The sequence below is a fragment of the Sporolactobacillus mangiferae genome (assembly GCF_023336505.1).
In the GTDB taxonomy this organism is placed as follows: Bacteria; Bacillota; Bacilli; order Bacillales; family Sporolactobacillaceae; genus Sporolactobacillus; species Sporolactobacillus mangiferae.
The window spans coordinates 1-55,671 of record NZ_JAMAST010000014.1 but is presented as its reverse complement, the minus strand read 5'-3'; the positions used below and the strand labels follow the sequence as shown (position 1 = coordinate 55,671).

Here is a 55,671-nt window from a genome sequence, read left to right as displayed (position 1 = left end):
TCATGTATATGGACAAAGTATGCAAATATACCGAGGGAGGGTGATCGATCAGTTCAGCTTCATTCGCCAGCGTTTCAAAGAGATGTCAAATCCTTCTGACCACCAATCAAATAAATAGTTTCTGCATGTGCTCTGCAGATCATCCAGTGACTGCCAATCAGCACCCCAAAAAAGCCAAAAATTATAAAAGTCATCATAAAGTCCGTAAAGTTCAATTTCGCATCGCTGAAATACAGCCATTTTTTCTTCTCCATAAAAGCCAAAACGCCCTTTCGAGGAACCGAGCAGATAACTTTCCAACGCATATTCAGCGCACATCTCTTTTCCAGTCGCAGCAGCGGCCGGAACAGATACTAAATATTGGTCAAAATAACGATGAACGGCTTCTTCAATCTTTGTAAACGACAAATCCTGAAGCGCGCGCCTTTCCATGTCCATTTGCTTATGCCTCTGCTTCTCTCTGAAGTCCATGACGATCCCCATCACCAAATCGCTCCTCCTTTCTTTCTTTATCATCTGGCAAGAAACACTCAGGCAACCGTAACAGCTTTTTCCAAGCCTGATCCGATTGCAAGGAAATTTGTGGTATGCAGAAAAAAAGCCCGTATGATTCTGTCTAAAACAGCAAAAATTAATCCATATAGTTATGAGGAGGATGACATCTCGTGCATCTGAAGCAAAAAATACTTCTTCATTGGCTGCGGTTCATACGGCAACCATCTATGCTTCTGATAATTGCCGGACTGGCTATTATGCCTTCCGCCTATGCCTGGATTAATATTAAAGCCATGTGGGATCCTTATAAAAACACCTCGGGATTAAGTGTCGCGGTGATCAACGAAGATGCGGGGAGCAGGATTCAGGGAAAATCGCTGTTTGCCGGGAAAGAAATTGTCAGCCAGCTGCGGTATAACCACCAGCTCGGCTGGCAGTTTGTGAACAGAAGCGAAGCAGACCGCCGTTTAAAAGAGGGGACCTGTTACGCAAGCATCCGAATTCCCAGGGATTTTTCCGCACGTATCTCCAGCATTCTTAAAGATCGGCCCGTGCGGCCAACGATTGATTATACAGTGAATGAAAAGATCAACTCGGTAACCCCCAAAATCGCCGGCAGTGGTGCAAATGAATTGGTAACACAAATCAGCAACACTTTTGTTAAACAGGTAAGTCAAGCACTGTTTCAAGGCTTTCACAAGGCAGGAATTGCATTTAAGCAAGAACTCCCGCTCTTCAATAAAGCGAAAAGCGATCTTCTCAATCTTGAGCAGCTTTTACCGGAGTTTCATCATCTTGGCGCAGAATCCATTGAACTGGAGCAGCGCCTGGATCAATTAAAACAAAAAACCGGGAAAATAAAAGCATTTCTGCAGCAAATCGAGGACATCAGACAATCGGCGGAGGAACTTTCACAGCTTAACACTCAGTCTTCAAAAATCAGGGAAACCTTGAACGCAATCAGCCTTTATAACGATTATATGGATACGGTTCGAGCAATTCCCTCTGTCCTTGACCGGACCCAATCTTCAATAAATAAAATTGAAAATAGTGTTTCCGCCTTATCGACGACATCAGAAGCACGTCAAACGAATGCGCGACGCGATTTAATTGAGAGCCGCAATCAGCTGCATGCCATTTCAAATGATCTGGATCAGCTGAACCAGGAAGCAAAACGCAACGCAGACGAACTCTCAAATGTGTTAACCCGCTCTAATCAATCGAGCGATCAGATCTTATCTGATGCATGGCCGCAGGCCATGCACAGCGGTGCGCAGTTTTTCCAGAAGAACCTGTCACCCGCCATAGATCGCGTGCATCAATCCGGTTCATTGTTTCAAGAACACTTAGCGAAAATCGAACGTACCATTCATCAGGCGGCACAGTTCAGCAAAAATGATCTTCCGGTATTTGAAAGAAGTGTGCGGATTGCCGCCGATAAAATCCGTCAGTTTGACTCACAAGTCAATTTAAATGAAATCATTCATATGCTAACGCTTGATCCAGAAAGCCACAGCGACTTTCTTGCAAGTCCAATTGCGATGAAGACGACACATCTGTTTCCCATTCCTAATTATGGAACCGCTATGGCTCCTTTTTATACACTTCTGTCTCTTTGGGTCGGTGCGACGTTAATGATTTCCGTATTGCCGATTAAACCGATCTTACCTTTTCATTCAGCAGCACTTTCCGTTCATTTCGGACAACTGGCCAAATTTACAGCTCTAGGTCTGGTGCAGACATCTATTGTTACTGCAGGGGATCTGCTTTTCTTAAAAATATACGCACTGCATCCGTGGCTGTTTTTCTGGTGCTGTTTGTTCTGCAGCATGATCTTCGTCTGCATTACCTATACGTTATGCGCTTTGCTTGGGACAATCGGAAAAGGGCTTTCGGTTATTCTGCTCGTACTGCAGATCTCCGCATCAGGAGGTACTTTTCCGGTCAGTATGACACCTGCATTCTTTCAAAACATTAGCACCTATCTTCCATTTACGTATGCCATCGGTTTAATTCGCGAGACGATCGGCGGCGTTGTTCCCACCGTGGCAGTTCGGAATCTCTCTGCGCTGTTTCTGTTTTTCATTGCTTTTATTTTACTCGGCGGTCTCTTCTGCGCGACAACAGTCAAAACAGCGATTAATGGAACGACGTGAACAACCCGCAACACCATCACAGCCTATTCCGAAGCACACTGTCCATCAATAGGTGTTGTGTGTATTCATTTGAAAGCCGCTTTTCCTTACGTAAGGAAAGCGACTTTTGTTATGGCTCTTTTTGAAATGTTGTTGACTATTCAGTTGAACTGTATTATGTTATTATTAAGTTGAACTATATAGTTGAGCTGAATAGAAGGTGCGGATATGAAACATAAATTATTACCGTTGTCTGAGACCATGCATTATATTTTATTAGCGCTGCGCGAACCACTGCATGGCTACGCCATCATGCAGAAGATAGAAAAGATGAGCAATGGGACTGTTCTTTTAGCAGCAGGTACATTATACGGTGCAATTGATAACTTGAATAAGCAGGGTTGGATTGAACCTGTGGACCAATCAGGTCGGAGAAAAGTTTATATGATCACCGCGGAAGGAAATGCCATTTTGAAAATGGAACAAAGCAGACTATTGCATATTTTATCCCTGTATGAAGGAAGGGAATCGAATGAAAAAATTTAAGATCTTCTTTGATATTGAAAAAGAGGAGCAATGGTTGAACGCGCAATTACAAAAGGGTTACCGCTGTACAGATATTAGTGGATTAGGAATGTACACGTTCGAAAAAACCGATAAACGGTATGTGATACGGCTGGATTATCAGGATTATTTATCAAAGAAAAAGTTCAGGGATTACAAAGGAGTATATGAAGACTTTGGTTGGATTTATATAAAGGGCTCCCGGCTTGGGGGCATTCAACATTGGCAAAAAGAAGATGATGGTCGAAATGAAATCTTCTCTGATCGCCAGTCACAGAGTAGTTATTATAAAAGACTGATGAGTTACTCATTTGGTTTAGGAATACCGTTATTGGCTTTTTCTTATATGCTTTACAAGGATTCAGGCTTATATTTAACCGAAGGTCTCTGGAGTATGAAAGGTTCATTATTTTGGAAAGCATTTTTATTTGAAACGCCATTTGCCCTTTTGAGGTCACTTCCCGCCTTTATGGTTGTTTTTTTTGCAGGCAGTTTCTATAAAGCTTATCGAAAGTATTCAATGTTTAAAGAAAAATAACGTAAGGAGTTTTTTAATTCAAAATCATGTTGAAATTTAATATTTTTCTGAGCCGCGGCAAAGTGCATGCCTTCTTGCGTGACTGTTCCAATTGATGCGTGCCAGCAATATCCCGCGGATCTTAGATGGTCTGTATTTCAAACCGCTCAGAGCGCATAAATATTCAAATGACACAAAATCACGATCTGGAATGAATACCAGAAAAAAAGCATCGGCAAAATGCCAATGCTTTAAATATGTTAAATGCTTTGTACTATTAATAATTAATTTGAACCAACTTGACGATATATCAGCAAGTCGATTAACGTTTTGAGAACTGCGGTGCGCGACGTGCGCCTTTGAGTCCGTATTTCTTACGTTCTTTCATTCTTGGGTCACGTGTCAGGAATCCCGCTTTCTTCAGAACCGCGCGATATTCCGGATCAGCTTCCAGAAGCGCACGGGCAACGCCGTGACGGATCGCGCCTGCCTGACCGGTAAAACCGCCACCTTCAACATTAACCAGAACATCATATCTGCCTTCTGTTTCCGTTGCAACGAGCGGCTGCTTCAGAATGGTACGCAGCGTTTCGAGATTGAAATATTCATCAGCACTACGGCCGTTAATTGTTACATTGCCTTCACCCGGTACAAGACGTACACGAGCGACAGAACTTTTACGGCGTCCGGTGCCGTAATATTGAACTTGTGCCATAATTTATTTTCCCTCCCTGATCATCCGCGAAGCGTGTAAGCTTCCGGTTTTTGTGCAGCATGCGGATGCTGCGCGCCTTCGTAAACATGAAGTTTCGCAAACATTTTACGTCCAAGACTGTTGTGCGGAAGCATGCCCTTGATTGTCCGTTCCAGCATGGCGCGTGCGCGCGTCGCTCGCATTTCCTGTGCGGAGCGGGCCTTAATACCACCCGGGAATCCGGAATGGTGAATATATTTTTTCGTCAGCAATTTCTTGCCGGTCAGTTCAATCTTGTTTGCGTTAATAATGATGACATGGTCGCCACAATCAACGTGTGGTGTAAATGTCGGTTTATTTTTACCGCGCAGAATAGCCGCTACTTCGCTTGCCAGACGGCCAAGTGTCTGACCTTCGGCATCGACAACGAGCCATCTATGCTCAACTGTAGCACTGTTTGCCATATAAGTTGTACGCACAATTATTTCCTCCTCTAAACAAATCAATCGTTCATTGCATGGCCCGCTGCGACCCACAACCGCACCGAGCTGAGCGCCAAAAACAAACGCCCTCACCGTTTCACTTCATCTATTTTGAACCAATATCTTTGGGGCTAATAGTGGTCAAATTAGAAATGCCGAAGTATATATTATAACACCCTTTGGCCAATGTCAAGCCGTTACACATATTTATTGCGGGTTACCGTGTTTTTCAATAGGTCACCTGCCAAAGCGTCAGTCCATGCGGCGGTGCGGTTGCCGAAGCGTTCTGGCGGTCACCGCCTTCAATGATGCCGGCCATCCGGTCCGGTTCCAGTTTATGCATACCAATATCAAGCAATGTGCCGGTAATAATCCGAACCATTTGATACAAAAAACCGCTGCCGATGATCCGAATAACGGTTTCATCATTATCTGCCTTGCTGATCGATATATGGTAAACGGTTCGCACTTTATCTTTGACATTCGTATTCGCTGCACAAAAACAGGAAAAATCATGCGTACCGACAACGGCTGCGGCCGCCTGATTCATCGCTGCCAGATCGAGTGGCTGCGCAACATGCATCGTATAGGTGCGACGAAACAAATCCGGTTCAGGACGCGTCAGAAGCCGATAGCGATACTCTTTTTTCTTCACATCATAACGAGCGTGAAACTGATCGGAAACGAATTCCGATCGCCAAATATGAATATCATCTGGCAGCATGCTGTTCAGTGCCATGGCCCAACGTTCTTCAGGAATATTGAGCATCGTCTCAAAATGAAATACCTGTCCAAGTGCATGAACACCGGCATCGGTTCTCCCTGACGCGACGATTTTTACCGTCCGGCCATGATGCATACGGGTAAGCACCTTTTCTATCTCTCTCTGTACTGTGCGTTTTCCCGGCTGTACCTGGTAACCGTGGAACTGTGTACCATCATAAGCAACCGTACATTTGATTTTTGTCATGATTCCACCTAAAATCAATTTCTTGTCAGTATCAGAAGGACGGTGAGCAGTAGAATTGCCGTAAGCAGCATCGTATCGCGCCAGCTCCAGTTCAGCTGATGCAGCTTGGTGCGCCCGGCATCACCGTGATAACCCCTTGCCTCCATTGCCATCGCCAGATCTTCCGCTCTTTTGAACGCACCGACAAACAGTGGCACAAGGAGCGGGACAAGTGCTTTTATCCGGCTTTTTAAAGATCCGGTTGTAAAGTCAGAGCCTCTCGCCGCCTGAGCTTTGATAATTTTTTCCGTTTCTTCGAGCAGTGTCGGAATGAAACGGAGCGAGATCGACATCATCAGTGCAAACTCATGTACAGGCAGTCTCACTTTTTTCAAGGGATTGAGCAGGCTCTCCATCCCGTCCGTAATTTCGATTGGCGATGTCGTCAGAGTCAGCAGGGTTGTTACAACAATGATAACAAGTATACGGATTGAAATAAAAATGGATTGCATCAATCCTCCTGACGTAACACGAAGCCATCCCCACTGAAACAGCGTATCCCCGCCCGACGCGAGAAATAAGTTCAATAGAAAAGTGATGAAAACAATAATAAAAACGGAGCGAAGCCCCTTGTAAATAAATGAAAAACGCATTCTCGAAAGCAGGATGCCGGTGAAGCAGAACAGCACCATCAACCCGTTCGTCAGCCAGTTATCAGCAAGAAAAACGATCACTACGAATAAAAAAACGCCGATCAGTTTGGAACGCGGATCAAGACGGTGAACGTATGAATCACTCGGTACATATTGACCGATCACGAGATTAAACATGATTCTTCACCCCATTCAAAATCTGAATGACCACATCGGCCGTCTGATCAATCGTGAATGCGGGAATCCGTTCTTTCTTTCTCGCCTTAGCCATGACCTTGTCCAAAAACAGCATGGTCTCCGGGCTCTCCAGTCCGACCCGGCGCAGCTGTTCCGTTTGCAGAAATACGTGTTCCGGAGGTCCGATCATGAGCGGCTTTCCATCATTCATCACGATCACTTGATCTGAATAAATTGCGGCATCACTCATATTGTGCGTAACCATAATAACCGTCATTGACAGGCGTTTATGCAGCTCGGCAAACAAATCAAGCATTTCCTGCCGTCCTTTCGGATCAAGACCTGCTGTCGGTTCATCCAGAATGATTGCCTGAGGACGTGCCGCAAGAACACCGGCAATCGCAACGCGACGCATCTGACCGCCGCTGAGATCGAACGGAGAACGATGCCAGTAGGAGGCCGGGATACCAACCAGATTCAGACTTTCTTCCGCCCGTTTCGTTGCTTCCGAGTCTGAAACACCGAAATTCATCGGTCCAAAGCACACATCTTTGATGATCGACTCTTCAAATAGCTGATGCTCCGGATACTGAAAAACAAAGCCGACCTTCTCCCGGAGTTTTTTAAGACTCTGTTTCTTTTCATTCGCGCGAATCACGACATCGCCGGCGGTTATTTTCCCCTTGCTTGGCTTCAGCAGACCGTTTATATGCTGAACCAATGTCGATTTTCCCGATCCAGTATGTCCGATCACTGAGGTAAAGGATCCGGAAGGAATGTGGAGACTGACATCATCAAGAGCAAGCTTTTCAAAAGGTGTTTTTTGACCATATATGTGTGTTACATGCTCGAATGTAATGTCCATAGCTCATCCACCAACTCTTCCTGAAATAGCGCGTTATCTGAAAGTGAAATTCCCTTCTTCTGCAACGCCTGACGCATTTTAATGGCAAAAGGCAAATCCAGCCCGACTTTCCGAAGCAATTCCGTAGATTTAAAGAGTTCACGAGGAGCGCCTTCACGAATCAGTTGTCCATCGCTCATGACCAGCAGCCGATCAGAGTGAATGGCCTCTTCAAGATCATGCGTGATCGAAATAACAGTTAATCCACGCTCTTTATGTAGCGTCCGGACGGTGCGGATTATTTCCTTTCTTCCTTCTGGATCAAGCATGGAGGTCGCTTCATCCAGAATAATAATCATCGGTTGCAGGGCAACAATGCCGGCAATTGCCACGCGCTGCTTCTGTCCGCCGGAAAGGCGATGCGGCTCACGCGCTGCGAAACCATCCATTTTCACAAGACGCAATGCCTCTGAAAGACGCTGAATCATAACATCCCGCGGCACTCCGTGATTTTCCATGCCAAATGCCACGTCATCCCGGACTGTGGCTCCGACAAATTGGTTGTCAGGATTTTGAAAAACCATGCCGACCAGACGGCGGATTTCCCAAATATGCGCTTCATCAGAAGTTAAATAACCACCGACATGGACGGTTCCCTTCTGCGGCTGAATCAATCCGTTCAGGCACTTTGCCAGAGTCGATTTCCCCGAACCATTATGGCCGACAATGGACAGCCATTCGCCCTTCATGACATTGAAGTGAATGTTTTTTAATACATAAGGATGTTCTTCAGAGTAGCGATAAGATAGATCGCTGACCTCAATTATTTTCTCCAAATACACTCCGCTCCTCTCAAACCTGTCTCTCTTCCATTTCTTCTCTACAAAAGCAGATCTGGCGTGCTTAAGCGCAACTATTTGTTATCCAGCTTCAGATTACAGATAGCAGTGGTACTTCACCTCTTCGCGGACTCTTGGCAAAAGTTCTACCTGCACTTGAGCGTAAGACTACTGACTCGCGCCTTGACACCGTCCTTAAATGCGAACCGGTTTACAGTATAAAGAAAGGGAATGAGACACTGCTCATCTTGACTGAACTTTTTTCATATGATGCATTATATACGATTTACCGCTGTGCATCAAAGTGATTACTCGCCTGATCCTTCACTGTACTGTATAGAAAAAAGGCAGAAATCCAAGCTCATCGGAACCCGGCTTCTGCCTCTCGTAATTAACTGATTCTTATTTAACCAGCTCAATGATTGCTAATTCGGCACCGTCACCTTTGCGCGGACCTACTTTCAGAACACGTGTATATCCGCCCTGACGCTCTGCATAGCGCTTTGCAACATCGTCGAACAGCTTCTGTACCGCATTCTGGCCCGCTTCCTGATCAGCGACTTCATTACGGATAAAAGCTGCAGCCTGACGACGTGCGTGCAGATCACCGCGTTTTGCCAGCGTAATCATCTTTTCAACGATCGGCCGAAGCGCCTTAGCTTTGGAATGCGTTGTCTGAATACGTTCGTTAATAATCAAGTCGGTCGCTAAATCGCGGAACAGTGCTTTCCTCGCAGCTGAATCCCGGCCTAACTTTGCATATGCCATTTATTTATACCCCCTCTTTATTCATTTCTTCAAATCTTTCTTTTTTGCGCAAAAAAGAAAAATAATCACGAGTATGCTATGGGTTACTCTTCAACTCTCAGCCCAAGACCAAGATCATGCAGCTTCTCTTCAACCTCTTCAAGCGATTTACGGCCAAGATTCCGAACCTTCATCATGTCTTCTTCACTCTTCTGGGTCAGTTCCTGAACGGTATTGATCCCTGCACGTTTCAGACAATTGTAAGAACGCACGGACAGATCAAGTTCTTCAATTGTCATCTCAAGCACTTTTTCTTTCTTATCTTCTTCTTTTTCGATCATGATCTCGGCTTGTTGCGCCTGATCCGTCAGTCCGACGAAGATATTCAAGTGCTCGGTCAGAATTTTAGCGCCTAATGCAATTGCTTCTTCGGGGCGGATACTTCCGTCCGTCCAGACGTCAAGTGTCAGTTTGTCATAATTGGCCACCTGACCGACTCTGGTTTTCTCGACTTGATAGTTGACACGTGTAATCGGCGTATAAATGGAATCAATCGGAATGACAGCAATCGGAAGATCTTCGGATTTGTTTCCCTCTGCAGGAACATAACCGCGTCCTTTTTTAGCAATCATTCTTACATGGAAATGTGCGCCCTCATCCAGTGTCGCGATTTCCAATTCCGGATTCAGAATTTCTACGTCGCTGTCGTGGATAATGTCAGCCGCTGTGACTTTCCCCGGCCGCTGAAGATCGATTTCCAATGTTTTTTCTTCATCTGAATACAGCTTCAGACAAAGCTTCTTGATATTCAGTATAATCGCCGTTACATCTTCGACAACGCCTTCAATAGTAGAGAATTCATGAAGTACAGTATCAAACTGTACCGTTGTTACAGCCGCGCCTGGGAGGGATGAGAGTAAAATACGACGTAAAGAATTACCCAGGGTCGTGCCGTATCCACGTTCGAGCGGTTCGACAACAAACTTTCCATAGCTTCCGTCTTCGGCTATTTCAACTGTGTCGATCTTTGGCTTTTCGATCTCAATCATCAGATATAAACCCTCCTTCAAAACGTCGATACTTTGGTCAGCGCGCGCTCCCAAGTTTCGGGCCGCGGCGTGCTTCTCATTTTTTGGTAATACACGTTTAGTCATAGTTGCATTATTAACAGATTAATAGCGAGCTATACAATCAAACGCGGCGACGTTTCGGAGGACGGCAGCCATTATGCGGAATTGGAGTGACGTCACGAATGGCGGTCACTTCAAGACCGACAGCCTGAAGAGCACGGATTGCTGCTTCACGTCCGGCGCCTGGTCCTTTAACGGATACTTCAACAGTTTTCATTCCGCTGTCAAGCGCATTCTTGCCGGCAGCTTCCGCTGCTGTCTGCGCTGCGAACGGCGTTGATTTTCTGGATCCCTTGAAACCAAGACCGCCTGCGCTTGCCCATGAAATCGCATTTCCGTGCGGATCTGTAATCGTTACGATCGTGTTGTTAAAAGTGGAACGGATATGAGCCACCCCGTTCTCAACATTTCTTTTTACCCGACGTTTGCGTGTACGTTGTTGTGCTTTTGCCATAAATGTTTTAACCCTCCTTTACTTATTTCTTTTTGCCAGCAATGGTACGCTTAGGACCCTTGCGTGTACGTGAATTGTTTTTCGTGTTTTGTCCGCGAACCGGCAGACCTCTGCGGTGGCGGATGCCTCGATACGAACCGATTTCAATAAGTCTTTTAATATTCAGAGAAACTTCACGCCTGAGGTCACCTTCAACACGATAATGGTCAACGACTTCGCGGATGCGTGTCTGTTCTTCCTCGGTCAAGTCACGGACACGTGTATCTTCGGAAACATTGGCCTCAGCCAGAATTTTCTTAGCCGTTGCCAAACCGATACCGTAGATATAAGTCAGAGAAATAACAACACGTTTTTCTCTTGGAATGTCGATACCTGCAATACGAGCCATACGTCAGAGCACCTCCTTATTAACCTTGTCTTTGTTTATGCTTTGGATTTTCACAAATCACCATGACAACACCTTTACGGCGGACAATCTTGCATTTTTCACACATCTTTTTTACTGATGGTCTTACCTTCATTATTGAACCCTCCTTATACACCGCAGAGCAATTATTTATGCCTGAACGTAATACGGCCGCGAGAAACATCATATGGCGACAGTTCGACCGTTACTTTGTCTCCGGGCAAAATGCGAATGAAATGCATACGGATCTTGCCCGATACATGAGCTAAAATCTTATGACCATTCTCCAATTCTACACGAAACATTGCATTTGGCAGTGGTTCGATAACGGTGCCTTCAACTTCAATGACATCTTCCTTAGCCATCGGCTGACTCACCCTTCCTCTTGTTACTGATTTCTCCATCCAAAAAATGAGCGATGGCAAAACGCAGCTTTCCATTTGTCACGCGTCCAATCTCACGCAGACTTTTCTGTACTTCGACAGAGATATATGACTGAAGTTCAAGATGGTTAATGTTCTTTTTTTTGGCATTGTCAAATTTTCTTTTGTCACCGTCAGCAATTTCAACAAAACGCTCATTAATAAGATGCACAATGACAAAATAAGAACCCGATTCTTTTCCCCTTAGCACGCGGACAAGCTGACCGGGAACGGGTAAGGGGGCCTGATCGTTACCCATCCATCATCACCTTCACTTATTGCTTTGTCAAGATTTCATTTCCATATTCCGTAATGACAATTGTGTGTTCAACGTGCGCGCACGGTCTGCCATCCTGGGTCATTAAGGTCCAGTTATCATCTTCAACCATCCAGATGTCCCGGCTGCCTTCGTTGATCAAAGGCTCAATGGCCAGCACCATTCCGGGCTTCAAAACCGGCCCTCGGCCGGGACGACCGTAATTGGGCACATCCGGTGGCTCATGAAGCTCGCGTCCAACACCGTGCCCGGTTAATTCACGGACAACGGAAAATCCACCTGACTCAGCACACCGCTGAATTGCATGGGAGATATCCGACAACCGGTTCCCCGGTTTTGCTTCGGCGATCCCTCGATACAGCGACATTTCCGTCGTTTTCAGAAGCTGTTGGGCCGTTTCAGAAAGCGTGCCTACAGGGAAAGTCCAGGCGGAGTCTGCATGAAAGTCTTCATACTCGGCACCGATATCGATACTGACCATATCTCCGTCCCGCAGAACATAGGAACCGGGCATGCCGTGGGCCACCTGATCATTAACCGATGCGCAGATGCTGTTTGGAAAACCATCATATCCTTTAAACGATGGTTCAGCTCCCGCATCCCTGATCAGACGCTCTGCCAGCGTATCGAGTTCAATAGTCGATATGCCGGGACGAATAGTCTGGCGCAATTTTTCCAGTGTTTGTGCCACTATTTTCCCCGCAATACGGATCTTATCGATTTCCTCAATAGTTTTCCGCGTGATCACTTCGTAAGAACACCCAGTATCTCTGTTACTTCACGGAAAACATCATCAATATCCTGATCACCATTGATCGTTTTCAGGGATCCTTTTGCTTCATAGAAATCAAGTAGCGGCTGCTGTTGTCGCATATTCACCTGCAGTCGTTCATGAACGGTTGCTTCATTGTCGTCTGCACGCTGTTTCAGAGCACCACCGCATTTGTCACAAACGCCTTCTCTGGCCGGCGGATTGAATGTCAAATGGTAGGTTGCCCCGCATTCAGAACAGATTCTTCGACCGGTCAGTCTTGCAAGCAGTTTTTCAGGATCAACACGGATATAAAGCACAGCGTCAATCTTCTTTCCTTTTTCCTTCATCATCTGCTCCAGGGCCTCCGCCTGTTCAACAGTTCGAGGGAAGCCATCAAGAAGGAACCCTTGATCCGTGTCGTCCTCAGACAAGCGTTCATTGACAATGCCAATGGTTACCTCGTCGGGAACCAGTGCACCCTGGTCAATAAAAGATTTTGCTTTTTTCCCAAGCGGCGTGCCACCTTTAATTGCTGCACGAAACATATCACCGGTCGAGATATGAGGATAACCGAACTTATCAACAATCCGCTCTGCCTGAGTTCCTTTTCCGGCACCAGGCAGTCCCATTAAAATAAGATTCATTGTACTCCTCCTGACTCATTCACCGCAAGTTGCCTTACCTTTTTCTAATGAAGCCCTGATAATTTTTCTTAATCAGCTGGCTTTCGATACGTTTCATCGTATCAAGTGCAACCCCGACAACAATCAGCAAGCTTGTTCCACCGATCCGGGCGCTTGTTGGCAATTCGCCAATTTCCCCGAAAACAATCGGGAGAAGCGAAATGACCGCCAGAAAAATAGCGCCGAGAAAGGTCAGGCGATAGAGAATTTTGGTAATGTATTTCTCTGTGCTTTTCCCCGGCCGGATACCTGGGATATAGCCACCTTGTTCGCCAAGATTTTTCGCCATCTTCTCAGGGTTTACCTGGACAAATGTATAGAAATAGGTAAATGCGATGATCAGCACTGCGTAGATGACCATGCCATACACCGTTGAGTAATCGAATACCCGGATAATCCATGCAGTCACATCGTTCTGCGGAAAAAAGCGGGCGATTGTCGGCGGCGTGATCATCAGCGAGATTGCAAAGATGACCGGGATAACACCGGCCGCATTAACCTTAATCGGCAGATGCGTCGGCTCTGCACTATATGTTTTTGTGCCAATTGTCCTTTTCGCATATTGTATCGGAATCTTCCGCATACCCTGCTGAACGAAAATCGTTCCAACAACAATCAGGAGGACAATCACAACAATAGCGAGCAAGCCAAGTACTTCCATAAATGTGTTGGTTGACGATGCAAACCGCTGTGCGTAGATCTGGCTGACTGCCGTGGGAATTCTGGCAACAATTCCGGCAAAGATAATAATGGAAATACCGTTACCCACGCCATAAGCCGTAATCTGATCGCCAAGCCACACGAGAAAAGCCGTTCCCGTTGTCAGTACCAATGCAATGATCAGAAAGGTCCAAATGGTCGGATTAGATACCAACCCTTGATAGTTGCTATTGAACGTATAAGAGAGACCAAGGGCTTCAATAAAGCCGAGAATGATCGTCCCGTATCTTGTCAGTTGATTCAATTTACGCCGGCCCATTTCTCCCTGCTTTGACCATTCCGTCAGTTTCGGGACAACATCCATTTGCAACAGCTGCACGATAATTGAAGCAGTGATGTATGGCATAATGCCCATCGAAAAAATGGAGAAATTCTCAAGCGCACCACCGCCAAAGGTATTAAACAGACCAAAGGCACTTGAATCACTGAAATTGATCAGCTCTGTATTAATATCTGGGACGGGAATGAATGTCCCGATCCGGAATACAATGAGCATAAGCAGTGTGAATACTATTTTTCGGCGAATATCGGCTTCTCGCCACATGCTGGAAAGCACTTGAAACATCAAATCACCTCAATGTTTCCGCCGGCAGCCTCAATTGCTTCTTTAGCAGAAGCAGAGAACTTGTGCGCTTTAACTGTCAGTTTGGCTTCAAGTTTGCCTTCGCCCAGAACTTTGACTCCGTCATTCAGTTTGCGGATGACGCGTGTTTCAAGCAGCAGTTCTGGTGTAATTTCCGTTCCGTTCTCAAAACGGTTCAATTTTTCAATATTAACAACAGAATAGATTTTGCGCGTCGGGTTTTTGAAACCCTTTTTCGGAAGCCTTTGCAAGAGCGGCATCTGTCCGCCTTCAAATCCGAGACGTACCTTGCCGCCCGAGCGGGCTTTCTGTCCTTTTTGTCCTCGACCAGATGTTTTGCCAAGCCCTGAACCGTAGCCGCGCCCAACTCTCTTGCGAGCAAACCGGGATCCTTCAGCTGGTTTCAATTCATGGAGTTTCATCTTGGCACCTCCTTATTCACAAATTCACTTTATCTTCAGTCATTCAGTTCACGAACCTGCACGAGATGGGAAACCTTGTTGATCATGCCGCGAATTGCCGGATTGTCATCCTGTACAACGGTCTGATACGTTTTTCTGAGACCAAGCGTTCTTACCGTCACACGTTGTGATTCAGGGCGTCCGATCACGCTGCGTTTGAGGGTAATTTCCAGTTTTTTAGCCAATGCCTCTCCCTCCTTATCCGAGCAGTTCTTCTACTGATTTGCCGCGCAGCTTTGCTACATGTTCTGCACGTTTCAGGTCTTTCAATCCGGCAATGGTTGCGCGAACCATGTTGATCGGATTGTTCGAGCCGAGCGACTTTGAGAGGATATCGCCAAGTCCGGATAATTCGAGCACGGCACGCACCGGGCCGCCGGCAATGATTCCGGTACCTTCGGATGCCGGTTTCAGCAATACGCTGCCGGATCCCGCGTGACCAGTCACCTGATGAGGAATGGTCGTGTTTACAATCGGAACATTGAATACATTCTTTTTCGCATCTTCAATGGCTTTGCGAATGGCTTCAGGAACTTCATGTGCTTTCCCTTGGCCGTAACCTACATTGCCTTTCTTATCGCCAACGACAACCAGCGCTGAAAAACGGAACCTGCGTCCGCCTTTAACAACCTTCGCTACGCGGTTGATCGTTACAACGCGTTCTTCAAATTCTGATTTATTGCGATCATTATTATTAGCCATGGATTCCCCTCCTTAATTTTAAAATTTGAGTCCGGCTTCCCGGGCGCCTTCAGCAACAGCCTTTACACGTCCGTGATAAATATAACCGCTGCGATCAAAAACTACCGTGTCAATTCCCTTCTCAAGGGCACGTTCACCGATCAATTGACCGACTTTTTTTGCAGCAGCGACGTCGCTGCCTTTTTCAAGATCAAATGCTTTGTCAATCGATGACGCGGAAACAAGCGTTGTCCCCTTTACATCGTCAATCAGCTGCGCATATATATTCTTGGAAGAACGAAAAACATTTAAACGCGGACGTTCTGCAGTGCCCGCAATCCGGTGACGCACATGAAAATGTCTTTTCTGACGCAACGCGTTTTTGTCTTTTTTTGTAATCATACTGTCCGTCGCTCCTTTCTCGTAGAAATTAAATTCAATTACTTACCTGTTTTACCTTCCTTGCGACGCACATTTTCGCCTTCATAGCGAATACCTTTACCTTTATAAGGCTCAGGTGAGCGGACGGAACGAATATTTGCGGCAACTTCGCCGACACGCTGTTTGTCGATTCCGGAAACGGCAATCTTGTTGTTGCCTTCAACAGCCAGTTCAATTCCCTCTTCAGGAACGATTTCTACCGGGTGGGAGTAGCCGACATTCAGCACAAGCTTCTTACCCTGTTTGTTGGCACGATAACCGACGCCGACAAGCTCAAGCTTCTTAACAAAACCCTTCGTTACGCCTTCAACCATGTTGCTGATCAAACTGCTTGTCGTACCGTGCAGGGCGCGATGCTGGTTTGAATCATCCGGCCTTTCAACTTTTACTTCATTGTTTTCCTGCTTAATAATCATATCCGGATGGAATGTCCGGGATAACTCGCCTTTAGGGCCTTTGACCGTTACTGTCTGACCGTCAATCGTTACCGTTACGCCATCAGGAATGGCTGTCGGTCTTAATCCTATACGAGACATCTGTACACCTCCGTTCTTGTTTGCTCCTTACCAAATGTAGGCGAGCACTTCGCCGCCGACTTTCTGCTGGCGGGCTTCCTTATCCGTAACAATGCCCTTTGACGTTGATACAAGCGCAATTCCGAGACCGCCAAGCACTCTCGGCACTTCATCGGCTTTTGCATAAACGCGAAGTCCGGGTTTGCTGATTCTCTTCAAACCGGAAATAACACGTTCTTTGTTGCTGCCATATTTTAAGATGAGACGAAGCACACCTTGTTTATTGTCTTCAATGTATTCAACATCTTTTATAAATCCTTCGCGCTTCAGGATTTCAGCAATTTCCCTCTTGATTCTGGAACCTGGCAGCTCAATCTGTTCATGGCGAACAATATTGGCATTACGAATGCGGGTCAGCATATCTGCTATGGGATCTGTCATGACCATGCAAATCGACCTCCTTCCCTGTCACTTAAAATTTTACCAGCTGGCTTTTTTAACACCTGGGATTTGTCCTTTATAGGCAAGTTCGCGAAAACAAATTCTGCATAATTTGAATTTCCTGAGAACCGAATGAGGACGTCCGCAGCGTTCACAGCGTGTGTATTCCTGCACTTTGAATTTTTTTGGGCGATGTGATGAAACAAGCATAGACTTTTTTGCCAAAATTCATATCCTCCTTACGATTATTTTTTTACGAACGGCATGCCCAGCAAGGTCAAAAGTTCCGCTGCTTCTTCATCTGTCTTGGCAGTCGTTACAATAACGATATCCATACCACGTACTTTATCCACTTTATCATAGTCGATTTCCGGGAAGATCAGTTGTTCACGAATACCCAGTGTGTAGTTGCCGCGACCGTCAAATGCCTTCTTAGAAACGCCACGGAAGTCACGGACACGCGGAAGCGCAACGGTAACCAGCTTATCAAGAAAATCGTACATACGATCTTTTCTAAGCGTTACTTTTGCGCCGATCGCAACACCTTCACGAAGTTTGAAAGCGGCAATTGATTTCTTTGCGCGTGTGATCACCGGTTTCTGACCGGAAAGAGCAGTCAGATCTTCCACAGCACTGTCCAATGCTTTCGAATTATGAACGGCTTCGCCGACACCCATATTAATGACTACTTTTTCAATCGCCGGGACCTGCATTACCGATGTGTATTTAAACTTTTCAATTAAAGCCGGAACAACTTCCTTGTCATATTTTTCTTTAAAACGGCTCATGTGTTGACCTCCTTTCACAGACACTCCGTTTATTCAATAATTTCGCCTGATTTTTTTGATACGCGGACTCTTTTGCCGTCCACTATTTTATGTCCTACGCGTGTAGGTTCGTTTGTCTTTGGATCAAGCAGCATAACATTTGATACATGAATCGGCGCTTCTTTCTCAAGAATACCGCCCTGAGGAGCTGCCTGACTTGGCTTTGAGTGTTTCTTGACAATGTTGACGCCTTCGACAATGACACGTTCTTTTGCCGGAAATGCCGCCAGAATCACACCCTGCTTGCCTTTATCCTTGCCGGTGATTACTTGAACCTTGTCGCCTTTTTTTACATGCAGTTTTGCCATGTTGCATGCCACCTCCTTTTTCAGACCATTCAGAATCACAGTACTTCCGGTGCAAGAGAAACAATCTTCATAAACTGGCCTTCACGCAGTTCACGGGCTACCGGTCCAAAGATACGTGTGCCACGCGGGCTTTTGTCTTCCTTAATCAGAACAACAGCATTTTCGTCAAAACGAATATAAGAGCCATCCGTACGTCTTACACCATGTTTTGTGCGTACCACGACAGCTTTCACGACGTCGCCTTTCTTAACAACCCCGCCTGGTGTTGCTTGTTTAACCGAGGCAACGATCACATCACCGATGTTGGCAGTCTTGCGTCCGGATCCCCCCAAAACTTTAATGGTAAGGACTTCGCGAGCACCAGAGTTATCGGCAACTTTCAAACGGCTTTCCTGTTGAATCATAACGTGCAACCTCCCTTCGATCTCCGGATACGTCCGACAGATCAGATAATAACGGATTCCTCAACAATTTTCACAAGACGAAAACGTTTATCTTTAGAAAGCGGGCGAGTTTCCATGATTTCAACAATATCGCCGACTTTAGCCTGATTATTCTCATCATGTGCTTTGAATTTCTTGGAATACTTCACGTGTTTTCCATAAAGACGGTGGTTCTTGTACGTTTCAACAAGTACCGTAATGGTCTTATCCATTTTGTCCGAAACAACACGACCGACCAGAACTTTACGGGCATTTTTGCGTGTTTCTTCTGCCATTTGCGCTACCTCCTTCTCAGCCGTTTTGAACATTCAATTCACGTTCACGCAAAATCGTTTTTGCGCGAGCAATGGATTTGCGTACTGCGCGAATGCGAGCCGGATTTTCCAATTGTCCAGTAGCGAGCTGGAAACGCAGATTAAACAGTTCTTCCTTCAAGGACTTCACGTTTTCTTCAACTTCAGCAGTGGTCAAATTACGTAATTCCTCAGCCTTCATTTGCGTCACCACCCACTTCTTCGCGTTTCACGATTTTCGTTTTAATAGGCAATTTGTGGCTTGCAAGTCTCAGTGCTTCATAAGCCACTTCTTCACTGATACCGCCGACTTCAAAAAGAACACGGCCAGGCTTTACAACTGCTACCCATCCTTCAGGAGCACCTTTACCGGAACCCATTCGGACGTCAAGAGGTTTCTTTGTGTACGATTTTTGCGGGAAAATTTTGATCCAGACTTTTCCGCCACGTTTCATATAACGTGTCATCGCAATACGTGCTGCTTCAATCTGGCGGCTGGTGATCCAGGCGGATCCCAGTGCCTGCAATCCGTATTCACCGAACGTTACCGTAGCACCGCCCTTTGTTTGTCCGCGCATTCTGCCACGGTGCTGTCTGCGATACTTTGTGCGTTTAGGCATTAACATAATTATTTGCCTCCTTCCTTATTTGTCGTTCCTTTCGTAGGAAGGACTTCTCCACGATAAATCCATACTTTTACACCGATTTTGCCATAAGTAGTATCAGCTTCTGCTGTCCCATAATCAATGTCGGCTCGCAAAGTATGAAGCGGAACAGTTCCTTCACTGTAATCCTCTGTACGTGCCATATCTGCGCCGCCGAGACGTCCGGCACATTGCGTTTTGATTCCCTTTGCGCCTGCGCGCATCGCTCTTTGCAATGTCTGCTTCTGTGCGCGTCTCCAAGAAATACGGCTTTCAAGCTGACGGGCAATATTTTCAGCTACCAGCTTTGCGTCAAGATCTGCCTGCTTAATCTCAAAAATGTTTACGTGAACCCGTTTGCCTGTAAGAGTGTTCAAAGCCTTACGAAGATTTTCAACTTCAGAGCCGCCTTTTCCGATGACCATGCCTGGTTTCGCAGTTCTAATTGTTACATTAATGCGATTGGCGGCACGTTCCAGTTCAATGCCGGAAACAGAGGCATCTTTCAGCTTTTCTTCAATATATTTGCGAATTTTGATATCTTCATGAAGATACTCAGCATATTCTTTATCCGCATACCATTTGGATTCCCAGTCACGAATGACACCGATTCTGAACCCAATAGGATTAATTTTCTGACCCACGCGTTATCCCTCCTTCTTTTCCGACACAATAATTGTAATGTGACTGGTCCGTTTGTTAATTCGGCTCGCGCGACCCTGAGCGCGCGGACGGAAGCGTTTTAAGGTGGCGCCTTCATCAACAAACGCCTGTTCAACATACAACGTTTCTGTGTCCAGATCGTAATTATGTTCCGCATTGGCAATCGCGGATTTCAAAACTTTTTCAATAATCGGTGACGCTGCCTTCTGAGTGTTTTTCAGAACGGCCAGCGCATAACCGACATCCTTGCCCCTGATAAGATCAATAACAAGACGCGCCTTACGAGGAGCAATACGAATTTGTCTAGCAACTGCTTTAGCTTGCATCAAAAGTTCCTCCTTTCGTTAGCGTGCGCTTGTCTTCTTATCGGTAGCAGCGTGTCCGCGATAAGTTCTTGTCGGAGCAAATTCTCCAAGTTTATGTCCTACCATGTCTTCTGTAACGTACACCGGCACATGTTTGCGTCCGTCGTAAACAGCAATGGTATGGCCGATGAATTCAGGGAAGATGGTTGATCTGCGCGACCAAGTCTTAATGACTCTTTTTTCATCTTTCTCATTCAGGCGGGTAACTTTTGTCATGAGATGATCATCGACAAAAGGTCCTTTTTTCAGGCTTCGGCTCATGAGTAGGCCTCCTTCCAAAATAAAATATTTATCCGGGACGGATTATTTTTTACGATGTCTGATAATGAACTGTTCGGAAGCTTTCTTTTTGCTGCGTGTCTTGTAGCCCATTGTTGGCTTGCCCCAAGGAGACATCGGCGATTTACGTCCGACAGGAGCCTTACCTTCACCACCGCCGTGTGGGTGATCATTCGGGTTCATAACTGATCCACGGACCGTCGGACGGATGCCCTTCCAGCGTGACCGGCCGGCTTTACCGACAGACACAAGTTCGTGTTCCAGATTACCGACCTGGCCGATCGTTGCACGGCACGTTTCAAGAACCATACGCACTTCGCCGGAAACCAGACGAACAAGCACGTATTTGCCTTCTTTACCAAGAATCTGAGCAGATGTTCCCGCAGAGCGCACAAGCTGTCCGCCTTTTCCCGGTTTCAGTTCAATATTGTGGATGGTTGTACCAACCGGAATGTTTTTCAAAGGAAGCGCGTTGCCTGCCTTGATATCGGCATTTACACCGGACATAATTTCAGTTCCTACCCGAATGCCTTTCGGAGCAAGAATGTAACGTTTTTCTCCATCCGCATAATGAATCAAAGCAATATTTGCAGTACGGTTCGGATCATATTCGATCGTTGCGACCTTACCAGGCACATCATCTTTATTTCGTTTAAAATCAATAATACGGTATTTGCGTTTATGGCCGCCGCCCTGATGACGAACAGTCAGTTTGCCCTGATTGTTTCGGCCCGCCTTTTTAGGCAATGCCGTCAGCAATGATTTTTCCGGCGTATCCGTCGTAATTTCCGCGAAATCCAGCGACGTCATATTTCTGCGGCCGTTGGTTGTCGGTTTGTACTTTTTAAGTGGCACAATCAGTAACCTCCTTCTTTAATAGTCCTTATTCGCCTTCAAAGAAGTTGAGTTCTTTGCTTTCCGGCGTCAATGTAACAATGGCTTTCTTACGTCTATTCGTAAAACCTGTGTAGCGGCCGTAACGTTTCGGCTTGCCCTTCACATTCAATGTGTTTACCTTAACAACTTTAACACCAAAGATGGTTTCCACTGCACGTTTGATTTCAGACTTGTTCGCCTTTAAGTCAACATCAAATGTGTATTTCTTATCAGCCATCTGGGCCGTTGTACGTTCAGTCAGCACGGGGCGCTTTATAATATCGCGAGGATCTTTCATTATCCAAGCACCTCCTCAAGCTTTGCTGCGGCTTCCTTAGTGACAATCAGCTTATCATGAGCGACAACATCAAGGACGTTGACTTCGTTTGCAGCAAGCACCTTTACACCTGGGATATTACGTGACGACAAGACAGCCGTTTCATCAACATCATTTGTAACAATCAGTGCTTTAGCCGCCACCGATAAATTGTTCAGTAAAGCAACAATTTCTTTTGTTTTTGGCGCTTCAATAGTCAACGCATCAAGTACAATCAGATCATTGTCCCCTGCTTTACCTGACAGTACGGACTTAATGGCAAGTCTGCGCACTTTCTTCGGCAGTTTATAGGCATAGCTGCGCGGTGTCGGTCCAAATACCGTGCCGCCGCCAACCCACTGCGGCGAACGAATAGAGCCCTGACGCGCGCGTCCTGTTCCTTTTTGTTTCCAAGGTTTGCGTCCGCCTCCGCGTACAGCGGAGCGGTTCTTTACAGCGTGTGTTCCCTGGCGCAGAGAAGCCTGTTGCATGACAACCGCTTGGTATACGACATGTTCATTAGGTTCAATGCCGAATACAGCATCTGCCAGTTCAACAGATCCAACTTCAGCGCCTTTTTGATCAAATACAGTTAATTTTGGCATGGAAGCGTCCTCCCTTCTTATTTAGCTTCTTTTGCTTTGAGTGCAGATTTAATAACAATGTAGCTCTTCTTAGCGCCTGGCACGTTGCCGCGAATCAGGATCAGCTTGCGTTCCGGGTCAACTTTGGCAATAACCAGATTTTGAACAGTTACCGTTTCGCCGCCCATGCGTCCGGCAAGTTTTTTGCCCTTGAACGTATGCGCAGGATCAATAACACCCATGGAACCCGGACGGCGGTGATAACGGGAACCGTGAGTCATCGGTCCACGAGATTGATTGTTTCTTTTAATTGGGCCCTGATAGCCCTTGCCTTTGGATGTTCCAGTCACATCAACAACATCGCCGGCTTTAAATGTGTCGGCGGTTACTTCCTTGCCTAATTCGTAATCGTCTAACTGTACATTACGGATTTCTTTAATGAAGCGCTTAGGTTCGGCTTTCGCTTTTTCAGCGTGACCCTTTGCCGGCTTGGTAATACGTGATGCTTTCGTATTGTCAAAGCCGAGCTGTACAGCTTCGTATCCGTCCGTTTCAGCTGTTTTCTTTTGAAGAACAACATTATCAGACACATCGATAACCGTAACAGGAATCACATCGCCGTTTTCAGCAAAAATTTGAGTCATGCCGATTTTCTTGCCTAAGATTCCCTTGCTCATCCGTAACACCTCCTGTTTTACTTAAATAAATTATAATTTGATTTCAATATCGACACCTGACGGCAGGTCCAGTCTCATCAATGAATCCACCGTTTGCGGCGTAGGCTCAACAATATCAACTAAACGTTTGTGTGTACGCATTTCGAATTGTTCACGTGAATCTTTGTATTTGTGTACCGCACGCAAAATCGTATAGATCGATTTTTCAGTTGGAAGCGGAATCGGTCCGGACACCTTTGCGCCTGAACGTTTTGCCGTTTCAACAATTTTTTCAGCGGATTGATCCAGAATACGGTGATCATATGCCTTTAAACGAATGCGAATCTTTTGCTTTGCCATGTTATGTTCCCTCCTTTTTTCGTCCATTTTTTAAAAATAGACTTGCTCCACGAAAATTTCCGGACAGCCCGCCTTGGCAAAGGAGCCGGGTGTATCCGCAACCTTCCGCATCATTGCCAAACCAACTTCACTATTATACCTAAAGATCAGGCGCAAAGCAAGGTGAACGGCAGTTTTTTTCAGCAACTGTTACATTATATAGATTTTTTCAGGAAAATTCAAATTTAAATTTATGTTCGGTAAAGAATGACATGAGGCTTAACCACAGTCAAGCCCTCAAATATAAATTATTGATCTATCTTTTGTCACATCATTGTTACGGCTGCCCGCTGTGGCCGCATGTCAAAAAGATGTGTGCAAAATAAAAGAGCCCTCCGAAGAGAGCTCTTTCTGAGTCAAAGATTATTCAACAATTACAGATACAGAACCGGCGCCTACCGTACGGCCGCCTTCACGGATAGAGAATTTCGTTCCCTGTTCGATCGCGATCGGAGCGAGAAGGTCAACATCCATTTCTACGTTGTCGCCAGGCATTACCATTTCAGTTCCTTCAGGAAGTGTAATGGTTCCGGTAACGTCCGTTGTCCTGAAATAGAATTGCGGACGATAGTTGCTGAAGAACGGAGTGTGACGGCCGCCTTCTTCTTTCTTCAACACGTATACCTGAGCTTTGAACTTCTTGTGTGCCGTTACAGTACCTGGTTTAATCAGAACCTGACCACGTTCAACACCTTCACGATCAACACCGCGAAGCAGCGCGCCAATATTGTCGCCAGCTTCAGCATAGTCAAGCGTTTTACGGAACATTTCAACGCCCGTTACAGTAGATTTCTTAGGAGCATCAGTCAATCCAAGGATTTCAACTTCATCGCCGATTTTAACCGTACCACGTTCAACACGACCGGTTGCAACCGTACCACGACCAGTGATCGAGAATACGTCTTCGACTGGCATCATGAATGGCTTGTCATTTTCACGAACCGGAGTCGGAATGTATTCATCAACTGCATCCATCAGTTCAAGGATGTGTTTTTCTTCTTCGGCGTCGCCCTGCAGTGCCTTCAAAGCGGAACCTTTAATAACCGGAACATCGTCACCCGGATAGTCATATTCGCTCAGAAGATCGCGAACTTCCATTTCTACGAGTTCAAGAAGTTCAGGATCGTCAACCTGGTCTGTTTTGTTCAGGAAGACAACGATCGCCGGAACACCAACCTGCTGTGCAAGAAGGATGTGTTCACGAGTCTGAGGCATTGGGCCATCGACAGCGGAAACAACAAGAATCCCGCCGTCCATCTGAGCGGCACCAGTGATCATGTTCTTGACATAGTCAGCGTGTCCTGGGCAGTCAACGTGTGCATAGTGACGCTTGTCTGTTTCATATTCAACGTGAGCCGTCGAAATCGTGATTCCACGTTCACGTTCTTCAGGTGCACCATCAATGGAATCATAAGCGCGTGCCTGAGCTTTCCCTGATTTTGCGAGTACGGTTGTAATAGCAGCCGTCAGGGTTGTTTTACCGTGGTCGACGTGACCAATTGTACCAATGTTAACATGTGGTTTTGTACGTTCATAATGTTCTTTAGCCATGGATTGTATAATCCTCCTTTAATTCAATAGAAAGTTTTAATTTATATGCAGTAAGAAAGTAGGCACCGTGTGCCATCTTCCCTAGCTTACAATAAAACACGCAGTGTGACAATTAATTTAGCAGACGGGCAAAATGTTGATTATTCCCCTGTTGCTTTCTTAATTATTTCTTCACTGACACTCTTCGGCACTTCTTCATAGTGATCAAATTGCATTGTGAAGGTACCGCGTCCCTGAGTTGCAGAGCGAAGGTTCGTCGCATAACCGAACATCTCCGCCAGAGGAACATGGGCACTGACGACCTGAACACCCTGGCGCGCTTCCATACCGTCAACGCGGCCGCGGCGGCTCGTGATGTCGCCCATGATATCGCCCAGATACTCTTCGGGCATGCTGACTTCAACTTTCATGATCGGTTCAAGAATAACCGGCGCGCAGACATTTTTGGCTGCTTTCAATGCCATAGATGCTGCGATTTTGAATGCCATTTCACTTGAATCGACATCATGATAAGATCCGTCAACCAGGCTTGCTTTCACGTCAATCAATGGATATCCGGCAAGCAGACCATTTTGCAATGCGTCTTTCAAGCCTGCCTCAACTGCCGGAATGTATTCACGCGGAACAACACCGCCGACAATCTTGTTTTCGAATGTGAATCCTTCGCCCTCTTTTTGCGGTTCGAATTCAATCCAAACATGGCCGTACTGACCGCGACCACCGGACTGGCGAATGAACTTACCTTCAGCTCTTCCAGCTTTCGTAAGCGTTTCGCGGTAAGCAACCTGCGGGTTGCCGACGTTGGCGTCAACTTTAAATTCACGGCGCAGACGGTCAACAATAATGTCGAGGTGAAGCTCGCCCATACCACCGATGATGGTCTGGCCGGTTTCTTCGTCCGTATGTGTCTTAAAAGTCGGATCTTCTTCAGCAAGTTTCGCAAGTGCGATACCCATCTTATCCTGATCCGCCTTCGATTTTGGTTCGATCGCGACATGAATAACCGGATCCGGGAATTCCATCGATTCAAGGACAATGGCGTGGTCGCCATCGCATAATGTATCTCCGGTCGTTGTATTCTTCAGCCCTACTGCTGCGGCAATATCACCGGAATAAACTTTTTTAATTTCACTACGGTGATTGGCATGCATTTGCAGCAGGCGGCCCAGACGTTCGCGGGTATCCTTTGTTGAGTTGGCAACATAGGAGCCTGCTTCAATGGTTCCTGAATACACACGGAAGAAAGTCAGCTTACCAACAAACGGATCCGTCATAACTTTAAAAGCCAGTGCCGAGAACGGAGCGCTGTCATCAGCCGGACGTGTAGCTTCTTCACCCGAATCCGGGAGTGTACCTTTGATCGCCGGAACATCAAGCGGTGAAGGCAGATAGTCAATGCATGCATCCAGTACGTGCTGTACACCCTTGTTCTTGAATGCCGTACCGCACAATACAGGATAGAACTTAACGGCACAAGTCGCTTTACGAATAGCCGCTTTTAATTCTTCCACAGAGATTTCTTCACCGTTTAAATATTTTTCCATGAGTTCATCGTCGACATCGGCAACGGCTTCGATGAGTTTTTCATGGTATTCTTCGGCCTGCTCCTTGTACTCATCCGGAATTTCTTCCGCATCGACAATGGAACCAAGGTCGTCTTCATAAATATAAGCCTGCATGTTAACCAGGTCGATTTCACCCTGGTAATTGTCTTCAGCGCCCATCGGCAGCTGAATCGGATGCGCATTCGCCTGAAGGCGATCATGCAGCGTCTGGCAGGAATACAGGAAATCCGCACCAATTTTATCCATCTTATTAACAAATACAATTCTCGGTACACCGTACGTTGTTGCCTGGCGCCACACTGTTTCTGTCTGCGGCTCAACTCCGGATTGCGCATCAAGAACCGTTACTGCACCGTCCAGAACACGCAAGGACCGTTCAACTTCGACGGTAAAATCCACGTGTCCAGGGGTGTCGATAATGTTAATTCGATGACCCTTCCATTGAGCGGTTGTCGCAGCAGAGGTAATCGTAATGCCACGTTCCTTTTCCTGATCCATCCAGTCCATCTGTGAAGCCCCTTCATGGGTTTCACCGATCTTGTGGATACGACCCGAATAGAAAAGAATACGCTCGGTTGTCGTCGTTTTGCCGGCATCGATGTGCGCCATGATACCGATATTACGCGTCTTCTCCAGGGAGAATTCCCTTGCCATGGATCTCTCTCCTTCCTATTTTGACTGTTCAAAATCATGGATGAACCTCCATTTTGAACAGTAGTGAGCCTATTACCAGCGATAGTGAGCAAACGCTTTGTTTGCTTCAGCCATCTTGTGCATGTCTTCGCGTTTCTTGACTGACGCACCCGTATTATTTGAAGCGTCAATAATTTCACTGGCTAACCGTTCAACCATCGTTTTTTCGCCGCGAAGCCTTGAATAGTTAACCAGGTAGCGAAGCCCGAGGGTCGTCCGGCGTTCAGGACGTACTTCCACTGGTACCTGATAGTTGGAACCGCCGACACGACGTGCTTTGACTTCAAGCACCGGCATCACGTTTTTCAGTGCCTGTTCGAACACTTCCATCGGTTCCTGATTTGTACGTTCTTTAATTAGATCAAATGCCTGATAGAGAATCGTTTGCGCTTTTCCCTTTTTTCCGTCTTCCATAATCCGATTGATCAATCGAGTGACCAGCTTTGAATTATAAAGCGGATCAGGCAGTACATCGCGTCTTTCAACAGGGCCTTTTCTAGGCATGTGATTTCCTCCTCTCAGTTAATAATTAAGCCTTAGGCTTCTTTGCGCCGTATTTTGAGCGGCCTTGCTTACGGTCGACCACACTAGCCGTATCCAGAGCACCGCGGATAATATGATAACGCACACCAGGGAGGTCTTTCACACGTCCGCCGCGAATCAGAACAACGCTGTGTTCCTGAAGGTTGTGACCAATTCCCGGAATATAAGCATTGACTTCAATGTTGTTTGACAGACGAACACGAGCATATTTACGAAGCGCTGAGTTCGGCTTCTTCGGTGTCATCGTGCCAACACGGGTGCACACCCCTCTTTTTTGTGGAGCAAAATCATTGGTCAGCGATTTCTTAAAACTGTTGTAACCTCTGTTCAAGGCTGGTGCCGTTGACTTTCTGATTTTTGACTTGCGTCCTTGATGAATTAATTGATTGATTGTAGGCATTTACCTGTTCCTCCTTTCAAGTTTCTAAACCCACTGATCCAGGCGGTTCTTTTCTTGCGCAAAAAAGTGTTTTTGCAGGCTATTCCTGCAAAAACATCATTTTTTTATCGCAACAGCCGAGGCTCCGACTTCAATACCGCAGGCCTGACCCAACTTCTTCATTGAGGCTACCCGGCTCACTGGTACATTCAGTTCTTCCGCAAGTGTCAGTACTTTATTGGTTACACGCGCATCGGCATCTTCGGCAATAACAATCTCTTGAACACGATCTTCTCTTAATGCCTTGATCGCCTGTTTCGTGCCAATAAACACATCGTTCTTTAATTGTGTCACTTTTTCATAAGACATAATCATGTATCCTCCAAAGCAACAAGTGTAAAAAGAACACTCAGATATAATAGCACTGGCAATCAGCCATTGTCAATGGCTGAATCAGCTTTCCTGCTTAATCAATACATCTTCGGATTCTGCGGGTTCGTTGCGTTCGTCTTCTGTTTCAACGACTACATTACGATATTTCGGCATACCCGTACCGGCGGGAATCAGCTTGCCGATAATCACGTTTTCCTTCAGGCCAAGTAACTCATCAACCTTGCCTTTAATCGCGGCATCCGTCAGGACACGTGTCGTTTCCTGGAATGATGCTGCGGAAAGGAAGGAATCTGTCTCCAGGGCAGCCTTGGTAATTCCCAGCAGTACCGGATGGCCGGTTGCCGGCATTTTACGCTGTACCAGTACATCGTGGTTCTCATCTTTGAACCGGTGAATGTCCATAAGTGCACCAGGCAGAACAGATGTATCGCCACTGTCAATAACGCGGATTTTACGCATCATCTGACGTACCATTACTTCAACGTGCTTATCACCGATTTCCACACCTTGCATGCGGTAAACCTTCTGCACTTCGCGTAACAGATAGTTCTGTACGCCCTGTAGTCCAACGACGTGCAACAGTTCTTTCGGGTCAATGGAGCCGCCGATCAACGGATCTCCGGCCTTTACTTCGTTGCCCTCCGCTACTTTCATACGGGCACTCAGTGGCACTGTATACGTACGCGTTTCCAAGGTACCTTTAACGACGACCTCGCGCTTATCTTTCAATTCGCTGACTGATGTAACCGTGCCATCGATTTCAGAAATAACGGCCTGCCCTTTTGGATTCCGCGCTTCAAAAAGTTCCTGAATACGGGGAAGACCCTGGGTAATGTCGTCGCCGGCAACGCCGCCGGTGTGGAAGGTACGCATGGTCAGCTGAGTACCCGGTTCACCGATCGATTGTGCGGCAATGATGCCAACTGATTCACCGACTTCCACTTCGGAACCGGTTGCCAGATTGCGGCCGTAGCACTTTTTGCAGACACCATGACGTGTCTCACAGGTGAATACGGTTCGGATTTCAACCTCAGTAATGCCCGCCTCAACAATCCTGGTTGCCGTGTCTTCATTGATCAGTTCGTTTTTCTGTACAAGCACTTCATCAGTATCCGGGTGATAAACTGTCTGGTTGGCCGTACGTCCGACCAGACGATCGTACAAGCTTTCGATTTCTTCATTACCTTCGCGAATGGCGTGAACTACGATACCCCGGTCAGTGCCGCAGTCATCTTCTCTGACAATAACATCCTGTGCCACATCAACAAGACGACGGGTCAGATAGCCTGAGTTCGCGGTCTTAAGAGCCGTGTCGGCAAGACCTTTACGGGCACCATGCGTTGAAATGAAGTATTCCAGCACAGTTAGTCCTTCACGGAAACTGGAGATAATCGGAAGCTCAATGATACGGCCGGACGGGTCAGCCATCAAACCACGCATGCCGGCAAGCTGAGTAAAGTTAGATGCATTACCACGAGCACCGGAGTCACTCATCATAAAGATCGGGTTTGTCTTAGCAAGTGAGCCCATCAGTTTAGACTGAATGGTATCTTTTGCATCGCTCCAAATACCGACAATACGTTCATAGCGTTCATCTTCCGTGATCAACCCGCGACGGAATTGTTTAGTCACTTTTTGGACATTGTCCTCAGCTTCATCAAGTATCTGCTTCTTTTCAGGAAGCACGATTACATCGGATACGCCGACTGTAATACCTGCTTTCGTCGAATACTGGAATCCAAGCGCCTTTAAGCGATCAAGAAACTTGGATGTCTCAGTAACTTTATAGCGTTTGAAGACTTCTGCAATGATATGCCCGAGATAGCCCTTTTTGAATGGCGGAATTTCATCGCGCTCAGCAATCAACGCAGGAATATCAGATCCCATTGGAACAAAATATTTATCCGGAGTTGCAATCTGCAGGTTCTGATCCGTCGGTTCATTAATATAAGGGAAGGCCGACGGCAGAATGTGATTGAAAATCAATTTTCCCGGTGTAGTCAGCAGGTACTGCTTATTCTGTTTCTCTGTGAACGTCGGATTATGCGTTGACGCCGCGGGAATGGCAATGCGTGAATGCAAGTGAACATAGCCGTTGTAATATGCAAGCATCACTTCATCGCTGTTCTTAAATACTTTACCCTCGCCTACGGCTCCCTTGCGTTCCAAAGTCAGATAGTAGTTTCCAAGCACCATATCCTGAGATGGTGTCACAATCGGTTTGCCGTCTTTCGGATTCAAAATGTTCTGCGCGCCGAGCATCAGCAAACGGGCCTCTGCCTGTGCTTCTGCGGACAGCGGTACGTGAACGGCCATCTGATCGCCGTCAAAATCCGCATTGTATGCCGTACATACCAGCGGGTGAAGACGAATGGCGCGTCCTTCTACAATTCTCGGTTCGAATGCCTGGATACCGAGACGGTGCAGCGTTGGCGCACGGTTCAGGAGAACCGGATGTTCCTTAATAACGTCTTCAAGGACGCCCCAGACATCTGCGTGAATTTTTTCAACTTTGCGTTTTGCACTTTTTATGTTATTGGCAATGCCGCGGCTGACCAGTTCTTTCATGACAAATGGTTTGAAAAGTTCCAAAGCCATTTCTTTTGGCAGTCCGCATTGATACATTTGCAATGTCGGACCTACGGCAATAACGGATCGACCGGAATAATCGACACGTTTGCCAAGCAGGTTCTGACGGAAGCGGCCTTGCTTTCCTTTCAGCATGTGGGAAAGGGATTTCAATGGTCTGTTACCAGGTCCGGTAACCGGGCGGCCGCGACGGCCGTTATCAATCAGCGAATCGACCGCTTCCTGAAGCATACGTTTTTCGTTTTGTACAATAATGCTTGGCGCTCCCAATTCGAGAAGGCGTTTCAGACGGTTGTTTCTGTTGATGACCCGTCGATACAGATCATTCAGGTCTGAAGTGGCAAAGCGCCCGCCATCCAGCTGAACCATTGGACGCAGTTCAGGCGGAATGACCGGCAGTACATCAAGAACCATCCAAGAAGGTTCATTGCCGGATTCGCGGAATGCCTCAATAACTTCCAGACGTTTCACTGCCCGTGTTCTTCTTTGGCCCTGAACACTTTTCAGCTCTTCCTGCAAAGTCTGGGATTCTTTGTCCAAGTCAACATCCTGCAGGAGCTTTTTAATGGATTCGGCACCCATCCCCGCTTTAAAAGCATTGCCGTATTTTTCGCGGTAAGCGCGATACTCTTTTTCAGAGAGCAGTTGTTTCTTCTCCAGAGGGGTATCACCGGGTTCGGTCACAACATAAGATGCAAAATAGATGACCTCTTCCAGAGCTCTTGGTGACATGTCCAGCAGCAGGCCCATTCGGCTTGGAATCCCTTTAAAGTACCATATATGTGAGACGGGAGCGGCAAGCTCGATATGGCCCATACGTTCTCTGCGGACTTTCGCCCTTGTGACTTCAACACCGCAGCGATCGCAAACAACACCCTTATAACGGACGCGCTTATATTTACCGCAATGACACTCCCAGTCTTTGGTCGGACCGAAAATGCGTTCACAGAACAAACCGTCCTTCTCCGGTTTCAGAGTTCGATAGTTGATTGTCTCAGGCTTCTTGACTTCACCGTGAGACCAGGACCTGATTTTGTCAGGTGATGCTAAACCAATCTTCATGAATTCAAATTTATTAACATCCAGCAAGGGGGCAACCTCCCTTATATTTTCAGTGTCTGGCGCGTGCGCCATCCTCTTCGCTCACCGAGTTGTTATCCGTTAGAAGCGGTGCTGATATCCTGGGGGCACTTAACCTGCTACGTCCCGTGATCCATCGCATTCTATCAAGAGGTTGATCATTGAACTCAAACTTGCACGTTTAAACTGTCGTCAAGCGACTCTTCCTCGTCTTCAAGTTCCTTAATGACGATTTCCGAGTGGTCTCCGTCCAAAACTTTTACGTCCATTCCAAGACTCTGCAGTTCCTTAATGAGCACCTTGAATGATTCAGGAACACCAGGTTCCGGAACATTTTCGCCCTTGACAATCGATTCATACGTTTTTACGCGTCCGACTACATCATCCGACTTAACCGTCAGAATTTCCTGTAATGTATGTGCCGCACCGTAAGCTTCAAGCGCCCACACTTCCATTTCTCCAAAACGCTGGCCGCCGAACTGCGCTTTACCGCCAAGCGGCTGTTGCGTGACTAATGAGTACGGTCCTGTTGAACGCGCGTGCAGCTTGTCATCGACCATGTGTGCCAGTTTAATCATGTACATAACACCAACAGACACCCGGTTGTCAAACGGTTCACCTGTGCGGCCGTCATACAAAACCGTTTTGCCGTCTCGTGAGAGCCCAGCCTCTTCAAGTGTGTCCCAGACATCTTCTTCACGCGCGCCGTCGAATACAGGTGTCGCAATATGAATGCCCATCTCCCGTGCGGCCATCCCGAGATGAAGTTCCAGCACCTGCCCGATATTCATACGCGACGGTACACCCAGTGGGTTAAGCATAATGTCGAGTGGACGTCCATTCGGTAAATATGGCATATCTTCTTCAGGAAGGATTTTAGAAATGACTCCCTTGTTGCCATGACGCCCGGCCATTTTATCCCCTTCGTGAATCTTACGTTTTTGAACGATATATACACGAACCAGTTCATTAACACCCGGTGGCAGTTCATCGCCTGCCTCGCGCGTGAAAATCTTAACGTCATGAACAATACCGCCACCCCCGTGCGGCACCTTCAGCGATGTATCGCGGACCTCACGTGCTTTTTCCCCGAAGATGGCATGAAGCAGCCGTTCTTCTGCCGTCAGTTCAGTAACACCCTTCGGTGTCACCTTTCCGACAAGAATGTCACCGTCGCGCACTTCCGCACCGACACGAATAATTCCGCGATCATCAAGGTTTTTGAGTGCGTCTTCGCCGACATTGGGAATATCACGAGTGATATCTTCCGGCCCCAGTTTTGTGTCACGGGCATCAGATTCATATTCTTCAATATGAATAGAAGTGTAAACATCTTCTTTTACCAGCCGTTCATTCATGATTACGGCATCTTCATAGTTGTAGCCGTTCCAGGTCATGAATCCAACGAGCACATTGCGGCCAAGTGCCAACTCACCTTTGTCCATTGAGGGACCATCAGCGATAATTTCGCCTTTGTCGACAATCATGTCTTTGTCGACAATAGGTTTTTGATTGTAGCACATGCCCTGATTCGAACGTTCAAACTTGGAAAGCTTATAGGCAACAACATCGCCTTCGGTTTCATGACCATCGATCGTCTCCAGGGTCCGAATCTTAATTTGACGGGCAGACACATACTCTACACGCCCACGGAATTTCGAACGAATGGCTGCTCCGGAATCACGGGCAGATACATACTCCATACCCGTTCCGATAAGCGGAGCCTCCGGCTGAAGGAGCGGAACCGCCTGGCGCTGCATGTTGGCACCCATGAGCGCGCGGTTTGAATCGTCGTTTGCCAGAAACGGGATGCAGGCGGAAGCAACGGATACAACCTGCTTCGGAGATACATCCATATAATCCACGCGGTCTTTATGAACAACCAGATTCTCACTACGGAAACGGGCAAGAATATGATCATCAAGAAATTCGCCTTCATCACTCAATTCAGCGTTTGCCTGTGCAACCACATAGTTGTCTTCTTCGTCAGCAGTCAGATAATCAATGTGTTCGGTTACTCTTCCCGTATCCGGATCAACGCGGCGATACGGCGTTTCAATGAATCCGTATTTATTCACCCGCGCGTAGCTGGACAACGAGTTAATCAAACCGATATTCGGGCCTTCAGGCGTCTCAATCGGGCACATACGTCCATAGTGGGAGTAGTGAACGTCACGCACTTCCATGCCTGCGCGTTCACGGGTCAGACCACCGGGTCCGAGTGCTGAAAGCCTGCGCTTATGTGTCAACTCAGCAAGCGGATTCGTCTGATCCATGAACTGTGACAGCTGCGAACTTCCGAAAAATTCCTTGATCGACGCAATAACCGGCCGAATATTGATCAGCGCCTGGGGGGTAATGCTGTTTGTGTCTTGAATAGACATGCGTTCGCGAATCACCCGTTCCATGCGCGATAAGCCGATTCGGAATTGATTTTGCAACAATTCCCCAACAGAACGAAGACGACGATTGCCAAGATGATCAATATCATCAGTGTCTCCGATTCCGTGAAGCAGATTAAAGAAATAATTGATTGAAGAAAGAATATCGGCAGGTGTAATATGCTTGATCGAACGGTCAATCATGCCATTGCCCATAATGCTGATTATCTTGCCTTTGTCTTCATCAAGAGGAGAATAAACATCGATTTTCTGAACACGTACCGTTTGTCCCGCAATCACACCATCCGTTGGTGTATATTCGACAAAACCCAACTTTTTTTCAATGGTAGGCAGCAGGCGGTCCAGTGTCCTGCGGTCCAGCAATGTTCCTTCATCAGCAACAATTTCGCCCGTCTCCGGGTCTACCAGTTTTTCGGCAAGCCTTTGGTTGAACAGCCGGTTCTTGATGTGGAGCTTTTTATTCATCTTATAGCGTCCGACATTTGCCAGATCGTAACGCTTGGGATCAAAAAAGCGTGCTTCAAGCAAGCTTTTTGCATTTTCGACAGTTGGCGGTTCACCTGGACGCAGACGTTCGTAAATTTCAACAAGCGCTTTGTCCGTGCTATCCGTATTGTCTTTTTCCAAAGTATTTCTCAGGTACTCATCTTCACCAAGCAGGTCGATAATTTCCTGATCAGTGCTGAACCCAAGTGAACGCAAAAGAACCGTGACGGGAACTTTCCTTGTACGGTCGATTCTTACATAGACGACATCTTTTGCATCTGTCTCATATTCAAGCCAGGCACCTCGGTTAGGAATAACCGTTGCACCAAAACCTTTTTTTCCGTTTTTATCGACTTTGTCGTTAAAATAAACACTTGGCGAACGAACAAGCTGGGAAACAATGACACGTTCCGCACCGTTAATGATGAACGTTCCCGCTTCAGTCATCAGCGGAAAATCGCCCATGAAAACTTCCTGTTCCTTTACTTCGCCCGTCTCTTTATTGATCAGTCGAACTTTTACACGCAGCGGTGCTGCGTACGTCACATCACGTGATTTGGATTCATCAACGGAATACTTGGGTTCTCCCAAACTATAGTCGACAAATTCCAAAATGAGATTGCCTGTAAAATCTTCCACCGGAGAAATGTCCTGAAACATTTCACGGATTCCTTCGTCAAGGAACCACTGATACGAGGCGGTCTGAATTTCAATAAGATTAGGGAGTTCCAGCACTTCTTTAATCCGAGCGTAGCTCCTGCGTTGGCGGTGGCGTCCGTATTGTACGAGTTGACCTGTCAACTATTTCACCCCTCAAATCAAGCATATTGAAAAAATCGGCAAACCAAACTTCTTGAGCTTACCGCAGTCCAAAAATTATTTGATTAGTTTCTCCTAAAAAGGAGAGACTTATACCTACAAATTGACCAATGTTAGCATTAAGACATAATATCATAGTCATTATTGATTGTCAAACCTTTTTTGCACAAAAAACGTAATATCCTTTTTTTCGAGCTACAACCTCAACACGATCGTACAAAGCCTGCAGCATTTTTAGCGCAGAAGGCGCACCCTGTTTTTTTTGAATGACCGTCCATAGTTCACCATTTTCCTTTAAGAATCGATGAGCATCCCGAAAAATCTGATGCACAGTCTGCTTCCCGGCTCTGATTGGCGGATTAGTCACGATGGCGGCAAACTCTCCGGAAACTCTATCAAACAAAGAACTCTGCAGAACCCGGACAGCAACTTCGTTTTCGCGCGCGTTTTTCTCAGCCAACGCAACAGCGCGTTCATTAATGTCGACCATCATTATATTGCGATCTGGAAAGAGTTTCGACAGCGCAATACCGATCGGTCCGTACCCGCAGCCCATATCCATGAAACCGCCCGCTGTATTTGGCTCGCAAAAATTTTCGATAAGCAAGGCTGTACCAAAATCAATCGCATGTTTGGAGAAAACGCCCGCATCCGTCGTAAAAGAAAAGGCATGCTGTCTCAATGTTACATGCAGCATGTGTGGACTGCTCCCTGCATGAGGATGTTCTGAATAGTAATGTTCCGTCATTAAAAAATTCGCCACCTTGAATGATCAAAATCCGCCGGCAGGCAGATCACTTATCGCAATCAGTTGATCCAGTTCCGGCCGGAAAAAGAAAAAGCCCGCGCAAGCGCGGGCTTTTTTCAGAACTTATTTCAGTTCTACTTTTGCGCCAACTTCTTCAAGTTTGCCTTTGATTTCTTCGGCTTCTTCTTTAGCAGCGCCTTCTTTTACAGGTTTCGGAGCTCCGTCAACCAGTGCCTTTGCATCTTTCAGACCAAGGCCCGTGATTTCGCGAACAACTTTGATTACCTTGATTTTTTGTGCGCCCGCTTCGGCCAGAATAACATCAAATTCTGTTTTTTCCTCTGCAGCTGCAGCACCAGCACCAGCCTGTACAGCAACCTGAGCTGCTGCCGTAACACCAAATTCTTCTTCAATTGCTTTAACAAGATCGTTCAGTTCAAGAACGGACATTTCTTTAATTGCACCAATGATTTCTTCTTTAGTCATTGTATGTGTTCCTCCTTGTATTTGAATTTTACGTTTAAATAACGCTTTCTAAAATTAGGCTTCCTGCTCTTTCTGTTCGGCAACAGCCTTGACTCCCAAAGCAAAATTGCGGATTGGCGCTTGGAGAACATTGGCCAGCATGGAAAGAAGCCCTTCTCTGGATGGCAGTTCGGCGAGCGCCTTGATTTCTTCCAGTGAAGTCAGTTTGCCTTCAATAATGCCTGCTTTGATTTCAAGTGCTTCATGTTCTTTGGCGAAGTTGTACAATACCTTTGCCGGAGCAATGACGTCCTCTTTGCTGAAAGAAACAGCAGTCGGGCCAGTCAAAGCATCGTTAAGTTCTGAAATGCCGGCGATTTCAGTCGCGCGGCGGGCAAACGTATTTTTATATACTTTATAGTCAACGTTTGCTTCTCTCAGTTGTTTACGTAATTCGGTAACTTCCGCCACAGAAAGTCCCCGATAATTCACAACAATCGTTGCCACACTTTCTTTGAGCTTAGCGGCAATTTCGTCAACGACTTTCTTTTTTCCTTCTAAAATCTTTGCATTACTCATGGTCTTTGGCACCTCCTCAATTGCAGTCTGTCCGTATCAGTGTTTTCCCCCGTTTTAGGCCTGTCAAAAAGCCCTCGATCCGCAGAGACCGAGGGCTTGATCTATCAAACAATAAGTTATCAAGAATTCACTGAACCTCGGCTGGGATTCATTAAGCATATCGATGCCCCTGCTGTCTACGGCTAATCATTCAATTCACACAACAATATTCATTATATTCATTCAGCTTCATGATGTCAACCGAAGCATTTGTTCTGTATGGTCCATTATTTAATGGATGTGACAGCCACCTTGACGCCAGGCCCCATCGTTGAAGAAATGGCGATATTCTTCAAATACGTACCCTTGGCAGCAGCCGGCTTCACTTTGATCAGCGTTTCGATCAGAACCTTGATGTTTTCAACAAGTTTTTCATCATCAAACGAAACCTTGCCAACCGGTACATGAACGTTTCCGTCTTTCTGCGCGCGGTATTCAACTTTACCAGCCTTAATTTCTTTAACCGCTTTTTCGATGTCAAAAGTTACGGTACCTGTCTTCGGGTTCGGCATCAAGCCTTTCGGACCAAGCACACGGCCAAGACGACCGACCTGAGCCATCATATCCGGAGTGGCAACCACAACGTCAAAATCGAACCATCCGCCGTTAATTTTCTCGACAAGTTCCGTTTCACCGACATAGTCTGCACCGGCAGCTTCTGCTTCCTTTGCTTTTTCACCCTTGGCAAAAACGAGCACACGCTGCGTTTTACCTGTACCGTTTGGAAGCACAACCGCACCGCGAACCTGCTGGTCGTTCTTGCGTGTGTCAACGCCAAGACGAACGGCTACGTCAACTGATTCATCAAATTTGGCAGAAGCAACTTTCTTTACCAGACTGACTGCTTCTTCGACGTCATACGCCTTCGTACGGTCAACAGCTTTCGCTTGTTCCTGATACTTTTTCCCTTTTTTAGCCATTTAAATTCCTCCTTCGTGGTAATAACGGTTTGCAATGACCTCCCACCAATCATCAGCAAAAGATGCGGCATCCAATCCGCATCGCATCGTGTCAGTCTTCGACGACAATACCCATGCTGCGCGCGGTTCCTTCTACCATACGCATTGCAGCTTCAACATCAGCTGCATTTAAGTCAGGCATTTTCAGTTCAGCAATCGCACGTACTTTATCACGTTTGATCGTCGCAACTTTTTTCGTATTCGATGTGCCTGAACCGGACTGGATACCGGTTTCTTTCTTAAGCAGAACGGCTGCCGGCGGTGTCTTTGTGATGAACGTAAACGAACGGTCTTCATAAACAGTAATAACAACCGGGATGATCAGACCTGCCTGATCAGATGTCCGAGCGTTGAATTCTTTACAAAAGCCCATAATGTTAACGCCCGCCTGGCCCAATGCCGGACCAACTGGCGGAGCCGGATTTGCTTTTCCTGCCGGAATTTGCAGTTTAACTAGCTTGATTACTTTTTTTGCCATGAGAGCACCTCCCTACAACAATTTGTGGTACGGGGTTGCCCCTCCCACTCTTGCCTCTATGGCGACTTGCCTTTCAAAATGACTTGCATTGGTGAGATCTAAAATCATACAAACATCAAGATTATACAATTGGCAAGCATAAATTGCAAGGTCCGATCATACAGCAACGAATCCGTGCTGAAAAAGATTCAGTCCAGTTTTTTCACCTGGTCAAAATCAAGCTCTAACGGTGTTTCACGCCCGAACATGTTGACATGTACTTTGAGCTTGCCTTTTTCTTCGTCAATATTTTCAATACTGCCAATGAAGTCGGCAAACGGGCCGTCGTTAACCTTGACCTGTTCTTTCAGTTCAAATTTCAGATTGCTTACCCGATCTTTCAGACCCATCTGCTTCAGAATGGCATCCACCTCGTCCGGAAGCAGCGGGATTGGTTTTGAACCCGCACCCGTTGAGCCGACAAAACCAGTCACACCAGGCGTATTGCGGACAACATACCACGAATCATCCGTCATGATCATTTCCGTCAGCACATAACCGGGAAATACTTTTTTCATGGCCGTTTTCTTTTGGCCATTCTTAATTTCCGTTTCTTCTTCCATCGGGACAAGAACGCGGAAAATTTTATCCGCCATGCCCATGGACTCCACCCTTTTTTCAAGGTTGGTTTTTACTTTGTTTTCGTATCCTGAGTATGTGTGAACAACATACCAGTTCTTCTCCATAACTTTCTTCCTCCAAATGATCCGCGCGCCTGCCGCTCCGGCGCGGTGTCAGAATCATTGATTTGTAATTACGCGCAGAAGCTGAGAAATGCCTAAATCAATGACAACGAAAAAGAGTGCCAAAAAGATAACAGTGATAATAACTGTTATCGTATATTTGAATAATTCGCTGCGATTCGGCCAACTCGTTTTTTTTGCTTCAGTGACAATATCCCGGAAAAATTTTCCGGTCCCTTTAATAATGCCCGCCATAGATGCTACCTCCGCTAATGAGTGATTTCGATATCCTTTTTTGCATATGCCTTGTGATTTCAGCATGAACCATCCATTCAATCTGTATTGCATTTACCCGGATCGTAAGTATCAGTTAATCTCAAGGTGCGGGTCTGGGACAACGATTTTGTTTCGAATGACATCGAGTATCCGAAACGGTGACGGTTTTTCTTGCAAGTAAAAGAAAGAAAGGCGTTAATCCGCCTCTCTTGATGTTTTCCATATACCGTTTACACTCTACCATACTGAGAGAACAGATGTCAACGCTCGGTTATTCTCTTAAATACTGAGTTCTTTAAGATGGATGCAGTGTTCAAGCTTACGCTTCACACGCTGCAATGCATTGTCTATTGATTTGACATGCCGTTTTAAATCCACGGAAATTTCCTGATACGTTCTGCCGTCAAGATACTGTCTCAGTACCCTGCGTTCCAAGTCACTTAGAACATTGGAAAGTTGCGTTTCAATATCGTCGTACTCTTCGCGGCTGATCAGCATTTGCTCGGGATTGCTCGACTGCGCTTCACAAACCACATCCATCAGCGTCCGTTCCGATTCTTCATCGTAAATGGGTTTATCAAGAGAGATATAAGAATTCAGCGGTATATGCTTCTGGCGTGTTGCTGTCTTAACGGCAGTAATCATCTGGCGTGTGATGCACAGCTCCGCAAAAGCCTTGAATGAGGCCAGCTTGTCCCCCCGATAGTCACGGATCGCCTTAAACAGACCGATCATTCCTTCTTGAATAATATCCTCGCGATCCGCACCAACAAGAAAATAAGCTTTCGCCTTGGCTCGCACGAAATTTTTATATTTAAAAATGAGAGATTCCAGAGCCTGGTTATTTCCGTCATGAACCGCCTTTAGGAGCTCCGTATCGTCAAGTGAACCCAAAGCCGCATTTTCCTTAACCGGTTGATCAATCATCTTTAATCCCCCCGAGCACGTCATGCTTAATGTTAGTTAGAACATTATACATTACAATTTTTTAAATCGTCAAGAAAATTCAAAAACCTCTCCGCATCTGTTCCAGTTTTTCCCGTGTGGCATCATCCAGCTGAATTTTTGTCATAGACGATGACCGATGGGTATTTGCTGTACTACGTTTGATTTCTTTTTCTATTTGACCGATCTCCTCGATCAGTTCACGTGACGGCTTCCGCAAGGCCCCCTGAGAAAAAACCGCCCACTGCTCCGCCATATCGGAAGTGGCAACGTGGATGCGTGTTTTTACATTTTGCAGCTTCTTAATCAGTCCCTCAATCTTCTGATCTGCTTTTTCACTTTTTTTGGTATAAATTACTTCAATTTTCGACTTTTTGGTTTTTGTTTCTTTACCTGAAATGAGGTAAGCATCGAAAATAAGGATGACGCGCCAGCCGGTGACAGCCTGATACTCTGACAGCTTATTAATAAGAAAATCGCGTGCAAGCTCAAAATCATTTTTCTGAAGCTTTTTCAGTTCCGTCCATGCACCAATAACATTGTAGCCATCGACAATTAATATATCCTGCATCACCAGTCACCCTTGTTTATCGCGATTTCGCAGCACTTCATACATGAGCAGACCCGCAGCTACTGATGCATTAAGTGAAGTCACCTGGCCGCGCATCGGCAGCCGAATCAGAAAGTCACATTTCTCGCGTACAAGCCGTGACATGCCCGCACCTTCATTACCAATGATTAAACAGATTGGGATCGTAAAATCCGCTGCCCGATAGTCTTCGCTTCCATCAGCAGCTGTCCCGGCAAACCAGACGCCCCTTTTTTTCAGCTGATTCATGGTTGCAGCAAGATTGGACACACGCGCTACCGGTACGTACTCAATAGCACCAGTTGACGCTTTTGCCACAACTGATGTCAGCCCTACCGAATGACGTTTAGGGATAATAATTCCATGACAGCCGGATGCATCGGCTGTTCGTAAAATGGATCCTAAATTATGCGGATCTTCAACACCGTCCAGCATGATTAAAAATGGCTGCTCGCCGCGGCTCTCGGCAAGAGCGAACAGATCGTCCAGCTCTGCGTAGCGGTAAGCGGCAACGGAAGCAACCACACCCTGATGCTGCGCAGATTTTGCCAGCTGGTCCAACTTTTGTCTGGGGACAAACTGAACGGCAATCCCATTGGATTTGATTAAGTCAAGCAGTGCACTCAATCCTCTGCCTTCTTTGTTCAGCCAAACCTTATTTATATCTCTTCCCGATCGAATCGCTTCTGAAACAGGGTGACGGCCAATGATCCATTCATCACTCATTCGCACTTGCTCCTTTCGACCGGATGATTTGCAAACATTCTGTCCATGATCGCGTCAATTCGTTCATTTTCCCCTTTAAAATACAAAGTTCCGATCAGCGCTTCAAATCCCGTACTGAAATTATAAGTCTGAACGTCTGTATTCCTGGGTACTGAGTGCGACTTGGCATTGCGTCCGCGTCGCACAACATTCAGCTCTTCTTCAGTAAGAAAATGTCCATCCATCAGTTCATGCAGAAATTTTGACTGCGATTTGGCAGATACATAGGCTACTGCGCGCGCATGGAGCGCATGGGGTTTTGAGACGCCGGACCTGGAAATGATTTCTCTGCGCACATACACTTCAATAACCGCATCGCCCATATAGGCCAACGCCAGGCTATTTAGTAAATTAGGATCGGTCACTGCTGCTTCATCCATGATTATTCACGCCCTCTTCTCCAGCGTACACCCTGAGGCGTATCTTCCAGCAAAATTCCAGATGCTTTCAGTTGATCGCGAATCGCATCCGCCACTGCAAATTCCCGATTTTTTCGTGCTTCCTCGCGTTTTTTAATCAGCGTTTCGACTTCACTGTCCAATATACTGTCTGACTCGTCCGCAAGTTTCAGTCCAAGTACGCCGGATAGTTCGGTAAGCACTTTAAGATATGCAGCAAGATCGCTTTCCGGAGTCTGCGTCTTCTGAAGCGCAATATTCGCGTCACGCGCGCTGTCAAACAGTACGGCGATCGCATTGGCGGTATTGAAGTCATCATTCATCGCCTCGGTAAATGGCGCTCGATACTTTTCGACAATCGTTTCATTGAGTTGATCCGATGACACTTCGTGATCCAATCGATGACTTAAGTTATAATGCGTTGTCTTTAAGCGTCCAAAAGCCTGCACTGCATCACTCAGAAGTGCATCACTGAAATTGATCGGATGCCGGTATTGAACGGTCAGAATAAAAAAGCGAATCACTTGCGGATCGTACTTTTTAATGAGATCGTGTACAAGGATGACATTACCGATTGATTTCGACATTTTTTCATGATTGATCTGGATATGTCCGTTGTGCAGCCAATAATGGGCCATCATTTGGTGATGCAGCGACTCGGACTGTGCAATCTCGTTTTCATGATGCGGGAAGGTCAGGTCCGTTCCCCCGGCATGAATATCAATCGTGTCACCCAAGTACTTTTCAACCATTGCCGAGCATTCAATATGCCAGCCCGGCCGGCCTTCACCCCATGGACTCGCCCATTTAATCTCGCCCGGCTTGGCCGCCTTCCAAAGTGCAAAGTCCAGTGGATCCTCCTTGCTTTCGCCGATTTCAATCCGCGCTCCGGATTTCAGGTGGTCAATCGACTGATGGGACAGCTTGCCATATTCCTTAAACCGGCGTGTTCGGAAATACACATCACCTTTTGATTCATAAGCGTAGCCGGCATCCACCAGTTTATGAATAAAGGCTATGATCTCCGGCATCGTTTCCGTCGCCCGGGGATGTACCGTTGCCGCCTTCACATTCAGTGCCTCTGTATCTTCCTTGTATGCTTTTATAAACTGCTCTGCAATTTGTGGAACCGGAATGCCCCGTTCCTTCGACGCGTTGATCAGACGATCATCGACATCAGTGAAATTGGATACATAGTTTACTTTATACCCCTGATACTCAAAATACCTGCGAACCGTGTCGAATACAACCGCGGGACGCGCATTGCCGATATGAATATAGTTATAAACCGTCGGCCCGCACACGTACATACGCACGTGCCCCTTGTCAATCGGCTTAAAAACTTCCTTTTTTCTCGTCAATGTATTAAAAACTTTTAACACCATTTTCTTCACTCCTCTTTTCTTATATTTGCTTTTAACGTATTTAACTCATCTTCCAGTTTCTGCAGCTGATGCTCCAGCTGATGCATTTTTTCTGCCACTGGATCCGGAAGGTCGGTATGATTCAGATCGTGATGATGTACCTTGACTCCGTTCTGCCGAACGACACGGCCCGGAATGCCGACAACCGTTGAATTGGACGGTACATCGTGCAGAACAACGGATCCCGCGCCAATCTTTGAATGATCACCAATTGTAATCGAACCTAACACTTTTGCCCCGGCCGAGATAAGCACATCATTGCCGACCGTCGGATGACGCTTCCCTTTTTCTTTTCCTGTACCGCCAAGCGTCACGCCCTGAAAAAGTGTCACATCATCGCCGATTTCGCATGTTTCACCGATCACAATACCCATTCCGTGATCCATAAAAAACCGTCTGCCAATTTTGGCTGCTGGATGAATTTCAATTCCTGTAAAATGACGCGACATCTGCGACAGAACACGTGCAAGAAAGTAACGCTTTTTCTTCCACAGCCAATGTGCCATTCGATGCGACCAAATCGCGTGCAAACCAGAATAGGTAAAAATAACTTCCCATTTACTTCTGGCCGCCGGATCCTGGTCAAATACATTATTCAGATCTTCTGCAATAATGCCTTTCACAGAAGTCCGCCTCCTCTGTTTCTTCATATCCCATTCCGTTGACTTTTGTGAATAACCTTGCAATACAGACCTCTTCTTCCTGTCATTGCTCATTTATTTTAGATAACTTAGTTTCCATCGTTCCGGCACACGTGAACTCAGAGTGAACTCATGTGTATTAAAAAAAGCGCCCCTATGTCTGATGACACAAAGACGCCTTCCAGCGCGGTCCCACTTTGCTTGAGATCATTCTCCACTCTTGTGCTGATAACGGAGCAACCGTTTTCGCCTACTGATTTTGTTCAGCGAACAACTCAGAGGGGCAATTCAACGCCGCTTTCTGAATGGCTTTCAGCCAAAGACCATTCTCTCTGTCCACGTGAGCAGCACCTACTCAACCTCTTCATCGTTTTTATACACCTATGCATGCCGACGCAAAATGTGATGACACGGTCCGATCAGCTCAGACGGTCTGCTGCGCCGACAAATAATGTTCCAGTCTTTTTAAAACAAGATCTCTGCCAATCAATTCCAAAGCTTCCGGAAGTTCTGGTCCGTGCTCCGACCCGGTCGCAATTACGCGAATAGGCATATACAGTTTCCAGCCCCGTTGCTTTGTTTCTTTCTGTGTCACTTTTATTTTAGGAGCGATTGCCTCAGCTGTCCATTCACTGAGACTGCGCAATTCCCGGTCAAAAACAGTTAACACATCATTCACTTGCTCGCCTTCAAGAATTTTCTTCTCGCCCTTCGTCAGTTCGGCTTTCTCAATGTCCTTGTTAAAGAACATATCACACAAATTGACAATATCCGCACCATAATGCAGCTGCTCCTGATAAAGCAACGCGACACGTGATGCCCATCTGCGCTGTTCAGCGGTCATCTCCTCAGGAATAAGCCCGGCATGAATCATGTGCGGAAGAGTCAGCGCGAGATAGTCTTCTTCCGAAAGTTTCTTGATGTATTGGCCATTCATCCATTCCAGTTTTGATTTGTCAAACATCGCCGGTGATTTGCTCAGTCGATTTGCATCAAACTGTTTGATGAACTCATCGCGGGTGAAAATTTCCTCCTCACCCTTCGGCGACCATCCAAGCAGGGTGATAAAGTTAAACAATGCTTCAGGAAGGAAGCCCATGTTCTTATACTGCTCAATGAACTGAACGATGCTATTGTCGCGCTTACTCAACTTCTTGTGATTTTCGTTCACAATCAGCGTCATATGGCCGAAAACCGGGGGTTTCCAGCCAAAGGCACGAAACAGCAATATTTGTTTTGGTGTATTGGAAATATGCTCCTCACCTCGGAGCACATGCGTCATTTTCATCAGATGGTCATCAATAACGACCGCAAAATTGTACGTAGGAACGCCATTCTGCTTGACGATCACAAAATCAGTAACGTCATTCGAATCAAAAGTCAGATGACCTTTGACAATGTCGTCAAACTCGATTTTCTGATCGTCAGGAATGCGAAAGCGAATGGTCGGCTTTCTTCCCTCAGCTTCGTATTGCGCGATTTGTTCCGCTGTTAAATGGCGGCACTTCCCTGAGTAACCAGGGGTCTGTCCGCTTGCCATTTGCGCCTCGCGTTCAGCCTTCAGTTCTTCCGGAGTGCAGTAACACTTGTAAGCAAGCCCCTTGTCCAACAGTTCCTGCCAATACTTTTTATAAATAGCCAAACGCTCCATCTGACGATATGGGCCGTACTCACCGCCCACGTCAACACTCTCGTCCCATTCAAGGCCAAGCCACTTTAAGAATTTCAACTGGCTCTCTTCGCCGCCATCCACATTGCGCTTCTGGTCGGTGTCTTCAATACGAATAATAAATTTGCCGCCGGCGTGACGGGCAAATAGATAATTAAAAATTGCGGTACGTGCGTTTCCGATGTGCAGAAAACCTGTCGGACTCGGCGCATAACGTACCCTGACTTCTTCTGTCAACGCATTCACCACTTTCATTTATTCCTGTTTATTTTAGCACGTTCTGCCCACAGAATGTTCACGAATCATCCGAAAAATTAAAGCAATGATTTATTATCTGCTTTTTCCACCAGACAAATGGCCTCAGATGCGATGCCTTCACCTCTGCCGGTAAAACCGAGTTTTTCCGTTGTTGTTGCTTTTACATTCACTTGTCCCACATCGATATCCAGCACATTCGCGATCACACGGCACATCTCTGGAATATAATGGGCCAGTTTTGGCTTCTGCGCAATGACTACACTGTCAACATTGCTGATTTCATAGCCCTTGGCGCGAACAAGCGCAGCCACCTCTTTCAGCAATACTTTGGAATCCGCGTCTTTATATTCTTCATCTGTGTCCGGGAAATGCTTGCCAATGTCGCCTTCGGCAATTGATCCGAGCAGCGCATCGCTTATCGCGTGAAGCAGTACATCCGCATCCGAATGCCCGGCCAGCCCCAATTCATACGGAACCCTGATGCCGCCAATCATTAAATCCCGTCCTTCGGTGAACTGGTGGACATCGAAGCCATGACCAATTCTCATTCGCTATTCCTCCCCTCTTTCCATAAACACCTGAGCGATCATCATGTCTTCCGGTGTCGTCAACTTGATATTGCGATAACTGCCCGGAACAATTCTCACAGAGTAGCCCAGCCGTTCCACAAGAGATACATCATCCGTGCCTGTAAAATTTATGTCCGCACATTTTCGGTGAGCTTCTCGAATCAATGACAATCGAAAAGCCTGTGGGGTTTGGGCCGCCCACAAGCTTTCTCTTTCCAGTGTTCGTTCAACTTGAAAGTCTTCCGCCTGTTTTACTGTATCTTTAATCGGAACAGCAAGCAGTGATGCACCATATTCAGCAGCGGCTTCAGCAGCGGCTTTGATGCGCTCATGTGTCAGAAAAGGGCGCGCACCATCGTGAATGAGCACAATGGAGTCAGGTGCTCCTTTAAGTGCTTTCAATCCAAAGTAAACACTTTCCTGACGCTCACTGCCACCCGGGGCAAACGTACGTACCTTTGTTATATGGTAATGAGCGACCAGCAGGCGGAACTGATCCTGCTCATCCTCCCGGGTAACCAGAGTAATACCCTGGCAAGACGGATCCGTATCAAACGTACGCAGCGTATGAACGATGACCGGGCAACCTGCAAGTTTAAGTAAAACTTTGTTTTCTCCGGCACCCATTCGCCTTCCCTGACCCGCAGCGAGGACAACCACTTGATAGTCCATCAGATTATGGCCTCCGAATTCGAAAAAAGCCCCGAGGTGTTCAAACAAATCAATCAGAGCGCTTTTTCAACCAATTTAGGTTTGGCAAAAATCATTCTGCCTGCAGAAGTCTGCAAGACGCTTGTGATGACGACGTCAATCGTTTTGCCGATATACCTATGTCCTTCTTCTACCACAATCATTGTCCCATCGTCAAGATAGCCGACCCCTTGGTTTTGTTCCTTGCCATCTTTAATCACTTGGACGCGCAGCTCTTCGCCAGGTAAAACAACAGGCTTGACGGCGTTTGCCAGATCATTAATATTCAGGACAGGAACCTTTTGAAATTCACAGACTTTATTTAAATTAAAGTCATTCGTTACTACAATCCCGCCAATTTCTTTTGCGAGACGCACCAGTTTACTGTCAACTTCCGTAATATCTTCATAATCACCTTCATAAAGATCAACATGAATGGAATGATCCTTTTGAATTTTGTTCAAAATATCCAGACCGCGTCTGCCTCGATTGCGTTTTAAGACATCCGAAGAATCCGCAATGTGCTGCAGTTCTTCAAGAACAAAATGCGGGATCACCATGGTGCCTTCAAGAAAGCGTGTCTGGCAGATATCCGCGATCCGCCCATCAATGATAACACTTGTATCAAAGATCTTATAAGGAATATAATCATTGGACTGGACCACTTCCGGGCGCATGTCTTTCTTTCGATCTTTGGATCTTGATGGCAGCCGGAAAAGACCGAGCAGCTCGTCGCGTTTCTTAAAGCCAATTTGGAAGAAGAAATACCCCAGAAAGATATATATGAAGATCGGTAAAATGTTGCTGAAACCGGGAATTGGCAGATTCGCCAATGGCAGCTGGATCAAAAACGCAATCACTAAACCAAAGCAAAGTCCGATTGTACCAAACAGCACATCCGTTACAGGTGCTTTAATAATTCGATCTTCAAAGGTCTTAATTAAGTTAACCAATGAGTCCACAAACCAAAATGATAAAAAAGCCATAATGACGGCCCCGATCACCATACCTGCAAACGGTGAACTGACCCATTCTGGAATTCCGCTCCCCAAATTTAATAGATACATGATTTTTGGTATATAGACAAAACCTAAAGTTCCGCCTATTAATAGAAACAAGAGCTGAATAACTCTTTTAATCATTTTCAATCACCCCCTTCAACCAGTATAGACAAATTCATGAAATCAAAACTTTTTTTACCATACGTTTTTTGTATTTTTGCCCGATCACCTCAAGATACCTGCTAAAAATCCGTTGATAAAAAATCAGATTCCGGCATTCGACGCTCAGCTGGAACAAGCGCCTCCTGTATCGCCTGCTTCAATGATTCAACGCCTATCAATGAAATCTCCTCAGGTGGTGTCCAGCCACCAAGATTTTTTTCAGGAATGAAAATGCGAGTAAAACCAAGTTTGGCTGCTTCATTGACACGCTGTTCAATCCTTGAAACGCGGCGAACTTCACCGGTCAGTCCAACTTCGCCGATAAAAGCATCTCCGACCTCAGTCGCGCAATCATTGAAGCTGGAGGCAATGCTCATTGCCACTGCCAGATCTACCGCCGGCTCATCCAGCTTGACACCGCCAGCAACATTGACATAGGCATCCTGGTTCTGAAGTAAAAAACCAACCCGTTTCTCCAGGACAGCCATCAGCAGCGACACGCGGTGATTGTCCAGCCCGGCCGCCATGCGCCGCGGATTGCCGAAGCTTGTCGGCGTAACCAGAGCCTGAACCTCGACCAAAAGCGGGCGCGTTCCTTCAATAGATGCCGTAACTGCGGATCCCGCCGCCCCTTTAGTGCGTTCTTGAAGAAATATTTCCGAAGGATTGGCAACTTCAACCAGTCCCCCTTCCTTCATTTCAAATACACCCATTTCATTCGTCGAACCAAAGCGGTTTTTAACCGCCCTAAGGATACGAAATGTGTGATGACGTTCTCCTTCAAAATATAATACCGTGTCCACCATGTGTTCAAGTGTCCTTGGTCCCGCCAGCGCCCCGTTTTTCGTCACATGTCCGACAATAAAAATCGCAATACCCTTCTGTTTGGCAAGTCGCAGCAGGCAGGCGGTACACTCCTTAACCTGGGAAATACTCCCCGGAGCTGAGGAAAGCTCTGAATTGTAGATCGTCTGGATGGAGTCAATCACCATCACTTCCGGATGCATATGCGCCAACTGGCGTTCAATGTGCTGAATATCCGTTTCTGCAAGTACAAAAAGATCCTTGGAAGCAACGCCGAGCCGCATCGCTCTCATCTTGGTCTGCCTTACAGATTCTTCTCCGGATATATAGAGAACCTGATGGCCTGAGCGGGCTAACTGCTCAGACGTTTGAAGAAGCAAAGTCGATTTGCCGATTCCAGGATCTCCGCCTACGAGTGTCAATGAAGCGGGCACGACACCGCCACCAAGAACACGGTTCAGCTCGGACATATTGGTTTTCATTCTTGGCTCCTCTTCAAGAACTACATCGGCAAGCCGTGAGGGAGCGCTCACTGCCTTTTCGGTTTCTCCATGAGTTGGAGATGCCGTCCGGATGATTTCTTCTACAAATGTATTCCAGTTTTGACAACTTGGACAACGCCCCATCCATTTAGGGCTTTCATAACCACATTCCTGGCAGATAAAAATTGTTTTTGTTTTTGCCATTTAATCACCTGACCTGAATACCATTTGATGAAGAACTCTTGTAAAACACGAAGCTTCGGCACGATCAAAGCCACATCCTATATCATCGATTGCTTGATGTAAAAATTGACTTGGGAGGGACAAATGTTTTTCAAGCCTTATCATGCTGAGCCTAATAATCAAAGAAGCCAAGGCTAAGAAACTTTGGCTTCTAAAAATCAATTTTCATTCTGAACTGCACGCAAAATCAGGACTTAACTGCAGCCGGTTCCTTTTTTTGACTGACCACATACTCACCGTCTTTGTAATCAATCACGACATTGGTTCCTTTCTGGATATTGCCTTTAAGCAGTTCTTCGGAAAGTTTATCTTCTACACGGCGCTGCAGTGCTCTGCGAAGCGGCCGTGCCCCATATTCCGGATCATAACCTTCCTCAACGATCTGCGTCTTTGCCCCATCCGTCAGATCAATGACAATTCCCTGACTGGATAGTCGGTTTTTTAATTGGTTTGCCAGCAGCGTGACAATTTCAAGCAGCTCCTGTTTTTTAAGTTCATGAAAGACAATGATCTCATCAATTCGATTAAGAAATTCCGGGCGGAACGCGCGTTTTAATTCGCCCATAACCTTTTCCTTCATTTCCTTGTACTCATGACCTTCTTCATTAATTGAAAAACCGACATATTTATTCTTTTTGAGCTGATTAGCCCCAACATTTGAAGTCATGATAATCGCGGTATTACGGAAGTCAACCGTTCTGCCTTTAGAATCTGTTAATCTGCCGTCATCAAGAACCTGGAGTAAAATGTTAAAGACATCCGGGTGTGCTTTCTCGATTTCGTCAAACAGAATCACCGAATACGGTTTCTGGCGAACTTTTTCCGTCAGCTGTCCGCCTTCTTCATGGCCGACGTACCCTGGAGGCGAGCCCACCAGGCGAGACGTTGTATGCTTTTCCATGTACTCTGACATATCAATGCGAATAATAGCCTCTTCGTCACCAAACAAAGTCTCCGCTACCGCACGTGCCAGCTCTGTTTTCCCAACACCGGTCGGCCCAAGAAAAATGAATGAACCAATCGGACGTTTTGGATCTTTTAATCCTGCACGTGCTCTTCTTATTGCATGAGAAATCGCATCAATGGCCTCATTCTGACCGATGACGCGTTCATGCAGAATCGACTCCATGTTCAGCAACCGCTCGCTTTCCTTCTGTTCAAGCCGAACAACCGGAACGCCGGTCCAGTTCGCAACAACAAGGGCTACATCATCCGGAAGTACCTGAGTATTCTCTTTTCCCTGTTTTTCTTTCCACTCTTTCTTGCAAAGATCAACCTGTTCTTTTAATTTCTGTTCATGATCGCGAAGTGACGCAGCCTTTTCAAATTCCTGACTTTGGACCGCTGCATCTTTTTCCTTTTTAACCGTCTCCAGACGCTGTTCAAGCTCCTTGAGATTTGGTGGAGCCGTATAGGAGCGCAACCGGACTTTCGACGCTGCTTCGTCAATAAGATCGATGGCTTTATCCGGAAGAAAACGATCCGATATATAACGGTCGGACAGACGCACCGCTTCATTAATGGCTTCATCCGTAATTTTTACACGATGGTGAGCTTCATAACGATCACGCAAACCTTTTAGAATTTGAACCGATTGTTCCTTCGTTGGTTCATTGACTTTAATTGGCTGAAAACGGCGCTCAAGCGCTGCGTCTTTTTCAATATATTTGCGATATTCATCAAGTGTGGTCGCTCCGATACATTGCAGCTCTCCACGTGACAGGGAAGGCTTTAATATATTGGATGCATCAATGGCACCTTCAGCGCCTCCCGCACCGATCAAGGTGTGCAGTTCGTCAATGAACAGTATGACATTGCCCGCCTGTCGAATTTCATCCATTACTTTTTTCAGACGATCTTCAAATTCACCGCGATATTTCGTCCCGGCGACAACGGTCCCCATATCCAGAGTCATCACACGCTTGTCTCGGAGAATTTCCGGCACCTCATTATTGACAATTTCCTGAGCCAGTCCTTCAGCAACCGCTGTCTTCCCAACGCCTGGTTCACCGATCAACACCGGATTATTTTTTGTACGCCGACTAAGCACTTCAATCACGCGTTCAATTTCCTTGCTTCTGCCAATCACTGGATCAAGCGATCCCTCGCTCGCCATTGCTGTCAGATCCCTTGCCAGGCTGTCAAGCGTCGGTGTACTTGCATGCGAGGCGTTGCGTCCCTGAGTACTTCCCGAAGCTGCCTCATGGCTGCCAAGCAGCTGGAGGACTTGCTGGCGTGCTTTATTCAGGCTAATGCCGAGATTATTTAACACCCGTGCCGCAACACCCTCACCTTCTCGAATCAGGCCAAGCAATATATGTTCAGTTCCAACATAGGAATGTCCGATTTTTCGTGCTTCATCCATAGAAAGTTCGATCACGCGTTTCGCTCGCGGAGTATAGTGAGGCGTCTGTACTTCCTCGTTTCCGCGGCCAATCAGGCTCTCTACTTCTTTCTGGATTTTCTCAGGATCCAGATTTAAAGCAAGCAGCGCCTTAGCAGCAATACCGTCGCCTTCACGCACGAGGCCGAGCAGAATATGTTCTGTACCAATATTGTTATGCCCTAAGCGCATCGCCTCTTCCTGAGAAAGCGCGAGCACTTTTTGCGCACGTTCCGTAAACCGTCCAAACATCATCATGGTGGCCTCCTTTAGTTGCTGTCTCTTTTTTCACTGGCCTTTTTGTTTCGGTTGAAAAAACCTTTATCTGTACACTATTCAGGCAGCAGATTTTTGACCTTTCTTTTGCCTTTTTTAGAGCCTAAATCACAGCTGCCAAAAAATCAAGTGATATCAGTACTTAATATATTCGGCATGAGAACGTCCCAATCCTTTTTTGCACTGATTTGCTGCCTGCAGGACCTATGAGATTACCGAATGCATCCGTTCTTTCTTCAGTAACAGTCTGGATATAATTACTTTATTATATCCAATCCGTCTGGAGAATACCAAAGGGAAGCCTCAAATATTCGCTCAAGCAACTGACTATCTGCTGTAAGTGAGTGATTGCAGCATTGCTCTTAAAAGGTTCGCACGCAATATATCTCTTAGGGGGACATCTACATCAAGTACCGTATGGTCCATAGCGGTCAGCATCAGTCGTGCTTCCCGCTCCCTGATGACCTGTTCTTCAAGAAGATGAATGATGATCGATTCCGCCATGCTCTCTGTTAACTTATACCCAATTAACCCGATCATTTCATCAATCAGATCCGCATCGGTTACCGGGCGGACTTTGACGACCTGGATATAGCCGCCACCGCCACGCTTGCTCTCAACAACATAGCCGCGTTCAATTGAAAAGCGCGTTTTCAGGACATAGTTAATCTGCGATGGGACACACTGGAACTTTTCCGCCAGTTCGCTCCGCTTCAGTCTGATATTATCTTTATCATTTGAATCCAGGATTTCTTTTATATATTTTTCAATGATGTCAGAAATGTTTCTCAATGGGACACCCTCTCTCCCCTGACTTTGACTAACTTTGACTATAAGTTTATTATGAACGATTTTTTCAAATTAATCAACAGAATGATTTTTTACTTGGCCGTTTGTTAAAAAATACTGCTTCATCGACTCGCTCATTCGTAGAAAATGTAAAGTACGCACTTCTTTTCATTTGATGAACTTTTGGCGCGTGTGCCAGGATACAGAATAAAAAACATGCTGCACTGGCGAAAAGACCAGGGGCCACTTAGCATCGCCTTTGCTCTGCATAAATAAAAACAGTGCTTTTGATCATTGATCAAAAACACTGTACCAGAAATTTACGCTGATTTTTAAAAAAGTGGAGCCTAGGGGGATCGAACCCCTGACCTCCTGCGTGCAAAGCAGGCGCTCTCCCAGCTGAGCTAAGGCCCCATTAGCATGTGAATACCGCGAATATTCTAGAAAGCTCCGTTTCGTGAAGCCAAAGCTTTCCTCTAATGCAAAAATCGGGAAGACAGGATTTGAACCTGCGACCCCCACGTCCCGAACGTGGTGCTCTACCAAGCTGAGCCACTTCCCGAAAAATGCGCCCTAGAGAACTCGAATCCCTAGCCTTCTGATCCGTAGTCAGACGCTCTATCCAATTGAGCTAAGGGCGCAAATAACTTAAAATGGTGCCGAGAGCCGGACTCGAACCGGCACGGTAGTCACCTACCGCAGGATTTTAAGTCCTGTGCGTCTGCCAATTTCGCCATCCCGGCATATTAAAAATGGAGCGGAAGACGGGATTCAAACCCGCGACCCCCACCATGGCAAGGTGATGTTCTATCACTGAACTACTTCCGCATAGTATAAGCATAAATTATTAAACAATGGTGAGCCACGAAGGATTTGAACCTTCGACCCTCTGATTAAAAGTCAGATGCTCTACCCCTGAGCTAGTGGCTCACATTAAAATGCCGGTCAGAGGACTTGAACCCCCAACCTACTGATTACGATTCAGTTGCTCTACCAATTGAGCTAGACCGGCATTATAAAAATGGAGGATATAGGGCTCGAACCTATGACCCTCTGCTTGTAAGGCAGACGCTCTCCCAGCTGAGCTAATCCTCCATATG

The 55,671-nt window shown here is 46.4% G+C and carries 68 protein-coding genes, 8 tRNA genes and 2 other annotated features; of the genes, 3 read left to right on the top strand and 73 right to left on the bottom strand.

Annotated features, from left to right (window positions below; translation table 11 throughout):
* Positions 1-48: 48 nt before the first annotated feature.
* On the bottom strand, positions 49-483 hold the full coding sequence (locus M3N64_RS10910; protein WP_249102151.1) for a DUF2521 family protein: 435 nt from the start codon (positions 481-483) through the stop codon (positions 49-51).
* A 182-nt stretch (positions 484-665) separates the two neighbouring features.
* Here M3N64_RS10910 and M3N64_RS10905 point away from each other — a divergent pair, with 182 nt between their 5' ends.
* From M3N64_RS10905 to M3N64_RS10895, 3 genes are all read left to right on the top strand, one after another.
* A complete protein-coding gene (locus M3N64_RS10905; protein ID WP_249102137.1) occupies positions 666-2,651 on the top strand; it encodes a YhgE/Pip family protein in 1,986 nt (661 codons plus the stop codon).
* A 207-nt stretch (positions 2,652-2,858) separates the two neighbouring features.
* The gene (locus tag M3N64_RS10900) at positions 2,859-3,176 is read left to right on the top strand and encodes a PadR family transcriptional regulator (protein WP_249102134.1); all 318 of its coding nucleotides are present in this window, start codon (positions 2,859-2,861) and stop codon (positions 3,174-3,176) included.
* Positions 3,163-3,732 (top strand): DUF2812 domain-containing protein, encoded by a 570-nt coding sequence (locus tag M3N64_RS10895; protein ID WP_249102131.1) that lies wholly within the window; start codon positions 3,163-3,165, stop codon positions 3,730-3,732. The genes M3N64_RS10900 and M3N64_RS10895 overlap by 14 nt, the downstream gene beginning before the upstream one ends.
* 301 nt (positions 3,733-4,033) lie before the next feature.
* Here the strand turns inward: M3N64_RS10895 and rpsI are convergent, their stop codons facing one another.
* From rpsI to M3N64_RS10535, 72 genes are all read right to left on the bottom strand, one after another.
* The gene (gene rpsI / locus M3N64_RS10890) at positions 4,034-4,426 is read right to left on the bottom strand and encodes a 30S ribosomal protein S9 (RefSeq protein ID WP_249102129.1); all 393 of its coding nucleotides are present in this window, start codon (positions 4,424-4,426) and stop codon (positions 4,034-4,036) included.
* Positions 4,427-4,446: 20 nt separating this feature from the next.
* On the bottom strand, positions 4,447-4,884 hold the full coding sequence (rplM, locus tag M3N64_RS10885; protein WP_249102126.1) for a 50S ribosomal protein L13: 438 nt from the start codon (positions 4,882-4,884) through the stop codon (positions 4,447-4,449).
* Between the two features lie 232 nt (positions 4,885-5,116).
* Positions 5,117-5,857 carry a tRNA pseudouridine(38-40) synthase TruA gene (gene truA, locus M3N64_RS10880; RefSeq protein ID WP_249102125.1) on the bottom strand — a complete coding sequence of 247 codons (741 nt, stop codon included), beginning with the start codon at positions 5,855-5,857 and terminating at the stop codon, positions 5,117-5,119.
* Positions 5,858-5,871: 14 nt separating this feature from the next.
* Entirely contained in the window at positions 5,872-6,669 is a 798-nt protein-coding gene (locus tag M3N64_RS10875; protein ID WP_249102149.1) for an energy-coupling factor transporter transmembrane component T family protein, read from the bottom strand.
* Positions 6,659-7,531, bottom strand: coding sequence for an energy-coupling factor transporter ATPase (locus M3N64_RS10870; RefSeq protein WP_249102124.1), 873 nt, complete (start codon positions 7,529-7,531; stop codon positions 6,659-6,661). The genes M3N64_RS10875 and M3N64_RS10870 overlap by 11 nt, the downstream gene beginning before the upstream one ends.
* Entirely contained in the window at positions 7,507-8,346 is an 840-nt protein-coding gene (locus M3N64_RS10865; protein ID WP_249102123.1) for an energy-coupling factor ABC transporter ATP-binding protein, read from the bottom strand. Before M3N64_RS10865 ends, M3N64_RS10870 begins: the two co-directional genes overlap by 25 nt.
* Before the next feature lie 405 nt (positions 8,347-8,751).
* Entirely contained in the window at positions 8,752-9,117 is a 366-nt protein-coding gene (rplQ, locus tag M3N64_RS10860; protein WP_249102121.1) for a 50S ribosomal protein L17, read from the bottom strand.
* A gap of 83 nt (positions 9,118-9,200) precedes the next feature.
* On the bottom strand, positions 9,201-10,145 hold the full coding sequence (locus M3N64_RS10855; protein ID WP_249102118.1) for a DNA-directed RNA polymerase subunit alpha: 945 nt from the start codon (positions 10,143-10,145) through the stop codon (positions 9,201-9,203).
* A gap of 142 nt (positions 10,146-10,287) precedes the next feature.
* Entirely contained in the window at positions 10,288-10,680 is a 393-nt protein-coding gene (gene rpsK, locus M3N64_RS10850; RefSeq protein ID WP_249102116.1) for a 30S ribosomal protein S11, read from the bottom strand.
* 22 nt (positions 10,681-10,702) lie between these two features.
* Positions 10,703-11,068 carry a 30S ribosomal protein S13 gene (rpsM, locus tag M3N64_RS10845; RefSeq protein ID WP_249102114.1) on the bottom strand — a complete coding sequence of 122 codons (366 nt, stop codon included), beginning with the start codon at positions 11,066-11,068 and terminating at the stop codon, positions 10,703-10,705.
* A gap of 19 nt (positions 11,069-11,087) precedes the next feature.
* Positions 11,088-11,201, bottom strand: coding sequence for a 50S ribosomal protein L36 (gene rpmJ / locus M3N64_RS10840; RefSeq protein ID WP_010024581.1), 114 nt, complete (start codon positions 11,199-11,201; stop codon positions 11,088-11,090).
* 31 nt (positions 11,202-11,232) lie between these two features.
* A complete protein-coding gene (gene infA, locus M3N64_RS10835) occupies positions 11,233-11,451 on the bottom strand; it encodes a translation initiation factor IF-1 (protein ID WP_010024579.1) in 219 nt (72 codons plus the stop codon).
* On the bottom strand, positions 11,444-11,767 hold the full coding sequence (locus M3N64_RS10830) for a KOW domain-containing RNA-binding protein (RefSeq protein ID WP_249102112.1): 324 nt from the start codon (positions 11,765-11,767) through the stop codon (positions 11,444-11,446). Before M3N64_RS10830 ends, infA begins: the two co-directional genes overlap by 8 nt.
* Before the next feature lie 16 nt (positions 11,768-11,783).
* Positions 11,784-12,533: a type I methionyl aminopeptidase gene (gene map / locus M3N64_RS10825; protein ID WP_249102111.1), complete on the bottom strand. Its 750-nt coding sequence runs from the start codon at positions 12,531-12,533 to the stop codon at positions 11,784-11,786.
* Positions 12,530-13,183, bottom strand: coding sequence for an adenylate kinase (locus M3N64_RS10820; protein ID WP_249102110.1), 654 nt, complete (start codon positions 13,181-13,183; stop codon positions 12,530-12,532). Before M3N64_RS10820 ends, map begins: the two co-directional genes overlap by 4 nt.
* Positions 13,184-13,217: 34 nt before the next feature.
* Positions 13,218-14,507: a preprotein translocase subunit SecY gene (secY, locus tag M3N64_RS10815; RefSeq protein WP_249102109.1), complete on the bottom strand. Its 1,290-nt coding sequence runs from the start codon at positions 14,505-14,507 to the stop codon at positions 13,218-13,220.
* On the bottom strand, positions 14,507-14,947 hold the full coding sequence (gene rplO, locus M3N64_RS10810) for a 50S ribosomal protein L15 (RefSeq protein ID WP_249102108.1): 441 nt from the start codon (positions 14,945-14,947) through the stop codon (positions 14,507-14,509). Before rplO ends, secY begins: the two co-directional genes overlap by 1 nt.
* 35 nt (positions 14,948-14,982) lie before the next feature.
* Positions 14,983-15,171, bottom strand: coding sequence for a 50S ribosomal protein L30 (gene rpmD / locus M3N64_RS10805; protein WP_249102107.1), 189 nt, complete (start codon positions 15,169-15,171; stop codon positions 14,983-14,985).
* A 13-nt stretch (positions 15,172-15,184) separates the two neighbouring features.
* Positions 15,185-15,688, bottom strand: coding sequence for a 30S ribosomal protein S5 (gene rpsE, locus M3N64_RS10800; protein WP_249102106.1), 504 nt, complete (start codon positions 15,686-15,688; stop codon positions 15,185-15,187).
* Positions 15,689-15,706: 18 nt separating this feature from the next.
* Positions 15,707-16,069, bottom strand: coding sequence for a 50S ribosomal protein L18 (rplR, locus tag M3N64_RS10795; protein ID WP_249102105.1), 363 nt, complete (start codon positions 16,067-16,069; stop codon positions 15,707-15,709).
* A gap of 38 nt (positions 16,070-16,107) precedes the next feature.
* Complete coding sequence (rplF, locus tag M3N64_RS10790; protein WP_249102103.1) at positions 16,108-16,644, bottom strand: 50S ribosomal protein L6; 537 nt, start codon at positions 16,642-16,644, stop codon at positions 16,108-16,110.
* A gap of 27 nt (positions 16,645-16,671) precedes the next feature.
* Positions 16,672-17,070 carry a 30S ribosomal protein S8 gene (rpsH, locus tag M3N64_RS10785; protein ID WP_249102101.1) on the bottom strand — a complete coding sequence of 133 codons (399 nt, stop codon included), beginning with the start codon at positions 17,068-17,070 and terminating at the stop codon, positions 16,672-16,674.
* A 33-nt stretch (positions 17,071-17,103) separates the two neighbouring features.
* Complete coding sequence (locus M3N64_RS10780) at positions 17,104-17,289, bottom strand: type Z 30S ribosomal protein S14 (RefSeq protein WP_010024562.1); 186 nt, start codon at positions 17,287-17,289, stop codon at positions 17,104-17,106.
* Positions 17,290-17,309: 20 nt separating this feature from the next.
* Positions 17,310-17,852 carry a 50S ribosomal protein L5 gene (gene rplE / locus M3N64_RS10775; RefSeq protein ID WP_249102099.1) on the bottom strand — a complete coding sequence of 181 codons (543 nt, stop codon included), beginning with the start codon at positions 17,850-17,852 and terminating at the stop codon, positions 17,310-17,312.
* Positions 17,853-17,881: 29 nt separating this feature from the next.
* A complete protein-coding gene (rplX, locus tag M3N64_RS10770) occupies positions 17,882-18,190 on the bottom strand; it encodes a 50S ribosomal protein L24 (protein WP_249102148.1) in 309 nt (102 codons plus the stop codon).
* 44 nt (positions 18,191-18,234) lie between these two features.
* Positions 18,235-18,603, bottom strand: coding sequence for a 50S ribosomal protein L14 (rplN, locus tag M3N64_RS10765; protein WP_249102097.1), 369 nt, complete (start codon positions 18,601-18,603; stop codon positions 18,235-18,237).
* A gap of 41 nt (positions 18,604-18,644) precedes the next feature.
* Positions 18,645-18,917 carry a 30S ribosomal protein S17 gene (rpsQ, locus tag M3N64_RS10760; RefSeq protein ID WP_249102094.1) on the bottom strand — a complete coding sequence of 91 codons (273 nt, stop codon included), beginning with the start codon at positions 18,915-18,917 and terminating at the stop codon, positions 18,645-18,647.
* A gap of 16 nt (positions 18,918-18,933) precedes the next feature.
* Positions 18,934-19,137, bottom strand: coding sequence for a 50S ribosomal protein L29 (gene rpmC / locus M3N64_RS10755; RefSeq protein ID WP_249102092.1), 204 nt, complete (start codon positions 19,135-19,137; stop codon positions 18,934-18,936).
* Positions 19,127-19,561 carry a 50S ribosomal protein L16 gene (gene rplP / locus M3N64_RS10750; RefSeq protein ID WP_249102091.1) on the bottom strand — a complete coding sequence of 145 codons (435 nt, stop codon included), beginning with the start codon at positions 19,559-19,561 and terminating at the stop codon, positions 19,127-19,129. The genes rpmC and rplP overlap by 11 nt, the downstream gene beginning before the upstream one ends.
* A gap of 2 nt (positions 19,562-19,563) precedes the next feature.
* Positions 19,564-20,223 carry a 30S ribosomal protein S3 gene (gene rpsC, locus M3N64_RS10745; protein ID WP_249102090.1) on the bottom strand — a complete coding sequence of 220 codons (660 nt, stop codon included), beginning with the start codon at positions 20,221-20,223 and terminating at the stop codon, positions 19,564-19,566.
* Between the two features lie 3 nt (positions 20,224-20,226).
* Positions 20,227-20,568 (bottom strand): 50S ribosomal protein L22, encoded by a 342-nt coding sequence (gene rplV, locus M3N64_RS10740; RefSeq protein WP_249102089.1) that lies wholly within the window; start codon positions 20,566-20,568, stop codon positions 20,227-20,229.
* Positions 20,569-20,586: 18 nt separating this feature from the next.
* Positions 20,587-20,868: a 30S ribosomal protein S19 gene (rpsS, locus tag M3N64_RS10735; RefSeq protein ID WP_249102088.1), complete on the bottom strand. Its 282-nt coding sequence runs from the start codon at positions 20,866-20,868 to the stop codon at positions 20,587-20,589.
* Positions 20,869-20,910: 42 nt separating this feature from the next.
* Positions 20,911-21,741, bottom strand: a complete 831-nt coding sequence (gene rplB, locus M3N64_RS10730; protein WP_249102087.1) for a 50S ribosomal protein L2 — start codon at positions 21,739-21,741, stop codon at positions 20,911-20,913.
* A gap of 28 nt (positions 21,742-21,769) precedes the next feature.
* Positions 21,770-22,060, bottom strand: a complete 291-nt coding sequence (gene rplW / locus M3N64_RS10725; protein WP_249102085.1) for a 50S ribosomal protein L23 — start codon at positions 22,058-22,060, stop codon at positions 21,770-21,772.
* Entirely contained in the window at positions 22,060-22,683 is a 624-nt protein-coding gene (gene rplD / locus M3N64_RS10720) for a 50S ribosomal protein L4 (RefSeq protein WP_249102083.1), read from the bottom strand. Before rplD ends, rplW begins: the two co-directional genes overlap by 1 nt.
* A gap of 17 nt (positions 22,684-22,700) precedes the next feature.
* Positions 22,701-23,339, bottom strand: coding sequence for a 50S ribosomal protein L3 (gene rplC / locus M3N64_RS10715; RefSeq protein ID WP_249102082.1), 639 nt, complete (start codon positions 23,337-23,339; stop codon positions 22,701-22,703).
* 30 nt (positions 23,340-23,369) lie between these two features.
* Entirely contained in the window at positions 23,370-23,678 is a 309-nt protein-coding gene (gene rpsJ, locus M3N64_RS10710) for a 30S ribosomal protein S10 (protein ID WP_010024543.1), read from the bottom strand.
* Between the two features lie 402 nt (positions 23,679-24,080).
* Positions 24,081-25,268, bottom strand: coding sequence for an elongation factor Tu (tuf, locus tag M3N64_RS10705; protein WP_249102081.1), 1,188 nt, complete (start codon positions 25,266-25,268; stop codon positions 24,081-24,083).
* 140 nt (positions 25,269-25,408) lie between these two features.
* Positions 25,409-27,487: an elongation factor G gene (fusA, locus tag M3N64_RS10700; RefSeq protein ID WP_249102080.1), complete on the bottom strand. Its 2,079-nt coding sequence runs from the start codon at positions 27,485-27,487 to the stop codon at positions 25,409-25,411.
* 72 nt (positions 27,488-27,559) lie between these two features.
* The gene (gene rpsG / locus M3N64_RS10695; RefSeq protein ID WP_249102079.1) at positions 27,560-28,030 is read right to left on the bottom strand and encodes a 30S ribosomal protein S7; all 471 of its coding nucleotides are present in this window, start codon (positions 28,028-28,030) and stop codon (positions 27,560-27,562) included.
* 25 nt (positions 28,031-28,055) lie between these two features.
* A complete protein-coding gene (gene rpsL, locus M3N64_RS10690; RefSeq protein ID WP_249102078.1) occupies positions 28,056-28,469 on the bottom strand; it encodes a 30S ribosomal protein S12 in 414 nt (137 codons plus the stop codon).
* Between the two features lie 96 nt (positions 28,470-28,565).
* Entirely contained in the window at positions 28,566-28,817 is a 252-nt protein-coding gene (locus M3N64_RS10685; protein WP_249102077.1) for a 50S ribosomal protein L7ae-like protein, read from the bottom strand.
* An 84-nt stretch (positions 28,818-28,901) separates the two neighbouring features.
* Entirely contained in the window at positions 28,902-32,519 is a 3,618-nt protein-coding gene (gene rpoC / locus M3N64_RS10680; RefSeq protein WP_249102076.1) for a DNA-directed RNA polymerase subunit beta', read from the bottom strand.
* Between the two features lie 158 nt (positions 32,520-32,677).
* The gene (gene rpoB, locus M3N64_RS10675) at positions 32,678-36,199 is read right to left on the bottom strand and encodes a DNA-directed RNA polymerase subunit beta (RefSeq protein ID WP_249102074.1); all 3,522 of its coding nucleotides are present in this window, start codon (positions 36,197-36,199) and stop codon (positions 32,678-32,680) included.
* 169 nt (positions 36,200-36,368) lie between these two features.
* Positions 36,369-36,965 carry a class I SAM-dependent methyltransferase gene (locus M3N64_RS10670; RefSeq protein ID WP_249102073.1) on the bottom strand — a complete coding sequence of 199 codons (597 nt, stop codon included), beginning with the start codon at positions 36,963-36,965 and terminating at the stop codon, positions 36,369-36,371.
* 123 nt (positions 36,966-37,088) lie between these two features.
* Positions 37,089-37,451: a 50S ribosomal protein L7/L12 gene (gene rplL, locus M3N64_RS10665; protein ID WP_249102072.1), complete on the bottom strand. Its 363-nt coding sequence runs from the start codon at positions 37,449-37,451 to the stop codon at positions 37,089-37,091.
* A 54-nt stretch (positions 37,452-37,505) separates the two neighbouring features.
* Positions 37,506-38,009 (bottom strand): 50S ribosomal protein L10, encoded by a 504-nt coding sequence (gene rplJ / locus M3N64_RS10660; RefSeq protein ID WP_249102071.1) that lies wholly within the window; start codon positions 38,007-38,009, stop codon positions 37,506-37,508.
* Between the two features lie 55 nt (positions 38,010-38,064).
* Positions 38,065-38,209: a sequence feature (ribosomal protein L10 leader region), on the bottom strand.
* A gap of 66 nt (positions 38,210-38,275) precedes the next feature.
* Positions 38,276-38,968 (bottom strand): 50S ribosomal protein L1, encoded by a 693-nt coding sequence (gene rplA / locus M3N64_RS10655; protein WP_249102070.1) that lies wholly within the window; start codon positions 38,966-38,968, stop codon positions 38,276-38,278.
* A gap of 91 nt (positions 38,969-39,059) precedes the next feature.
* Positions 39,060-39,485 carry a 50S ribosomal protein L11 gene (gene rplK / locus M3N64_RS10650; protein WP_249102069.1) on the bottom strand — a complete coding sequence of 142 codons (426 nt, stop codon included), beginning with the start codon at positions 39,483-39,485 and terminating at the stop codon, positions 39,060-39,062.
* A 188-nt stretch (positions 39,486-39,673) separates the two neighbouring features.
* Positions 39,674-40,210: a transcription termination/antitermination protein NusG gene (gene nusG, locus M3N64_RS10645; protein ID WP_249102068.1), complete on the bottom strand. Its 537-nt coding sequence runs from the start codon at positions 40,208-40,210 to the stop codon at positions 39,674-39,676.
* A 54-nt stretch (positions 40,211-40,264) separates the two neighbouring features.
* A complete protein-coding gene (secE, locus tag M3N64_RS10640) occupies positions 40,265-40,462 on the bottom strand; it encodes a preprotein translocase subunit SecE (protein WP_249102067.1) in 198 nt (65 codons plus the stop codon).
* A gap of 300 nt (positions 40,463-40,762) precedes the next feature.
* Positions 40,763-41,410, bottom strand: a complete 648-nt coding sequence (sigH, locus tag M3N64_RS10635) for an RNA polymerase sporulation sigma factor SigH (RefSeq protein ID WP_249102066.1) — start codon at positions 41,408-41,410, stop codon at positions 40,763-40,765.
* A gap of 79 nt (positions 41,411-41,489) precedes the next feature.
* Positions 41,490-41,999, bottom strand: coding sequence for an NYN domain-containing protein (locus M3N64_RS10630; RefSeq protein WP_249102065.1), 510 nt, complete (start codon positions 41,997-41,999; stop codon positions 41,490-41,492).
* 6 nt (positions 42,000-42,005) lie between these two features.
* Positions 42,006-42,743, bottom strand: a complete 738-nt coding sequence (gene rlmB, locus M3N64_RS10625; RefSeq protein ID WP_249102064.1) for a 23S rRNA (guanosine(2251)-2'-O)-methyltransferase RlmB — start codon at positions 42,741-42,743, stop codon at positions 42,006-42,008.
* On the bottom strand, positions 42,740-43,162 hold the full coding sequence (locus M3N64_RS10620; protein WP_249102062.1) for a Mini-ribonuclease 3: 423 nt from the start codon (positions 43,160-43,162) through the stop codon (positions 42,740-42,742). Before M3N64_RS10620 ends, rlmB begins: the two co-directional genes overlap by 4 nt.
* 2 nt (positions 43,163-43,164) lie before the next feature.
* Positions 43,165-44,565: a cysteine--tRNA ligase gene (gene cysS, locus M3N64_RS10615; RefSeq protein ID WP_249102058.1), complete on the bottom strand. Its 1,401-nt coding sequence runs from the start codon at positions 44,563-44,565 to the stop codon at positions 43,165-43,167.
* A 5-nt stretch (positions 44,566-44,570) separates the two neighbouring features.
* A complete protein-coding gene (gene cysE / locus M3N64_RS10610) occupies positions 44,571-45,254 on the bottom strand; it encodes a serine O-acetyltransferase (protein WP_283163414.1) in 684 nt (227 codons plus the stop codon).
* Between the two features lie 158 nt (positions 45,255-45,412).
* Positions 45,413-45,622: a binding site (T-box leader), on the bottom strand.
* A gap of 47 nt (positions 45,623-45,669) precedes the next feature.
* A complete protein-coding gene (gene gltX, locus M3N64_RS10605; protein WP_249102052.1) occupies positions 45,670-47,151 on the bottom strand; it encodes a glutamate--tRNA ligase in 1,482 nt (493 codons plus the stop codon).
* A 77-nt stretch (positions 47,152-47,228) separates the two neighbouring features.
* Positions 47,229-47,720 carry a 2-C-methyl-D-erythritol 2,4-cyclodiphosphate synthase gene (gene ispF, locus M3N64_RS10600; protein WP_249102049.1) on the bottom strand — a complete coding sequence of 164 codons (492 nt, stop codon included), beginning with the start codon at positions 47,718-47,720 and terminating at the stop codon, positions 47,229-47,231.
* A 3-nt stretch (positions 47,721-47,723) separates the two neighbouring features.
* Complete coding sequence (ispD, locus tag M3N64_RS10595) at positions 47,724-48,413, bottom strand: 2-C-methyl-D-erythritol 4-phosphate cytidylyltransferase (protein WP_249102047.1); 690 nt, start codon at positions 48,411-48,413, stop codon at positions 47,724-47,726.
* Between the two features lie 53 nt (positions 48,414-48,466).
* Positions 48,467-49,573, bottom strand: coding sequence for a PIN/TRAM domain-containing protein (locus tag M3N64_RS10590; RefSeq protein ID WP_249102045.1), 1,107 nt, complete (start codon positions 49,571-49,573; stop codon positions 48,467-48,469).
* A 101-nt stretch (positions 49,574-49,674) separates the two neighbouring features.
* On the bottom strand, positions 49,675-51,084 hold the full coding sequence (radA, locus tag M3N64_RS10585) for a DNA repair protein RadA (RefSeq protein WP_249102043.1): 1,410 nt from the start codon (positions 51,082-51,084) through the stop codon (positions 49,675-49,677).
* A gap of 226 nt (positions 51,085-51,310) precedes the next feature.
* A complete protein-coding gene (gene clpC, locus M3N64_RS10580; protein WP_249102040.1) occupies positions 51,311-53,761 on the bottom strand; it encodes an ATP-dependent protease ATP-binding subunit ClpC in 2,451 nt (816 codons plus the stop codon).
* 348 nt (positions 53,762-54,109) lie between these two features.
* A complete protein-coding gene (locus tag M3N64_RS10575) occupies positions 54,110-54,574 on the bottom strand; it encodes a CtsR family transcriptional regulator (protein WP_249102038.1) in 465 nt (154 codons plus the stop codon).
* Positions 54,575-54,912: 338 nt separating this feature from the next.
* Positions 54,913-54,985: transfer RNA gene (locus tag M3N64_RS10570), tRNA-Ala, on the bottom strand.
* A gap of 74 nt (positions 54,986-55,059) precedes the next feature.
* Positions 55,060-55,133 (bottom strand) — tRNA-Pro (locus M3N64_RS10565).
* Between the two features lie 5 nt (positions 55,134-55,138).
* Positions 55,139-55,212: transfer RNA gene (locus M3N64_RS10560), tRNA-Arg, on the bottom strand.
* A 13-nt stretch (positions 55,213-55,225) separates the two neighbouring features.
* Positions 55,226-55,314, bottom strand: a tRNA-Leu gene (locus M3N64_RS10555).
* 10 nt (positions 55,315-55,324) lie between these two features.
* Positions 55,325-55,399, bottom strand: a tRNA-Gly gene (locus M3N64_RS10550).
* A gap of 27 nt (positions 55,400-55,426) precedes the next feature.
* Positions 55,427-55,501, bottom strand: a tRNA-Lys gene (locus tag M3N64_RS10545).
* A 9-nt stretch (positions 55,502-55,510) separates the two neighbouring features.
* Positions 55,511-55,583 (bottom strand) — tRNA-Thr (locus tag M3N64_RS10540).
* Positions 55,584-55,593: 10 nt separating this feature from the next.
* Positions 55,594-55,666 (bottom strand) — tRNA-Val (locus tag M3N64_RS10535).
* Positions 55,667-55,671 lie beyond the last annotated feature (5 nt).

Excerpts from the sequence above, each read along its gene's own strand:
- M3N64_RS10910 (WP_249102151.1), bottom strand. The coding sequence starts at position 483 with ATGGGGATCGTCATGGACTTCAGAGAGAAGCAGAGGCATAAGCAAATG.
- M3N64_RS10900 (WP_249102134.1), top strand. The coding sequence starts at position 2,859 with ATGAAACATAAATTATTACCGTTGTCTGAGACCATGCATTATATTTTA.
- M3N64_RS10895 (WP_249102131.1), top strand. The coding sequence starts at position 3,163 with ATGAAAAAATTTAAGATCTTCTTTGATATTGAAAAAGAGGAGCAATGG.
- rpsI (WP_249102129.1), bottom strand. The coding sequence starts at position 4,426 with ATGGCACAAGTTCAATATTACGGCACCGGACGCCGTAAAAGTTCTGTC.
- truA (WP_249102125.1), bottom strand. The coding sequence starts at position 5,857 with ATGACAAAAATCAAATGTACGGTTGCTTATGATGGTACACAGTTCCAC.
- M3N64_RS10870 (WP_249102124.1), bottom strand. The coding sequence starts at position 7,531 with ATGGACATTACATTCGAGCATGTAACACACATATATGGTCAAAAAACA.
- rplQ (WP_249102121.1), bottom strand. The coding sequence starts at position 9,117 with ATGGCATATGCAAAGTTAGGCCGGGATTCAGCTGCGAGGAAAGCACTG.
- M3N64_RS10855 (WP_249102118.1), bottom strand. The coding sequence starts at position 10,145 with ATGATTGAGATCGAAAAGCCAAAGATCGACACAGTTGAAATAGCCGAA.
- rpsK (WP_249102116.1), bottom strand. The coding sequence starts at position 10,680 with ATGGCAAAAGCACAACAACGTACACGCAAACGTCGGGTAAAAAGAAAT.
- rpsM (WP_249102114.1), bottom strand. The coding sequence starts at position 11,068 with ATGGCTCGTATTGCAGGTATCGACATTCCAAGAGAAAAACGTGTTGTT.
- rpmJ (WP_010024581.1), bottom strand. The coding sequence starts at position 11,201 with ATGAAGGTAAGACCATCAGTAAAAAAGATGTGTGAAAAATGCAAGATT.
- infA (WP_010024579.1), bottom strand. The coding sequence starts at position 11,451 with ATGGCTAAGGAAGATGTCATTGAAGTTGAAGGCACCGTTATCGAACCA.
- M3N64_RS10830 (WP_249102112.1), bottom strand. The coding sequence starts at position 11,767 with ATGGGTAACGATCAGGCCCCCTTACCCGTTCCCGGTCAGCTTGTCCGC.
- M3N64_RS10820 (WP_249102110.1), bottom strand. The coding sequence starts at position 13,183 with ATGAATCTTATTTTAATGGGACTGCCTGGTGCCGGAAAAGGAACTCAG.
- secY (WP_249102109.1), bottom strand. The coding sequence starts at position 14,507 with ATGTTTCAAGTGCTTTCCAGCATGTGGCGAGAAGCCGATATTCGCCGA.
- rplO (WP_249102108.1), bottom strand. The coding sequence starts at position 14,947 with ATGAAACTCCATGAATTGAAACCAGCTGAAGGATCCCGGTTTGCTCGC.
- rpsE (WP_249102106.1), bottom strand. The coding sequence starts at position 15,688 with ATGGCTAATAATAATGATCGCAATAAATCAGAATTTGAAGAACGCGTT.
- rplR (WP_249102105.1), bottom strand. The coding sequence starts at position 16,069 with ATGATTACAAAAAAAGACAAAAACGCGTTGCGTCAGAAAAGACATTTT.
- rplF (WP_249102103.1), bottom strand. The coding sequence starts at position 16,644 with ATGTCTCGTATAGGATTAAGACCGACAGCCATTCCTGATGGCGTAACG.
- rpsH (WP_249102101.1), bottom strand. The coding sequence starts at position 17,070 with ATGGTCATGACAGATCCCATAGCAGATATGCTGACCCGCATTCGTAAT.
- rplE (WP_249102099.1), bottom strand. The coding sequence starts at position 17,852 with ATGAGCCGTTTTAAAGAAAAATATGACAAGGAAGTTGTTCCGGCTTTA.
- rplN (WP_249102097.1), bottom strand. The coding sequence starts at position 18,603 with ATGATTCAACAGGAAAGCCGTTTGAAAGTTGCCGATAACTCTGGTGCT.
- rpsQ (WP_249102094.1), bottom strand. The coding sequence starts at position 18,917 with ATGGCAGAAGAAACACGCAAAAATGCCCGTAAAGTTCTGGTCGGTCGT.
- rpmC (WP_249102092.1), bottom strand. The coding sequence starts at position 19,137 with ATGAAGGCTGAGGAATTACGTAATTTGACCACTGCTGAAGTTGAAGAA.
- rplP (WP_249102091.1), bottom strand. The coding sequence starts at position 19,561 with ATGTTAATGCCTAAACGCACAAAGTATCGCAGACAGCACCGTGGCAGA.
- rplV (WP_249102089.1), bottom strand. The coding sequence starts at position 20,568 with ATGCAAGCTAAAGCAGTTGCTAGACAAATTCGTATTGCTCCTCGTAAG.
- rpsS (WP_249102088.1), bottom strand. The coding sequence starts at position 20,868 with ATGAGCCGAAGCCTGAAAAAAGGACCTTTTGTCGATGATCATCTCATG.
- rplW (WP_249102085.1), bottom strand. The coding sequence starts at position 22,060 with ATGAAAGATCCTCGCGATATTATAAAGCGCCCCGTGCTGACTGAACGT.
- rplD (WP_249102083.1), bottom strand. The coding sequence starts at position 22,683 with ATGCCAAAATTAACTGTATTTGATCAAAAAGGCGCTGAAGTTGGATCT.
- rplC (WP_249102082.1), bottom strand. The coding sequence starts at position 23,339 with ATGAGCAAGGGAATCTTAGGCAAGAAAATCGGCATGACTCAAATTTTT.
- rpsJ (WP_010024543.1), bottom strand. The coding sequence starts at position 23,678 with ATGGCAAAGCAAAAGATTCGCATTCGTTTAAAGGCATATGATCACCGT.
- tuf (WP_249102081.1), bottom strand. The coding sequence starts at position 25,268 with ATGGCTAAAGAACATTATGAACGTACAAAACCACATGTTAACATTGGT.
- fusA (WP_249102080.1), bottom strand. The coding sequence starts at position 27,487 with ATGGCAAGGGAATTCTCCCTGGAGAAGACGCGTAATATCGGTATCATG.
- rpsG (WP_249102079.1), bottom strand. The coding sequence starts at position 28,030 with ATGCCTAGAAAAGGCCCTGTTGAAAGACGCGATGTACTGCCTGATCCG.
- rpsL (WP_249102078.1), bottom strand. The coding sequence starts at position 28,469 with ATGCCTACAATCAATCAATTAATTCATCAAGGACGCAAGTCAAAAATC.
- M3N64_RS10685 (WP_249102077.1), bottom strand. The coding sequence starts at position 28,817 with ATGTCTTATGAAAAAGTGACACAATTAAAGAACGATGTGTTTATTGGC.
- M3N64_RS10670 (WP_249102073.1), bottom strand. The coding sequence starts at position 36,965 with ATGACGGAACATTACTATTCAGAACATCCTCATGCAGGGAGCAGTCCA.
- rplL (WP_249102072.1), bottom strand. The coding sequence starts at position 37,451 with ATGACTAAAGAAGAAATCATTGGTGCAATTAAAGAAATGTCCGTTCTT.
- rplJ (WP_249102071.1), bottom strand. The coding sequence starts at position 38,009 with ATGAGTAATGCAAAGATTTTAGAAGGAAAAAAGAAAGTCGTTGACGAA.
- rplA (WP_249102070.1), bottom strand. The coding sequence starts at position 38,968 with ATGGCTAAAAAAGGGAAAAAGTATCAGGAACAAGCGAAAGCTGTTGAC.
- rplK (WP_249102069.1), bottom strand. The coding sequence starts at position 39,485 with ATGGCAAAAAAAGTAATCAAGCTAGTTAAACTGCAAATTCCGGCAGGA.
- nusG (WP_249102068.1), bottom strand. The coding sequence starts at position 40,210 with ATGGAGAAGAACTGGTATGTTGTTCACACATACTCAGGATACGAAAAC.
- secE (WP_249102067.1), bottom strand. The coding sequence starts at position 40,462 with ATGGCGGGCATTATTAAAGGGACCGGAAAATTTTTCCGGGATATTGTC.
- sigH (WP_249102066.1), bottom strand. The coding sequence starts at position 41,410 with ATGATTGATCAACCGGTTAAGGAAAATGCGGCTTTGGGTTCACTTGAC.
- M3N64_RS10630 (WP_249102065.1), bottom strand. The coding sequence starts at position 41,999 with ATGCAGGATATATTAATTGTCGATGGCTACAATGTTATTGGTGCATGG.
- rlmB (WP_249102064.1), bottom strand. The coding sequence starts at position 42,743 with ATGAGTGATGAATGGATCATTGGCCGTCACCCTGTTTCAGAAGCGATT.
- M3N64_RS10620 (WP_249102062.1), bottom strand. The coding sequence starts at position 43,162 with ATGGATGAAGCAGCAGTGACCGATCCTAATTTACTAAATAGCCTGGCG.
- cysS (WP_249102058.1), bottom strand. The coding sequence starts at position 44,565 with ATGGTGTTAAAAGTTTTTAATACATTGACGAGAAAAAAGGAAGTTTTT.
- cysE (WP_283163414.1), bottom strand. The coding sequence starts at position 45,254 with ATGAAGAAACAGAGGAGGCGGACTTCTGTGAAAGGCATTATTGCAGAA.
- ispF (WP_249102049.1), bottom strand. The coding sequence starts at position 47,720 with ATGAGAATTGGTCATGGCTTCGATGTCCACCAGTTCACCGAAGGACGG.
- ispD (WP_249102047.1), bottom strand. The coding sequence starts at position 48,413 with ATGGACTATCAAGTGGTTGTCCTCGCTGCGGGTCAGGGAAGGCGAATG.
- M3N64_RS10590 (WP_249102045.1), bottom strand. The coding sequence starts at position 49,573 with ATGATTAAAAGAGTTATTCAGCTCTTGTTTCTATTAATAGGCGGAACT.
- radA (WP_249102043.1), bottom strand. The coding sequence starts at position 51,084 with ATGGCAAAAACAAAAACAATTTTTATCTGCCAGGAATGTGGTTATGAA.
- clpC (WP_249102040.1), bottom strand. The coding sequence starts at position 53,761 with ATGATGTTTGGACGGTTTACGGAACGTGCGCAAAAAGTGCTCGCGCTT.